This window comes from Chitinophaga sp. CF118 (genome assembly GCF_900112615.1).
In the GTDB taxonomy this organism is placed as follows: Bacteria; Bacteroidota; Bacteroidia; order Chitinophagales; family Chitinophagaceae; genus Chitinophaga.
This window is the reverse complement of sequence record NZ_FOMK01000010.1, coordinates 173,015-229,490: the sequence shown is the minus strand read 5'-3', so window position 1 is coordinate 229,490 and position 56,476 is coordinate 173,015. Positions and strand designations below refer to the sequence as shown.

The window sequence follows — 56,476 nt, the reverse complement described above, 5'->3', positions numbered from 1 at the left end:
GCCCCAACATCTGCACACTTATCAATAATTGCCCTACCCCGGTATCAATCTCTGTTTGTGAAACTCCCAGGTCCTTCAGACTGGGTACGCGAACGATTGTAAACAGGAGTAGATCATAAATATCTACAAAGTAGCCTAACGAAGCCACTAATACTGCTACATTAAAAATGGTTGCTGGGCGATTCCCGGATTTCATATTGTGGAGGATGTTTTATTCATTCACATTCGTCTGTGGTGGATGCACATGTTTTTGTTTGCCAAAAAACATTTTAAATAGTACTGGCAAAGTAGTTATAAGTATCAATATAATGACAACCAGTTCAAGGTGGTCTTTGAGTTTAGGGAAAAATTTATCAAGATAATGTCCTGCCAGCATCATAGAGAATACCCAGGAAAAAGAGCTGATGATATTATAGAACATAAACTTCTTTTGTTCCATTTTAACGATACCAGCTACTATTGGGGCAAAAGTACGTATGATAGGCAGAAAACGGGCAAGGAAGATCGCTCCACCACCATGTTTCTCATAAAAGTCCTTTGCATCATATAAATATTTCTTCTTAAAGAAGAAAGTATCCTTACGGCTAAATAATAAAGGACCGGATTTACGACCAAACCAGAATCCTACCATATTACCCAACACACCAGCTATTGAGATCATCAGCATGATTACTACAAAAGGAACATTAAAAAAGCTATCACTGATTAAACCACCATAGATGCCAGCTACAAATAACAGGGAATCTCCAGGAAGAAAGAATCCTATGAACAAACCAGTCTCCGCAAAAATAATCAGCAGTAACAAATAAAGGCCACCATGTTCGATGATCCATTGTGGACTAATAAGATGCTTGAATAACTCAATTAATTGATCCATATATTATTTATAATCTTCAAAAACTTCAATCACTAATGTAAGCTCTTACCCTGCTGTATTTCCGCACAACCTATTAATTAGCATAGCGTACCAGACAGCAAAATAAGCATTAAAGTGTTACCCCTTTGTTATAGTTCTTTTAAACCTTGGCCAGATTCTTCATCCAGGGAATTCTCCCATTTGGAAACAACAGCTGTAGCCATTGCATTACCGATTACATTGGTAGCAGAACGCCCCATATCCAGGAAATGGTCTACACCCAGCAGTAGCAGAAGGCCTGCCTCCGGAATATGGAACATTGAAAGCGTACCTGCAATTACAACCAATGATGCTCTTGGCACGCCTGCAATCCCTTTGCTGGTGATCATTAATACTAACAGCATAGAGATCTGCTGTTCAAACCCCAGGTGCATACCATATGCCTGGGCAATAAACAAACTGGCAAAGGTCATATACATCATAGAACCATCCAGGTTAAATGAATAACCTAAGGGCAATACAAAGCTGACAATCCTGTTATCACAACCGAATTTCTCAAGCCCTTCCATAGTACGGGGATAAGCAGCCTCACTGCTGGCAGTACTGAAAGCCAGTAAAACAGGATCTTTTATCAGTCCTAGTAACGACAATACCCTGCGTCCAAGTATTAAAAATCCAGCAAAGACCAGTACTATCCATAAAGAGCCAAGGCCAATGTAAAACTGTCCGATAAACTTTCCATAGTCTATAAGAATGCCAGGGCCTTTCTCTGCAATAGTAGCTGCCATAGCACCAAATACTGCAAATGGGGCAAAATTCATCACATATCCTGTCACTTTCAACATGATATGAGCAACACTGTCCATAAATTTTATAACGATCTGTCCCATATCGCCAATGGCAGCAGTAGCAACACCAAAGAAAATAGAGAATACAACTATCTGGAGGATTTCGTTGTGTGCCATTGCATTAATCACACTGTCTGGAAAAACATGCTGAAAGAACCCTTTCAGAGTCATGTCAGCTGTAGCCACTCCGCTGCTGGCACTTGCATCAGGAACAGACAGGTTAAGCGTAGCGCCTGGCTGTAACAGGTTTACGAGTATCAATCCTAAGAAAAGAGAAATGAACGTAGCAGAAATAAACCAGAGCATTGTTTTACCTCCTATCCTACCTACCGCTTTGATGTCTCCCAGCTTGGCTACCCCTACTACCAGGGTAGAAAACACCAGGGGAGCAATAATCATTTTTATAAGTCTCAGAAAGATATCTGTGAGGATAGAAATGTTGCTGCAGAACTTTGCAATAGTAGCCTCATTACCAGTACCCGTATAGGTTACGTTCACAATATATCCTAATAATATCCCCAATACCATTGCTACAAATATAAATATGGTAAGCCGGTTGGATTTCTTCATGCAAAGCCTGTTTTATACCTATTAAATAAAATAATAAAATGATGAAAATTTCTCAAAAATAAGGTTACTCCTGTAAAGTTGTACGTTAACTCATAAAATAAAAGCCCCGGTATTGCATTTAGATATTTATATTTGGCGATCTGAAAAAAAGGATCAACAACTAAACCAATTAAACGTCAACCACAACATTTCTTCCGTATGGGCAAACTTTTTGTAAAAAAGCCACTCTCCCTGCTATTAGCTGAAGCATCAGAAAATGAAAAAGGACTTAAACGTACGTTAGGAGCAGGATCTCTTATAGCGTTAGGTATTGGAGCTATAATTGGCGCCGGTCTTTTTGTAAGAACTGCTGCTGCTGCCGGACAACATGCCGGACCTGCAGTTGTATTCTCTTTTATAATTGCAGCTATTGGTTGCGCTCTAGCAGGGCTATGCTATGCTGAATTTGCCTCTATGATTCCAATAGCAGGTAGTGCTTATACTTATTCCTATGCTACCATGGGAGAATTTGTTGCATGGATTATTGGTTGGGATCTTGTACTGGAATACGCATTGGGTGCTGCTACAGTGGCTATTGGCTGGTCTCAGTACTTAAATAAATTGCTGGGGAAAGTCTTTGGATTTACGATCCCCTATGAATGGGTACATAGCCCTTTTGAAAAATCAGATGCCGGGGTGCATGGTATCATGAACCTGCCTGCTATTTTCATATTGCTGATGCTTACAATACTATTAATTAGAGGTATAGAAGGTTCCGCAATCGTAAACAACATTATTGTAATCACTAAAGTAGCGATTGTAATCCTTCTGATCATACTGGGATGGCATTTTATCAATCCTGCCAACCATACACCATTTATGATACCGGCAGATGCGGGTACAGTAACCATGCATAACGGTACTGTTATCAATTATTCTGATTTCTGGTTTCATGGTATACCGGGAGTGTTACGAGGGGCTGGTGTAGTATTCTTTGCATTCATTGGTTTTGATGCTGTATCCACTGCTGCACAGGAAACTAAGAATCCTAAAAAGAATATGCCTATAGGTATACTTGTATCATTGGCTGTATGTACTTTATTGTACATCCTCTTCTCTTTTGTACTTACAGGTATTGCGCCTTATCAGGATTTCCTGAAAGAAGGTGGTGAAGCTTCCGTTGCCTACGCAATTGATAAGTATATGATCGGCTACAGCTGGTTATCTACTTTCGTTACAATCGCTATCCTCGCAGGTTTCTCTTCTGTAATACTGGTGATGCTACTGGGTCAGACAAGGGTATTCTATTCCATGTCTAACGATGGACTGATACCTAAAGTGTTCTCCAAATTACATCCTAAATACCGTACACCTTACAGATCACAGGCGATGTTCTTCATATTTGTATCCCTGTTTGCTGCATTTGTACCTGATAGTGTAGTAGGCGATATGACCAGTATCGGAACTTTATTTGCTTTTGTATTGGTATGTATTGGTGTGATGGTAATGCGCAAAACAAATCCGGAACAACCACGTGCCTTTAAAACCCCATGGGTGCCTGTAGTACCGGTTGTAGGTGTACTGTTCTGTGTCACAATGATCGTTAGCCTGGGTTGGGAAAACTGGTCACGACTGATCGTTTGGTTGCTTATCGGTTTTGTAGTGTACTTTGGTTACAGTATAAAGAACAGTAAGGCCAGAAAATTGTAGTCTTCAGGAATGTTCAATAAAAGGCCGGAAAGTCATCGCTGAAAAGCAGATTGATTTTCCGGCCTTATTACTTTATATAGGCTGAAGCGCGCGATAATTACTATAAAGTGTATATTTTTGCGTTTTCAGTTTTCTTAATAATTATTAATTACATACCCACTATGGGAAGGATATTTGAAGTAAGAAAGTCCACCATGTTTGCCCGTTGGGACAGGATGGCCAAACAGTTTACCAGGATTGGTAAGGAAATCGCAATGGCTGTAAAGAATAGCGGTCCTGATCCTGACAATAACCCCGCATTACGCAGATGTATGGTTAACGCCAAAGGTGTTAACATGCCTAAAGATCGAATAGAAGCCGCTATCAAGCGGGCTATGGGGAAAGACAAAACCGACTATGAGGAGGTTGTATACGAAGGATATGCACCTCATGGAGTGGCTGTGGTGGTAGATACCGCGACAGATAACCCTACACGTACGGTAGCTAATGTGCGTATGCACTTTAACAAATTAGGAGGTAGTCTTGGCAATAGTGGTTCAGTAAACTTCCTGTTTAACCGTATGGGAGAATTTAAGATTAAGAATGAAGGACAGAACCTGGAAGATCTTGAGCTGGAACTGATTGACGCTGGTCTTGAAGAAATAGGGGAAGATAGTGAAGGTAATATCATTCTTCGTACAGCATTTAGTGACTTTGGTAATATGGCTAAAGCACTGGAAGAGAAGAATATCACTCCTATCAGTTCAGAACTGAAGCGCATACCGACTACCACCGTTGAATTGAATGAGGAACAAGCTAAAGAAGTACTGGAACTGGTAGATCGCCTGGAACAGGATGAGGATGTACAACAGGTATTTCATAATCTTAGATAAGATCAGGTAATAACTAATCTAAAATTATAAAGAGAAAGCGCCTCCCGGATAGCCGGAGGCGCTTTCTCTTTATAATTTTAGATTAGTTATATATTATAGTACACGGCAGGCTTCATCATCTGTTACCATACGTAAGCCCTTACCATGAATCGTTTCCAGTTTAATAGTACCATCCAATTTAAAGTGTTTACGGATACGGGTAAGGTACACATCCATGCTACGGCCTGTAAAAAAATCATCATTTCCCCAAACGCTGAGTAAGATTACCTCCCTCTTCAGACGTTTATTAGGGTTTTCGCACAGATACTTCAACAGTTCTGCTTCTTTTGGAGGCAGATTAATATTAGTATTAGTTGGCTGATGATATATTTTAAACTCGCTGTAGTTAAATACGAGACTTCCCAGATTAAATATTATCTGTTTATCATTTTGTAGCAGGCGGCTTCTTTTCATAAAAACTTCCATCCGGCAAAGCAACTCCTCCATATTGAAAGGTTTTACAAGATAGTCATCCCCTCCGGCTTCAAAGCCGTTCAATTTATCTTGTTCCATATAACGGGAGGAAGCAAAAATAATAGGAATGTTTTCATCTTTATCACGGATTTCTCTGGCGAGAGCAAAACCATCCATGCCAGGCATAATTACATCCAACAGACAAATATCAAATGGACGCTCCTGGAAAGCGGCCCATCCATCCTCTCCATTGGCACAATGTATTACATTGTAACCCGCTTTTTCAAGCTGATTTTTTATAACCTTGGCAAAAAAGTGGTCGTCTTCTACTAAAAGAACTCCTGCTTTCATAAATGGATTTGGGTTGATTTGTTAATTAAAAGAGAGTATTCTGCTACTTTAAGGTGACAGAAAACCTATTTTTATTCTAACAGTAACGTGGATTATCTGTTTATCTTATTTAGCTATTGTCTTTACTAAATTTAAGACGTACAACTTACATTTTTTCCATTCATTTTATTCATTATTTACCAGTAAGAAAACAGCCATGTCTAATATATTAATTCTCACTGAAAAACACGAAAAAAATTACAATAAATTCTTTTTAGAGTACTAAGAGCAGTACCTGGAATCTTTTCTTATAAATTTATTATCAAATCTGTCTACTATGATAATATTACAAAATAGTTTTATAATATTTGCATTAATACTCTTTACCTTTCATTCAAGCCTACAACTATAATTAAAAACAAAACGCAAGGCAGATAATGCCTTGCGTTAGTTTTTATCTCAAAAAGGGTTGCTTTTCTTATTCTTCTACCATTTCAAGTACCACTTTTACAACATCTTCCACATTCGGTTTAGAAAAATAATCGCCATCAGATCCGTAAGCTGGGCGATGAGCCTGTGCACTAAGTGTACGAGGCGCTACATCCAACCAGCGATAACCACCCTGGAGTTCCATTACCTGCTGGTACATGTAAGCAGTCCCACCACCTGGCACATCTTCATCTACAAAAAGAATCCTGTTGGTCTTTTTCAAAGATTCTAAGATGCTATGATTTATGTCGAAAGGCAAAAGTGTCTGAACATCAATCAGTTCACAATTAACATCGAGCTGATTCAAAATCACCATTGCCTCTTCTATGATTCGCAGTGTAGATCCATAAGATACAATCGTAATATCTGTGCCCTCATGTAATACTTCAGGAATACCCAATGGTACCGTGAATATATCCAGGTTCTGTGGTAACTTCTCTTTCAGTCGATATCCATTGAGTGACTCAATAACGAGTGCCGGCTCATTAGCTTTCAGTAAGGTATTATAGATACCGGCAGCCTGTACCATGTTACGGGGCACACAAATATTCATTCCTCTTAGTGCACCCAGGATCATGCTCATTGGTGATCCGGAATGCCAGATCCCTTCCAGGCGATGTCCTCTGGTACGTACTATTATAGGACAGTGCTGGATGCCCTTTGTGCGATATTGCAGGCTAGCCACGTCATCGCTCAATGGCTGGAGGCCATACAGCAGATAATCCAGGTATTGTATTTCTGCAATAGGTCGTAATCCGCGTAAAGCCATCCCAATGCCCTGTCCCATGATGGTCAGTTCACGGATGCCAGTATCGAAGATACGTTGTGTACCATGTTTCTGCTGTAATCCGGCAAATCCCTGGTTAACGTCACCAATTTGTCCTACATCTTCACCGAAGGCGAATACCCGGGGATCATGTTCTATCAGATGGTCAAAGTATTTATTCAATATTTCGTATCCATTCACAAAAACAGCATCGTCTCCATATACTGCGGGTATTACCGGTACATTTAGCACAGAGTTGGCGCCAGTAGCATGGAGCAGGGAATTATAATTTTCCTTCTCCTCCTTTAACATATTATCATAGAACTGCTTAAGCTCTATGATTGCAGCAGACTTGAGTTTCTTATGATGGAACAGAATGTTTGCAGCAGTTTTCAGGATATCCCTGCGCAAGGGTTCGCGATTCACCTGCAGTTCATGTAATAAACCATTTATTAACGCAGTATCTGCATGAGGAACTGCAGCTACAGCCTTTCCATGAGCCAACACGGTCTGTACCTGTTCACGGATAGGTGCGATGTATTTATTCCAGGCATTCTTACGGGCGTCCAGGGCCAAAGTTTTAGCCTTCGCTTCTATGGCCAACAAGGAAGATTCATCCGCCAATGCATTTTCCAGGATCCACTGGCGCATCTGCAGGTTACAATCATACTCCTTTTCCCATCCAAGCCTGTCTTTAGTTTTATATCGCTCATGAGAGCCACTGGTAGAGTGTCCCTGAGGCTGGGTCAGTTCTTCAACATGGAACAGCGCAGGCACATGTGTTTCCCGGATCTTGCGGATCCCGGCCTCAAATACTTCGCACATACCAGCATAATCCCAACCTTTTACGTTGTAGATATCAAATCCGTTGGAATCTTCTGTTTTACGGAAGCCTTCCATTGCAGCACTGATAGAGTCTTTGGTTGTCTGGTAGTTGCGTGGTACGGAGATACCATAACCATCATCCCATACAAATACTGCCAATGGCACCTGCAGTACACCGGCGGCATTCATAGTTTCCCAGAAATGACCTTCTGAAGTAGAGGCATCGCCGATGGTAGCAAAGCATACCTCATTACCATTATTGGAAAGATGAGAAAACGATTTCAGCACATCTACTTCGCGGAATAACTTTGAAGCAAAGGCCAATCCCAGTCCGCGCGGCATTTGCGCAGCAGTGGGAGACATATCAGTTGCTGTATTCTTTATTTTTGTAAGATCAAGCCAATTCCCATCCTGATCCAGGTTAGGAGTGGCAAAGTGTGCATTCATCTGCCTTCCACCGGAAAAAGGCTCGTTGGCCAGATCCGGGTCTGCATACATCTGTGAAAAGAATTGTTCCAGAGTGGCAATACCACTGGCAAAAGCAAAGGTCTGGTCACGGTAATAACCCGAACGAAAATCTCCCGGCTGGAAATACTTGGCCATGGCCACCTGAGCCACTTCCTTCCCATCGCCGAAAATACCGAACTTAGCCTTACCAGTAAGGACTTCCTTACGGGCCAGCAGACTAACTTCCCTGCTTTCACAGGCCAGGCGGTAATCATTTAGCACTTCTTTCCGAAATTCTTCGAATGATAACCGGCTTTCCATATTCATAGTCAGTTCTTTGTTTTCTATCATGCCTCTTTGTTATAGTTACAAAAGTAAGGTTAAATTATGCAGTTGAGAAATGCCTGAAAATACATGCATTAAAATAATCTTATTTTTTTTAATAAGATTTTAATAAATTCTCCTGTGATAAATTATTTTTGGCTGTAAATTTGTTATTCAAACGATGATCTTTTTTTAACCAAATCGTTTAAAACCACATTATACATGAAAAAGTTTATCTTATCCCTATTTGCGAGCATGTTGGTAACTACAGCAATATTTGCTCAGGCACAAAGCGGAACCAGCGCTAATCCTGTTGATGCTAAAGTAAAGTTTAAGCAGGAAAGCATTGATTTTGGTAAAACCAAACTGAACAAGCCAGTATCAGTGGATTTTGAATTTACCAACACCTCAAAAGAACCAGTATTGGTAGAAACAGCACGTGCAAGTTGCGGTTGTACTACTCCTACCTGGACTAAAGAACCAATCTTACCTGGTAAGAAAGGTAAAATTACTGCTGGTTATAGCGCAAACAGTGTAGGTCAGCAGAACAAAACCATCTGGGTAAAACTGAAAGGAGTAGATCAGGACAAGGAATTGCACCTTACAGGAACCGTAGAAAACTAATTAATTACTGAGATGCGGTGATCTTTTTCACCTGCGTAAAGTAAGATATTAAGCCTTGCAGTTAAACTGCAAGGCTTTTTTGTTGGTTTTATTTCCTATGTGTTATATCCCATACCTTTGTAATACGCAAAATCAAATATTTTATGCCTACCATTAGTAAGAGAGGAGAGCAAATGCCATCCTCCCCCATCAGAAAATTAGTCCCTTACGCAGAAGCAGCAAAGAAAAAAGGGATCAGGGTATATCACCTGAATATAGGGCAACCAGACATAGAAACACCAAAACCAGTGTTGGATGCGGTACGTCATTCAGATTTTAAAATCCTTGAATATAGTCACAGTGCGGGTAATGAAAGTTATCGCCGTAAACTGGTTACTTATTACAACAGATTTGGCATTGAGCTTACTCATGAACAGATTATTGTTACCACTGGTGGTTCAGAAGCCATTCTTTTTGCCTTTATGGCTTGCCTGGATGCAGGAGATGAAGTATTAGTACCAGAGCCCTTTTATGCTAATTACAATGGTTTTGCAGTAGAAGCAGGCGTTAGTGTACGTACGATCACCTCTCACATTGAAAGCGGATTTGCACTTCCCGCTATGGAGGATTTTGAGAAAGCCATTAATCCACGTACTAAGGCTATCATGATTTGTAATCCGAATAACCCTACAGGTTATCTGTATAGTCGTGAAGAACTCGATGTGTTGAAGCAATTATGTCTTCGTTATAATCTGTACCTCTTCTCTGATGAGGCTTACCGTGAATTCTGCTATACAGGCGAACATTTCTCTGCCATGAATCTGGAAGGTTTAGAGAACAATGTAATATTGATGGATACTATTTCGAAGCGTTATAGTGCCTGTGGAGGACGAATAGGTGCGCTGGTTACCAAAAACCAGGCTGTACTAGATGCGGTGATGAAATTTGCACAAGCCCGTCTAAGCCCTCCCTCCTTTGCACAAATAGCTGGAGAAGCCGCAGTAGACCTGCCTGCTGATTATTTTGACGAGATTAAGGCAGAGTATCAGAGCCGTCGTGATGTGCTGGTAGAATTGCTTAATAAGATCCCTGGAGTGTTTTGCCCTAACCCTGGCGGAGCGTTTTATGCAATAGCACGTTTACCCATTGATGATGCTGATAAATTCTGCCAATGGATCCTGGAATCGTTCTCTTATGAGCAACAGACTGTAATGTTAGCACCTGCTACAGGTTTTTATGCCACTCCCGGTTTAGGTAAGAATGAAGTGAGGCTTGCGTATGTGCTGAATAAGGATGATATCAGGAAAGCAATGACATGTTTATCAAGAGCGCTGGAAGTTTACCCAGGTAAAACCGTGAAAATGAATGGTTCTTTCCTTGTAGGCGAAAAGCATTAATACCCGAACATTCATATTGTATAAAATTACATATAATATGAATGTTCTTATTTTTCTCATTTTGGGTCTAAAACAGCCCTTTTTTTACATTATAAAAAAATATATGTTGTATATTTTAGACAGAAAGTCGATTTTTTATGTCAAAAATGTTTTTTAATTCATTTTTGTTTGTATATTTGAATTGTGAACGGCAGCAAAGAAGATTTACAAGTGAAAGTAGGAATGCCGGATGCTAGGATCCAGAAAGAGGTTTAGCATAAATTTAACCAACGTAATTTTTTCAAACGTTTATTAGTTACGAACTTTGATCTATCAAGATGAGAATTAAAAAATTCTTTAAAAAAAGTTTGAAATAAACTAAAACGTTTTAGCAAAATACCGTATTTTTGTATCAGTTTTTCATAACGTGGAATTTATAAAGGCAAACGGCTCCGATCACGGAGCCGTATTTTTTTGTCCCTACCCTCTGCATATAATTGATTATCAACAGTATTCTTTATATTCCAACTCATTCTCACAAGCTCTGACTTGATACTTTCTTCACTACGGGAAACACCCTGCAATCGCCCTAAAACGAAAAACGGCCCGGAAATTCCGGACCGCTCACTATAATTTTTATTTTTCTCTTTTTACATATTCGCCTTAATCATATTGAAGAAATCATCAAACAGATAGCGGCTATCGTGAGGACCAGGAGTAGACTCCGGATGATACTGTACGGAAAACGCTGGCTTATTCTTTATCCGAATCCCTTCTATTGATTCATCATTCAGGTTCACGTGTGTTATTTCTACTGTCTTACTGGCTGCAATTGCCTTAGGATCCACTGCAAAACCATGATTCTGCGTAGTAATCTCACAACGACCCGTAGCGAGATTCTTTACTGGGTGGTTTAGGCCACGATGACCATGATGCATTTTGTAAGTAGGAATATCATTCGCCAGTGCGAGTAGCTGATGACCTAAGCAGATACCAAACATCGGACGGTTAGCATCGAGAATCTTTTTCACCGTATTCACTGCATATTTCAAAGGAGCCGGATCGCCAGGGCCATTCGAAATAAAGTAAGCATTCGGTTTGAACTTCTCACACTCCTCAAAAGCCGTGTCTGTAGGGAATACCTGCAGATAAGCACCTTTTTCGGACAGGCATTTCAGCATATTACGTTTTACACCATTATCCAGCACTGCAATGCGGATATCAGCAGCCGGGTCTCCTATATTGTAAGGTTCTTTTGTAGTTACTTCCGCACAAAGTGCCAGTCCTTCCATGGAAGGCACTTTTGCCAGTTCAGCTTTCAACTTATCAATATCGAGAATCTCTGAAGAGATGATACAGTTCATCGCCCCTTTACTGCGGATATGAGATACTAATGCGCGGGTATCTACATCATAGATGGCTACCAGGTTGTTATCCCTTAAAAACTGCTCAATAGAGCCATCGGCCATTGGCCTGGAATGGTTATAGGCGATGTTCTTACATATTAATCCACTGATCTTTACACTATCGCTCTCTACATCTTCTTTCTTGATACCATAGTTACCAACGTAGCAGTTATTCATGATCAATACCTGCCCTTTGTATGAAGGATCTGTAAATACTTCCTGATACCCGGTCATTCCTGTGTTAAAACACAATTCACCAGATGCGGTACCAATTTTACCAAAAGCTTTTCCCTGATATACCGTACCATCATCTAACAACAGTATGGCTGGCTGTATTGATCTTGTCTGAGGCATGCTTATTTTTCGTTTTAAAAAATCGTGCAAAGTTATTGAAATAAAGGTTAAGAATTATTAATTACCTGTATTAATTCTCAACCTTTAATTTTCAACTACTTAATGCGGATCGATTTTATAATACGCTGCGCTGCCTGAGATGCGATTGTATCATCTTCCCTATACCGGATGGCTATCTGCCAGCGATGTTGTCCATTGACCAGCAACAGATTACAGAAAGCAAGCCTGATGGCATTTCTATAGGCAAAACTGCCCTGCTGGATCAACGCATCCATCCCGCTCTGTATCACAGGGTTAGAAGTGTATTTAAGATCAGAGATTTCACCTGATGTTTTCATTTCATCAGCAGCTGCCACTCCCGCCACTTCAAGATCATTAGAGATATTGGGCCGATAACTATACATATTTACTTCTACCTGCATGCCATCATCCCCCCTGTTACGGTAGCTTTTAGCATACTCAACCAGTTGTGCTATTTCGGGTATCAGGGGTTTGTCGTTTACTCCCAGATGCATTGGCGTACTGATCTCGATTGCCTGACGTCCGATAACAGTAGTTTCCCAGGATTTATAGAGGGAGGATTTACTTAGTTTGGGATAGATCATGCCATATACCACACGCTTACCGAAATAGCCACCAGCTACGGCAGCGATGCCGATTACCAAGATCAAGGTAAGGAGTACACCTCTCCTGCCTACTTTCTTGAGATAGTTCTGTTTCAGAGTCGTCCACTTGCTGATTCTTACGCCATTGGACGCTACACCTACTTCCGCCTGAAATTCTTCAAAATCACTTTCAGGGTGTTTATTCTTCCATTCGGAATAATTATTCTCTAATTTTTTGCCGCATTGACCGCAAAAGGTGAGGAACTCCGATCGCAGCTCATTGTAATGCCCACAGCTTTTACATTTCAGGTATACCATAAGATAGAGGGATTTAAAAAACCTTTTCCTTTAACAGAAGAGGTATAGAATGCGATATTACAAAAAAATATAATCAATACATATCCCTTTTCTCTAACTCACTGGCTATCATACATAAAAAAAGTCCCGGAGGAATACCCCGAGACTTTTTTATAAATTTAAGCAGTACTAAACGACTATTCAGCAGCTTTTTCTTCGGTTGCATCTGTACCTTCTTCACCAGCTTTTTTCTTGCTACCGCCGGCACGACGAGTTTTCTTAGCAGGAGCTGCTTCTTTTTCAGCTTTACCACCATAGATTTCGTTGAAGTCAACCAGCTCAATCATAGCTACTTCAGCGTTGTCACCAACACGTTTACCTAACTTGATGATGCGGGTATAACCACCGGGACGGCTAGCGATTTTTTCGCTGATTAGACCAAACAGTTCCTTTATAGCTTCCTTTTCCTGCAGGTAACTGAACACAATTCTACGATTGTGAGTAGAGTCCGTCTTTGCTCTTGTAAGCATTGGTTCAACATAAACGCGTAATGCCTTCGCTTTAGCGATGGTAGTAGTAATACGTTTGTGTTTTATCAGTTCGCAGGCCAGGTTAGATAACAAGGCTTTACGGTGAGCAGAAGTTCTGCTCAGGTGGTTTAATTTTACTCCGTGACGCATGACTATTTGTTTTAGATTCCCCTATACCGTGTCAGGAATTACAGGGTACTTGTTTAAATATAAATTTGAAGGCTGGAAATAATAGTATTATTACCGGCCTTCATGTTCTACTATTCTTCGTCGAGTTTCAGTTTGGAAAGATCCATTCCGAAATGTAAACCTCTTTCGTTCAATACCTGCTCGATTTCGCTCAGGGATTTCTGACCAAAATTTCTGAATTTCATCAATTCTTCCTGTTCGTACTGTACCAGTTCGCTCAGGGAATTAATTTTCGCAGCTTTCAGACAGTTGAAGGCACGAACACTCAGGTCCAGGTCTTCCAGTGGCGTTTTCAAAATCTTACGCAACTGAAGGGTTTGTTCATCAACAACATCTTCTTTTTCAGTATCCTTAGTATCGAAGCTGATGTTTTCATCAGTAATGATCATAAGGTGCTGAATCAGAATGCGGGAAGCTTGCTTTACAGCTTCTTCCGGGTGGATGGTACCATCAGTGATCACTTCCATGATCAGCTTCTCATAATCCGTCTTTTGTTCCACACGGGTATTTTCAATGCTATACTTTACGTTCTTGATAGGAGTAAAGATAGAATCTATAGCTATATAACCGAAAACGGCATCTTTAGGTTTATTTTCTTCAGCAGGAACATAACCACGGCCTTTACCGATAGTTAATTCGATATCCAGCTTTGCAGAAGGATCAAGGGTACAGATTAACAGTTCAGGATTCATGATCTGGAAAGCACTGGTAGCTTTTTCGATCAGATCTGCACGGAATTCTGTTTTACCTTTTATGGAAATCTGAATCTTTTCGTTGCTTACTTCATTTTCCACGATTCTTTTGAAACGAACCTGCTTCAGATTCAGGATAATTTCAGTTACGTCTTCAGTAATTCCTTTTAAAGTAGCAAATTCATGATCTGCGCCTTCAATTTTTATTCCCACAATGGCATAACCCTCCAGAGAAGACAATAGTACACGACGCAGCGCATTACCTACAGTCACCCCATAACCCGGTTCTAATGGCCGGAATTCGAATTGAGCTTCAAAGTCTGTTGACTTTTGCAAAACGATCTTATCAGGCTTTTGGAAATTCAGAATTGCCATTGATATGCTAAGTTTAATTGATTATGTAAAACAGCCGATAGCCATTAACATGCAGTCATTAGTAATCCGCGCAAATGATTTACGCTGATAACTAATGACCCATGACTAACGACTAATGACATATTATTATTTAGAGTACAATTCGACGATCAACTGCTCCTTAATATTTTCAGGAACACTTTCTCTCTCTGGATATGCAATGAAAACACCTTTCAGTTCTTTTTCATTCCAATCCAACCAGCTGAACTTAGGGTTCTTACCACGAACATTGCTAGTGATAGCAGTGTTTGCCGCAGCTGCAGGTTTCAATCCTATAACATCACCTGGTTTCAGCTGATGAGAAGCGATATTGATTACCTGACCATTCACTGTAATATGCTTGTGAGACACGAGCTGACGCGCTGCCGGACGTGAAGGTGCGATACCTAAACGGAAAACTGCATTGTCAAGACGTGCTTCCAGTAATTTGATCAAAACTTCACCGGTAACACCTTTACGACGAGTTGCTTCATCAAACAGGTTAGCAAACTGACGCTCTAACAGACCGTAAGTATATTTTGCCTTTTGTTTTTCACGTAATTGAAGAGCATATTCTCCCAATTGCTTACGCTTCTTGGTTCCACCATGTTGACCAGGAGGATTGCTGTTCTTTCCTAAGTACTTACCGTTTCCTAAAATTGGTTCACCAAAGATCCTGCAGATTCTTGTTTTGGGCCCTGTATACCTTGCCATGTTTTAAATAGATTTTTTAGTTGCGATATATGATCTTTAAAAAATCTTAAACCTGATCATATACCCATTGTTAATGTTAAATGTTCGAAGTGCAAAATCGAAAGTAGCCAGTGGGAAGAATTCCTCCTACTTTCAACTTTCGAAATTCCACCAGTATGTGTAATTCCTATACTCTTCTCTTCTTAGGAGGACGACAACCGTTGTGCGGTAAAGGAGTAACGTCTTTGATCATGTTTACCTCAATACCAGAGTTAGCGATAGCGCGAATAGCACTTTCACGTCCTGCACCAGGTCCTTTTACAAAAACATCAGCTCTTTTCAGACCTGCGTCGATTGCTACTTTAGCAGCATCGGAAGCAGCCAGCTGTGCAGCATACGGGGTGTTCTTTTTAGAACCTTTAAAACCCATCTTACCAGCAGTAGACCAGGAAATTACCTGTCCCTGTTTGTTGGTAATGCTGATGATAATGTTATTGAAACTAGCAGAGATGTGAACATCACCATAGTTATCTACTTTAACTATCCTCTTTTTGCTAGCAGCTGCTTTTGTATTTGTTGCTTTTGCCATAATTATATAAAATTCCAGGTTCCAGGTTCCAACTTCCGACTGTCATGTACATGTATACGACTATTGGAAACCGGAACTTGTTATTTGTAATATCAAGTTTATTTCTTCGGCGCCTTTTTCTTACCTGCAACCGTTTTACGCTTACCTTTACGGGTACGGCTATTGGTACGTGTACGCTGACCTCTCAATGGTAAACCCTTTCTGTGACGGAGACCACGATAACAAGCGATATCAAGTAAACGCTTGATGTTCATCTGAATCTCAGAACGTAACTGACCTTCTACTTTGAACTCAGCATTGATGATGTTACGGATAGCACCCTGCTCATCATCGTTCCAGTCCTTTACCTTTTTGCTAAAGTCTATACCAGACTTCTCCAGGATATATTGGGCGTGGGAACGGCCAATACCATAGATATAGGTCAGGCCTATTACTCCTCTTTTATTTTTAGGAAGATCTATACCGGCTATACGTGCCATATTTGTATTTTAGATTTACTAATTACTTAAATAATGATTAACCCTGACGTTGTTTAAAACGGGGATTCTTTTTGTTGATTACCAACAATTTTCCATGGCGGCGCACAATCTTACAATCTGCACTTCTTTTTTTTATGGAAGCTCTTACCCTCATAAGTTATAAGTTATAAGTCTATGTATTATTATTTGTATCTAAATATGATTCTTCCCCTGCTTAAATCGTATGGACTCATTTCAACTCCCACTTTATCACCTGGCAGGATGCGTATATAATGCATTCTCATTTTTCCAGAAATGGTAGCCAAAATCTCGTGTCCGTTTTCCAGTTTCACCCGGAACATAGCGTTAGACAAGGCTTCTAGTATTATTCCATCCTGTTTAATGAGTGCCTGTTTTGCCATAAAAATTTTTAGGACTGCAAAGATAGCAAAATCTTAAGAAAAAATAAAATTAATAAAATAAACGTGAATAATTAATCTCGGCTGGGATTGCTATTGCAGCCTATGCATTAATTATCAATAGTTTGCGGTTAATGCAGGGTTGTTCTGCTCCGCTTTTTCAATACCAGCAAAAGAGGAAAGGACATCTGCTTTACCTTTCATTATAGCGACTGTGTGTTCAAAATGTACTGATGGCTTTTCATCACGGGTAATTACTGTCCAGCCATCTTCCAGGTACTCAACATCCTTACCTCCCAGATTCACCATTGGCTCAATAGCGATTACCAGTCCTTCTTTCATAATAGGACCACTACCACGCTTCCCATAGTTAGGTACCTGTGGATCCTCATGCAAATGACGCCCCAGTCCATGACCTACCAGCTCACGTACCACACCATAGCCACGTTGCTTCTCTGTATGCTCTTGTATGGCATTACTGATATCACCTATACGGTTACCCGCTACTGCCTTCTCAATACCCTTATAGAGTGCTGCCTTGGTCTCCTTCATCAATTGCAGGATCTCCGGCTTTACAGTACCAATAGCGAATGTATACGCACTGTCTCCATGAAAACCATTCAGGAACACCCCTACATCTACACTGATGATATCACCATCCTGCAATATGTAAGAATTGGGAATACCATGTACTACCTCTGCGTTCACAGAAGCACAGATGCTTTTGGGGAAGCCCTTATAGTTTTTAAATGAAGGAGTAGCACCATTTGCCAGAATAAACTTCTCCGCAATTTCATCCACTTCAAGGGTAGTCATTCCCGGCTTTAATTTACTGGCTACTTCTTCTAAAGTAGCACTAACCAGTAATGCGCTTTTGCGCATCAGCTCAATTTCATCCTTAGTTTTATAATGCACCATAATAAAAAAGGGTTCGTAAGATTAATTGCGAAAGGGTTACGCTGTTCTCTCCGTAAAAGACTGTAGTCTGAACAGGAATAAAGTTACCTATCTCACAGTTTCGTAAATCACTTATATTAAAAAGTTAAGCCACTAAAGCATAAATCCTGCAGTAAGGCTTTCCCCTGCTGTTGGCTTTATGCTTCTGTGGCTTTATTTTCTATGTAGCCGAAATCAATCAGACGTTAGCAGGAGCAGTTCTGCCTTTGATCCTACCGGTGCTCATCAGTCCATCGTAATGGCGCATAAGCAGCTGGCTTTCAATTTGCTGCAATGTATCCAGGATAACACCTACCATGATCAGCAGGGATGTACCTCCAAAGAAAGAAGCAAAGTTACTATTGATATGTACAGCAGCAGCCACACCAGGCAGGATACCAACCATTGCCAGGAAGAATGCACCTGGTAAAGTGATACGGTCCATTACAGCACCAATGTAGTCAGCGGTAGCCTTACCTGGTTTAACACCTGGTACGAAACCGTTATTGCGCTTCATCTCATCCGCCATTTGTGTTGGGTTAAAGATCAACGCGGTATAGAAGTAAGTGAATACGATTACAAGTACCGCATATATTACATTATACCAACCATTAGTATGATCACTGAAGATGCGGATAAAACCAGAGGCACTATCAGAAGTTGCAAATCCGATAGCTGTTGCAGGAATAAACATGATTGCCTGAGCAAAGATGATTGGCATTACACCAGCAGCATTCACCTTTAAAGGAATGAACTGCCGTACACCACCATATTGTTTGTTTCCCACTATGCGTTTTGCATAGTTCACAGGTATCTTACGAGTACCCTGTACCAGCAATATTAATCCGATTGTGATAAAGATGAAAACAGCCAATTCTATCAGGAACACAAGTAAACCGCCACCGGCTTCTGTAGTTCTGGAAGTGAATTCCTGAATGAGCGCCTGTGGCAGACGCGCCAGGATTCCGACCATGATTATGATAGATGTACCATTACCAATACCTTTATCTGTTATTTTCTCACCGAGCCACATTACAAACAGGGTACCTGCTGTAAGTACTATAGTGGTAGTTAACCAGAAGAAGAAGGTACCGTATTCAGCAATGATCGCACCGCTGGACTGATTTTTCAGGAACGCTACATAGGCGCTTGCCTGGAAACCGGTAACCACTACGGTGAGAATACGGGTAAACTGATTTATTTTTTTCCGGCCGCTTTCACCTTCTTTCTGTAGTTTCTGGAAATACGGCACTGCAATAGTCAGCAGCTGTATTGCGATAGAAGCAGAAATGAATGGCATAATTCCCAGCGCGAAGATAGACGCCCTGGAGAATGAACCACCGGCAAACATGTTGAACAGTCCGAGAATACCCTGATTAGATTTTTCAGAGAACTGATGCAATAGGTTAGCATCGATACCGGGTAACACGATATAGGATCCTACACGATAAATTAGGACAAGAAGCAATGTAGTGAGGATTCTGCTACGCAGATCCTCAATGCTCCAGATATTCTTAATCGTTTCGATAAATTTCTTCACAGGAAGAGAATATTTAATATCTAAAATATGAAAAGACGCACTACTTCGTAGGCGTCTCCTCAGTCGTGAAATCTTATATCAACTCTACAGTTCCACCCGCAGATTCGATTAATTGCTTAGCCTTTTCGCTGATGGCATTCACTTTGGCTGTTACTTTAGCTTTCAGTTCTCCGTGACCTAAGATCTTTACTTTAGCAGTCTTGTTAATCAGACCGTTCATGTAAAGACTTTCCACAGAAAAGTCAGTCAGGCTAAATTTCTCAACCAGTTGATCCAGCTGACCAATATTGAATACCTGGTATTCAACACGGTTTAAGCTTTTGAAACCACGTTTTGGCATACGACGCTGAATTGGCATCTGACCACCTTCGTGACCTCTTTTGCTTGAGTAACCAGCACGTGATTGACCACCTTTGTTACCTTTTGTTGCGGTACCACCTTTACCAGATGCTTCACCACGACCGAGGCGTTTTGATTTATGTACTGCGCCTTGTGCAGGCTGTAATGTATGCAGATTCATAGTCTAATTCTTTTTACTTACGCGGAAATTACCCGCTCGCTTTAAATATTAATTGTTCTCTTAAATCCTCAGTATAAAAGTATGATTATTTCCCGGGTAATAAAAGATATTACGCCTGAGCTCCGTCAACTTTTACCAGATGATTCACTTTACGTACCATTCCCAATACCTGGGGGGTAGCTTCCACTTCTACAGTGGCGTTCATTTTTTTCAGTCCCAGCGCTTTCAGGGTAAGCTTCTGCCGCTCTGGACGGTCTATACCACTTTTTACTTGAGTGATCTTGATCTTTGCCATTGTTATTTGAATTTCACTTTACAATTTTCAGGCAACGCATTTCTGGCGGTTCCTGTTAACTGGAGAGCGTTATTAACCGTTAAAAACTTTCTTCAGAGACACACTTCTTGTTCTGGCTACCTGTAAAGGTTCGCGCAGCAGGCCTAAAGCTTTGAATGTAGCTTTAACCACGTTGTGCGGGTTAGCAGAACCAAGAGATTTTGCCAATACGTCTGTGATACCAGCACTTTCCAGCACTGCACGCATTGAACCTCCGGCGATTACACCAGTACCATGCGCAGCAGGTTTTATCAGTACTTTAGCAGCACCTTCTTTAGCCAGCTGGTCGTGAGGAATAGTGCCATGCATTACAGGTACTTTGATGAGATTTTTCTTAGCATCATCGATACCTTTAGTGATAGCTTCCTGCACTTCCTTAGCCTTACCCAGACCATGACCAACTACACCGTGTTCGTTACCTACAACTACAAGGGCAGAAAAACTGAAAGTACGTCCGCCTTTGGTGGTTTTAGTAACACGGTTGATAGCCACTACCTTCTCTTTCAGCTCCAGGTCACCGGCTTTTACTTTATTAAATGTATTCTTTGCCATTTTATTATTTGCGAATTACGATTTAATCAATTTCGATTTAGAATTGAAGTCCCCCTTCTCTGGCGCCATCAGCAACACTCTTTACACGACCATGATACAGATAACCACCGCGGTCAAAAGTACATGTAGTGATACCCAGTGCCTTTGCTTTAGTAGCAAGTGCAGCACCTACCAGTTTAGATTTCTCCGTTTTGGTAACTTTCTGTGCTACGATATCTTTTTCACGTGAAGAAGCAGAAGCCAGTGTTACGCCATTGGTATCATCTATCAATTGCACGTAAATATCGCTATTGCTACGAAATACAGATAATCTTGGTTTTTGCGCGCTTCCTGCAATCTTTTTACGGATACGGTAACGGATTTTCTGTCTCCTATTAATTAATGTGCTCATTTCTCTGTTATTTTTATCATTCCGATACTGCCGGAACGTTGTTGAATTAGCTAACTGACGTTACCATCAGTTAGCTAATTAAAATTATTTACCTGCAGATTTACCTGCTTTCTTACGTACCACTTCATCGCTGTAACGTACACCCTTACCTTTATAAGGCTCTGGTTTACGCAGGCTACGAATTTTAGCTGCTACCTGACCCAAGAGCTGGTTGTCAATACCTTCCAGCATGATTTTTGGGTTAGCACCTTTTTCAGTGAGAGTAGCTACTTTCAGCTCCTTAGGAATCTCGATAATAATATTATGAGAATAACCTAAAGAAAGATCCAGCAACTGACCTGCGTTTGTGGCTTTATAACCAACACCCACCAGTTCCAGTTGTTTTTTGAATCCATCAGTAACACCTGTTACCATATTGGCAACCAGTGCACGATACAAACCATGCAGTGCACGGTGACGGATCTGATCAGTAGGACGAACTACAGTAAGTACATCGTCTTTTACTTCTATCTTGATATCCCTGTCGATGGACCTTTTCAGTTCACCTTTTGGGCCTTTTACAGTCAGTTCATTAGCCGAGGAAACAGAAATTGTTACACCACTGGCCAATTTGATAGGACTTTTACCTATACGAGACATAATTGCAGTTTTTACTGTTATGTTGTAATAGCAGGCTTTCCGTGTTCAGCTCCGTATAGAAAGCTTAATTGTCAGAGTACCTTTTTCGCTGATGGATGATAAATCATCCGATATATTATTAATAGATGAAGCAAACTACTTCGCCACCTACATTCTGTGCTTTCGCTTCCTTATCGGTCATTACACCATGGGAAGTAGAGATGATTGCAACACCCAGACCATTCTTGATACGTTTGAAATCAGCTGGTTTGGAGTATTGACGTAAGCCCGGACGGCTGATACGCTGCAGATCAGTGATCGCAGGTATTTTCGTTTGCGGATCATACTTCAGAGCTATTTTGATAAGCCCCTGTTTAGTATCTTCTTCAAATTTGTACTTCAGGATATAACCTTTATCGTACAGAATTTCAGTAATACGTTTCTTCAGTTTGGAAGCAGGAATTTCTACAATCCTGTGGTTGGCCATTTGCGCGTTCCGGATTCTTGTCAGGAAGTCTGCTATTGGATCAGTAACCATTGTTCTTAAAATTTAAAAACTGTTTACAATGCGATATCCAATCAGTAATAGATGGGAAAATCAATTCAAAAATTTGCGATGCTTTACCGGGGATCTAAAATCTTACCGAAAGCAATCGGCTTACCAGCTAGCTTTTCTTACGCCGGGTATTTTACCTGCCAGGGCCAAGTCGCGGAAAATGTTACGACACATACCGAAGTGACGCATGTAACCTTTTGGACGACCGGTTAGCTGGCACCTGTTGTGCAGGCGAACGGGAGATGCATTTTTAGGAAGCAGGTCCAGAGCTGCGTAGTTACCTTCTGCTTTCAGGGTAGCACGCTTTTCTGCAAACTTAGCAACCATAGCCTCTCTCTTTCTTTGGCGGGCTTTTACGGATTCTCTTGCCATAATGTGTTTAAAATTCCAGTTATAAATTCAAATTCCAAAGCCCTGAAGGGTTTGGAATTTGATATCAGATATTATTGATTATCCTGATTTTCCTTCTTCATGTTCTTAAACGGCATACCCAATTCTCTCAGGAGCTCGTAAGCTTCTTCGTTGGTTTTAGCCGTAGTAACAAAAGTGATATCCATACCGGAGATCTTAGTTACTTTATCGATATCAATCTCAGGGAAGATGATCTGCTCAGTGATACCCAGGGTATAGTTACCGCGGCCATCGAAAGCTTTTTCATTTACACCTTTGAAGTCACGTACACGGGGCAGGGAAACTGCGATTAAACGATCCAGGAAGTCATACATATTAGTACTACGTAAAGTAACGCGTGCACCGATAGGCATGTTTTTTCTCAACTTGAAGTTAGAGATATCCTTTTTGGACATTGTAGCGATAGCTTTCTGACCAGATACACGGGTCATTTCATCTACAGCAATATCTACCAGTTTCTTATCACCTACAGCACCGTTAATACCCTGGTTTAAACAGATTTTAACCAGGCGTGGCACCTGCATAACGCTTTTATAGTTGAACTTCTTATGAAGATTAGCAACTACTTCGTCGTGATATTTAGATTGGAGTCTGGGTGTGTATTTAGTGTTTGCCATTATTTAATTACCTCCCCTGATTTTTTAGCTATACGAACTAATTTACCGTTTTCACGCTGCCTGTTAACCCTGGTAGCTTTACCCGCTTTAGCATCCCATAACATTACGTTAGAAATAGCGATCGGAGCTTCCTGCTTAACGATACCACCTTTGGTATTCTGAGCAGTAGGTTTGGTATGCTTGGTGATGATGTTAACACCTTCAACCAGTATGCGCGCCTTGTCAGGGATTACTTCAAGCACCTGGCGGGGCTTGGTCCTGTCCTTGTCATCACCGGCAATCACCACTACCGTGTCGCCTTTCTTAATGTTGAACTTAGGCTTAAATCTCGTTTTCATTATTTGTTTATTTATAAACGCCAAGCGAAACACCGGTTTCACTTGATTAATATTGTCGTTTTTGAAACGGGCTGCAAAGATAAAGAAAAAAAGCAAAAATTAAAAAGTAAAATATTCTGCATATTTCGAGCCTTTACTTTTTACTTTTTGCCTTTCTGTTGAATTCCTTTCTTACTACAGCACCTCAGGAGCCAGAGAGATAATCTTCATGTATCCTTTATCGCGCAGCTCACGGGCAACTGGTCCGAAGATACGGGTACCGCGTGGCTCGTCAGAGTTGTTCAGCAATACAACGGCATTATCGTCAAAGCGGATATAAGATCCGTCTTTACGGCGCAGCTTGTTTTTAGTTCTTACAATAACAGCTTTGGTAACCATACCTTTCTTTACGCCACCGCCAGGGATTGCATCTTTTACAGTTACTACTATCCTGTCGCCCACTTTTGCATAGTCCTGGCCGGAGTTGCCTAATACCCTAATACACAGCACCTCTTTGGCACCGCTGTTATCAGCTACATTCAGCCTTGATTCTTGTTGTATCATCGTAATGAGATTTGTTTGTTGTTTAATCAGCGGCTATACCCAGGAATGCTGAGTGTAGCTTGAAACAATAAATTATTTAACTTTTTCTAGAACCTCTACCAGTCTCCAGCACTTGTTCTTGCTCAATGGGCGAACTTCCATTATTCTAACGGTGTCGCCAATGCTGCACTCGTTTTTATCGTCGTGCGCCATGAATTTGGTAGTTTTCTTAACGAACTTACCATAGATCGGGTGCTTCACCTTACGCTCAACGCTTACGGTGATAGTTTTATCCATCTTGTTGCTGGATACAACACCAGTTCTGGTTTTTCTTAATTTTCTTTCGATCATTGTTGAAAGTATTTACTCTTCAAACCTTTTCCGTAATGTTTCGGAATTGGATTAATGAATATTTATAGTATTCAGGCTTTAGAAGCCCAGTTCTCTTTTGCGCAGCTCAGTTTTCAGCTGTGCTATCTGACGCCTGAGTGAGCGGATGCTCATTGGATTCTCAATGGGCGTAATTGCATGACTGAACGTAACTTTTTTCAGGCGTAACTCTTCCTCAGAGATTTTCGCTCTCAGGTCCTGTTCGCTCAGGCCTTTCAGATCCAGCTTTTCTTTTACCATTGTAATATTTAATTTCTGGTTTTATCGTTTATAGTTTATCACACTCCGTATACATTCCTGCCTTAGCCGGATTATGCTACGTAATCGCGACGTACTACAAATTTCACTTTAATAGGCAGCTTTTGTGCAGCCAGTTCCATTGCTTCTTTAGCTACCTGCATTGATACACCATCCGCTTCGAATAAGATACGGCCTGGTTTTACTACTGCAGCCCAATGGTCAGGAGCACCTTTACCTTTACCCATCCTCACTTCAAGTGGTTTGGCAGTAATTGACTTATCAGGGAAAATACGGATCCACACGTTACCTTCACGCTTCATATGCCTGGTCAGAGCCACCCTGGCAGCTTCAATCTGCCGGTCAGTGATCCACTTAGGTTCCATTGCTTTGAGGCCGAAAGTACCAAAGGACAGCGCAGCACCACGCTTCGCATTACCTTTGATGCGGCCTTTGTGCATCTTCCTGTGTTTCGTTCTCTTTGGCTGTAACATCTCGGTATTAGTTAATTGTTAATGTAAATTGTTAAGTAAGACTATCTACGGCCACCACGGTCACCACCACCGCTATTTCCACCACCTCTTCTCTCTCCGCCACCACGGTTACCATCTCTTCTTTCTCCGCCGCCACGGTGTTCACCACCTCTTTCACCACCACGGTTTCCACCGCCGCCTGTACGACCTTCACCATCTTTACCGGCTACAGCGTTAGGATTCAGATCACGTTCGCCCAGTACTTCCCCTTTACAGATCCATACTTTGATACCGATTTTACCGTAAACGGTTAATGCGAAGATAGAGGCGTAATCAATGTCCATACGGAAAGTGTGCAAAGGTACACGACCCTGCTTCATTTCTTCTGAACGGGCAATTTCAGCTCCACCCAAACGACCACCAACTTTCACCTTGATACCTTCTGCACCCATTCTTAAAGCTGTGGCGATAGCCATCTTTATAGCACGTTTGTAGTTGATACGGCTTTCGATCTGCTTAGCAATTGTTTCAGCAACGATATTGGCATCTATTTCAGGACGACGGATTTCCAGAATGTTAATCTGAACATCTTCCTTACTAGTCAGTTTCTTCAGTTCTTCCTTGATGCGATCAACTTCTCCACCGCCTTTACCTATGATGATACCAGGTTTAGATGTATGGATGGTGATGATCAGCTTCCCTAATGTTCTTTCAATTACTACCCGGGAGATACCGCCTTTATTGATACGGGCACTCAGGTAAGTCCTGATCTTATTATCTTCGATCAGTTTGACAGGATAATCCTTTTTGCTGCCATACCAATTAGAGTCCCATCCTTTGATGATACCTAACCTGTTACCAATAGGATTTGTTTTCTGACCCATGTTCCTGGTTTATTTGTCTATTAGATTAATAGTTTTTAGTTTCTTTTATTTTGCTTCCGCAACCTTGCTATCCACAACAATTGTTACATGGTTACTTCTCTTGCGAATACGGTAACCTCTACCCTGTGGAGCTGGACGCATTCTTTTGAGAGTGCGGCCACCGTCAACGAAGACGGTTTTAACTGTCAGATTTGCATCTTCAACCCTGGTTCCTTCATTCTTAAGTTTCCAGTTAGCGATTGCAGATACCAGCAGTTTTTCCAGCGGTACACTTGGATGCTTAGGATGGAATTTCAAAATATTCAAAGCCTTTTCTACATCCAGACCACGGATCAGGTCTGCCAGCAAACGCATTTTGCGTGGCGATGTAGGATTATTTCTAAGCTTAGCTACTGCTTCCATTGTCTTTATTATTTGATGTTTGAGGTTCGAAGTTCGGGTTCGAGGTGTACTACGTCAAACCTCAAACTTTAAACTTCAAACGAATGACTACATTTTCTTGTTAGCGTGTCCTTTAAAGTTGCGGGTAGGAGCAAATTCACCCAGTTTATGACCAACCATAAACTCCGTAACGTATACGGGGATAAACTTGTTACCGTTGTGTACCGCAAAAGTATGACCTACAAAATCAGGCGTGATTGTAGAACGACGACTCCAGGTTTTGATAACTGTGCGCTTGGAACCTTCATTCTGCTTTTCTACTTTCTGCTCTAATTTCGCGTCAACGTAAGGACCTTTTTTAATGGAACGACCCATATCTTGTTGTTTTTATTCCAGTTCCACTTTACAAGTTCCGCATCAAGCGTTCTCTGCGTAAGGCGGAACTAGTAAAGCGTTAAGTTTTATAATTTCTTGCCGTTTTTCCTGCTGATGATCAGTTTATCAGAGCTCTTCTGCGATTTCCTGGTTTTCAGACCCTTCGCATATTTACCTGATCTTGATCTTGGGTGACCGCCGGAAGATTTACCTTCACCACCACCCATCGGGTGATCCACTGGGTTCATCGCAACACCACGGGTACGTGGGCGGATACCTCTCCAACGATTAGCACCTGCTTTACCAATTGATTGTAAAGCGTGATCAGAGTTAGAAACTGTACCTACAGTTGCAGAGCAAGTGATTAACACTTTACGCAGCTCACCGGAAGGCATTTTCAGTGTAGCATATTTTTCTTCCTTGTTGGACATCTGCGCGTAAGTACCAGCACTTCTCGCGATAGCGCCACCTTTACCAGGCTGCAGTTCAATGTTATGAACAACTGTACCTAATGGCATATTTCTCAATACCAGGCAGTTACCAACTTCCGGAGGTGCATCAGGACCACTTAATACAGTAGCACCTACCTGCAGCCCCTGAGGAGCAAGGATGTAACGTTTTTCACCATCTGCATAGTTCAGCAGTGCGATGAATGCGCTACGGTTTGGATCATATTCGATGCTCTTAACAGTAGCAGGAATAGAATGTTTATCACGTTTGAAATCTATGATACGGTAATGTTGTTTGTGACCACCACCTATGTATCTCATAGACCTTCTACCCTGTGCGTTTCTACCGCCACTCTTGGAGATAGGCTCCAGCAGACTTTTTTCAGGGGTATCCGAGGTAAGCTCTGCGTACGCGTTGCCTATTTTCCAACGGGTACCGGCTGTCATCGGTTTGTATTTCTTCAGTGCCATGATCTAGTGTCTTGTTTAACTAGTTTCTGTTTATAAAAAGTGATCTGTATATACATCCATCACCCTGCCTGTTAGCAGGAATGAGCACTATATGTTAGCATACAGATCTATAGTTTCTCCTTTTGCCAGTGTAACCACTGCTTTTTTGTAAGCAGGTTTTTTACCAGCTATGAAACCTGCTTTGGTAAAGCGGAATTTGCTTTTACCTGGCATTACGGCAGTGTTCACATCCGCTACGGCAACACCGTAAAATTCTTCCACTGCTTTCTTGATCTCCAGTTTGTTGGATTTTTTATCCACTATGAAGTAGTAGCGGTTGAATTTATCAGTGGCTTTGTTCACTTTTTCACTTACCACCGGTTTGATTAAAACGTCTGAAAGTTTCATCTTTTATAGCTTTGAGTTGCAGCCCCCTGGCTGCAACCTGTGTTTTGTAATTTGATTAAGCTTCTACCGGCTCTTCTGTGAAGATCTTAGCAGCACTTTCCGTGAATACCAGGTAGTTGCTGTTCATGATATCATAAGTATTGATATCACTCAGCATTACACTGTCAACGGAAGGGATGTTCCTCAGAGACAGGTATACATTATCATTGTATTCAGGCAGTACAACCAAAGTTTTACGGCCACCTACGTTTACTTTCAGCGCATCCAGGATACCAGAAAACTGCTTGGTTTTAGGAGTAGCCAGGTTGATGTCTTCAAGAATGATGATACTGTTTTCCTTAGCTTTGATAGACAGGGCAGAGATCTTAGCCAGATCTTTCACTTTCCTGTTCAGCTTAATATCGTATCTGTGTGGTTTAGGCCCGAAAATGGTACCACCACCTTTATACAATGGGTTACGGATGTTACCTTTACGGGCACCACCAGTACCTTTCTGCTTGTGTAATTTGCGGGAAGCACCTTTCACTTCAGCTCTTGTCTTAACCTTGTGGGTACCCTGACGCTGAGCGGCGAGGTATTGCTTTACAGCCAGGTAAACCACATGATTATTGGGCTCTACACCGAAAATTTCTTCGGGAAGCTCAATAGATCTTCCGGTTTTCTTACCTTCTATATTTAGAATATCTACTTGCATGTTACTTCTGGATTAAAACGATTGAACCATTGTGGCCGGGAACGGAACCACTTACCAGGATATAATTCTTTTCAGGGAATATTTTCAGTATTTTCAGACCTTTCACTTTCACTTGTTCGTTACCAGTCTGGCCTGCCATACGCATACCCTTGAAAACGCGGGAAGGATAAGAGGAACCACCTACGGAACCAGGTGCTCTGCTTCTATCGTGCTGGCCGTGAGTTGCTTCACCAACACCAGAGAATCCATGACGTTTAACAACACCCTGGAAACCTTTACCTTTAGAGGTACCTACTACTTCGATTGTTTCGCCTTCTGTAAATATATCTGTGGTGATGGTTTCACCGAGGGCTTTTTGTACGTCCGGGTTACGGAACTCTTTTACAAATCTTTTGGGGGAGGTGCTTGCTTTCGCGAAGTGATTTGTTTCTGCTTTCGTAGTGTTTTTTGGTTTCTTTTCACCAAAAGCTACCTGAATAGCGTTGTACCCATCTGTGGTTTCATCTTTAACCTGAGTTACAACGCAAGGACCAGCTTCGATAATGGTACAAGCAGTTTGCTTTCCATTAGGCTCGAAGATACTGGTCATGCCGATCTTTTTACCAATAATACCTTTCATTATATATATATTTTACCCAGCGCCTGAGGGATTTCCAGCTATCCTCAGGATGGGCGGTTTAAATGCTTTATTGGGCGGCCACCCAGAAGGTGTGACCTGTATGTGTTGTTGCAAGTGTTATTTTCCCCTATTGGATATCCGGCCTAAGCCTTATAACCAGGAAATAACAAGCCATATTAAATCAAACAGGGCAGGCCTTTCGCCCACCTGCCGATGTCCTACGCTTTAATTTCAACTTCCACACCGGAAGGTAAATCCAGCTTGCTCAGCGCATCTACAGTCCTTGAAGAAGAAGTGTAGATATCCAGTAAACGCTTGTGCGTACACAACTGGAACTGCTCACGTGCTTTCTTGTTCACGTGTGGTGAACGCAACACCGTAAAAATTTTCTTTTCAGTTGGCAAAGGTATTGGACCTGTTACCACGGCGCCCGTGTTCCTCACGGTTTTAACGATCTTCTCAGCAGACTTATCTACTAGATTGTGATCGTAGGACTTCAGCTTGATTCTAATTCTCTGAGACATATGCAATGAACTTCTTCTTTTTCCCCTTTACAATTTGGGAGGGCAAAGGTAACCCGTTTTTTTTATTTCACAAATAATTTTGTGGAAAAAATATGGGATGTCCACAACGGGGTGGAGAATATGCCCTGATATGAAGAGACATCTGCTGATAGTCAGCCTCTAACGAATATGTATCATACTTATTGTAATTGTAGATAAAACTTACATGAACAAAGTTCATAATTGGAGATGAAAAGCCTTAGATCCAGACAAAAGACATCGTAGTGAGTCTATTGGTTAAACACAAATTGGGCATAGGTTGAACAGTTATATACTTTATGAGAGAAAAATCAATCCATGGAAAGTATGATAAGTGAGGGACCTAAGAAACGAACAAAGGAGTCCTCCTATTCAATCACAGGAGAACTCCTTTAAAAACTTGGAAAATGTCGCGTTGTGGCTGTAACACTTTCCAGTGGACCAGGGAGGCTAATATTACCTCAGGCAAAATTAGGATCATTATCCTAGAAGGCAATCATTCATTTCATTCATTCTCAAAGACTTTGAACAAAATATGCATGGAGAGGATTTAAACTACCAGGGAAAATAGTTACCATCAAAAGTGAATCGCAGATATCGAGGGGTATATACCTATGTAGGAGCCAATTTGAATTGGCTCCTACATAGGTATGCTTACAAAAGTAATTGAAACTGAATAAATTAGATAACTTGTTAGTTACCATCATACAATTGCTCCTGCAGCCACTCAATATTTGTATAGAACTGTCCTTTGTTTTGCAGCACCTGCAGCAATGACGAGGATCTGTTATCAGCAGTTAACGGATAAGTAATGGTAATCATACCATCCTTTCTTAAAATGGTATTGCAGAGATGTTGTATAATAACTCCTGGCGTGTGCTTTACATTATGGGCTGAGAAAGCATAACGGAATAATGGGGAAACAGATACAGGAATGGTCCAAAGATCCTTTTCCTGGAATAATGTGCGGGGCTTATGCCTCCCGGCAGCAATAGCCGGGGCCTGATAAATAAATCCCGCTGCTTTTACTGCCACAGCATCTGCAGCAAGTGTGCCTGCATTCCGGAAACCATAGACCAGCGTGCCTGAGAGGCCCTGTAAAGTGTCTTTCAAGCCTTTTAGCTGTATATGGTCCATATTGCTGCCTTCATGCGCATACAGACCTATTTCATGGCGTGCAGACAATCGCTGTACTAACCCGGAATGTAGTTGGGCCCAATTGATTGTTATAAAGAAGGTACCTCTGACATTGAATTTGTCAAATACGTTTAAGGTGTTTTCTAATCCGGTAGCGGATGAATCGGGTTGACTTTCATCCAGATTTACACTGATCAGCAATTTTCTATTGTGCATGACTACAGAAAGTATAGGTTCTGAATTTAAATATATATAGTACAAGCCCCCCGAACAAAAAAGGCTGTCTCAAAAATTTGAGACAGCCCTACTGTTTTTATTCTATTTATTTCCTATTCCCTTAACAGAAATAAGCGAGAAATTAAGATTAGTCTGCATTCACTTTACCTTTCACTTTTGCTATTTCCTCTTCAGCGATGCTGTTAGGAGCTGGTGAATAGTGAGAGAACTCCATAATGGAAGATGCACGACCGGAAGACATTGAACGCAGTTGGGTTACATAACCAAACATTTCTTTCAATGGCACCTTAGCCTTGATCACCTGTACTCCATTTCTCATTTCCATACCTTCCAACATACCACGACGACGATTCAGGTCACCTGTAACATCACCCATGTATTGATCCGGAGTCTGTACTTCTACTTTCATGATAGGCTCCAGTAATACTGGTTTAGCTTTACGGCCAGCTTCACGGAAAGCAGATTTGGCACACAACTCAAATGACATAGCATCGGAGTCAACCTGGTGGAAGGAACCATCAAACAGACGTACTTTCAGATTATCCAGCGGATAGCCAGCCAGTACACCATTATTCATGGATTGTTCGAATCCTTTCTGTACAGAAGGGATGAATTCTTTAGGGATAGATCCTCCAAAGATATCATTCACGAACTGGAATGATTTACCATCATTTTCCTTCAGCCATTCAGCATCAGCAGGTCCGATTGTAACCTGGATGTCGGCGAATTTACCACGACCACCAGTTTGTTTCTTGTACACTTCACGGTGTTCAATAGTGGTAGTCAGTGCTTCCTTGAATGCTACTTGCGGTGCACCCTGGTTTACTTCTACCTTGAACTCACGACGCATACGGTCAACGATGATTTCCAGGTGCAACTCACCCATACCACTCAGGATGGTTTGACCAGTTTCCTCATCTGTTTTTGCCCTCAGGGTAGGATCTTCTTCTACCAGTTTGGCAATAGCCATACCCATCTTATCCATATCAGCCTGTGTTTTAGGCTCAATGGCAATGTGTATCACCGGTTCAGGGAAGGTCATAGATTCCAGAATGATCGGATGATCTTCGTTACACAGGGTATCACCTGTTTTGATATCTTTAAAACCTACAGCAGCTCCGATATCACCAGCTTCGATGAAATCGATAGGGTTCTGCTTGTTGGCGTGCATCTGCATGATACGGCTGATACGCTCATTCTTACCTGTACGGGTGTTCAGTACATAAGAACCAGCATCCAGGTGACCAGAGTAAGCCCGGAAGAATGCTAGACGACCAACGAAAGGATCTGTCATAATCTTAAAGGCCAGGGCTGCAAATGGTTCCTTTGCATCTGGTTTACGTTCGATTTCTTCACCGTTGTCAGGATTGATACCTTTTACAGCTTCGATATCCATTGGAGAAGGAAGGTAACGACAAACAGCATCCAGCATTTTCTGTACGCCTTTATTCTTGAAGGAAGAACCACACAGCATCGGAATGATCGCGATGTCGATAGTAGCCTTACGGATTGCTTCATGAATTTCAGCTTCGGAGATTGAATTCGGATCTTCGAAGAATTTTTCGAGCAGGCTTTCGTCGTAGTCAGCAACTGCTTCTACTAATTTAGCTCTCCATTCTTCAGCTTCTTCCTTCATATCTTCAGGAATCTCAATTTCCTGGTAAGTAGCACCTTTACCTTCTTCGTCCCAGATAATACCTTTCATAGTGATCAGGTCAACCACACCTTTGAAAGTATCTTCAGCACCAATAGGCAGCATCAGGGGAACAGGATTAGCTCCCAGCATTTCCTTCACCTGTTTTACAACATTCAGGAAGTCAGCACCGGAACGGTCCATTTTGTTAACGAAACCGATACGTGGTACACGGTAACGGTTAGCCTGGCGCCAAACGGTTTCAGACTGAGGTTCAACACCAGATACGGCGCAGAACAATGCTACCAGACCATCCAGTACACGCAGAGAACGCTCTACCTCAACGGTAAAGTCCACGTGACCTGGAGTATCAATGATGTTAAATTTATACTCTTTTGAATCTGGCTGAATCTTTCCCTGTAAAGTGGGGAATTTCCAGAAACAAGTAGTCGCAGCAGATGTAATGGTAATACCTCTCTCCTGCTCTTGTGCCATCCAGTCCATGGTGGCAGCACCTTCGTGCACTTCCCCTATTTTATGGGATTTACCTGTGTAATACAGGATACGCTCTGTGGTAGTGGTTTTACCCGCATCAATGTGCGCCGCAATACCAAAGTTTCTTTGAAATCTTAAGTCTGCCATATAATATTAAAATGACTGTATATAATACAATTTGGGGGGCAAAGGTAGTTTATTTTTACCAATAAATAAAGCGTCCTGTTTTGCCAAATTGTTATTTCCCCGGCTTTCAGGCAACAATTACATTTTTATTACAAAACAGCTCTTCTTCTATACCAGTTTTACTGTAATTCCTGTAATAAACAAAAGCGGGATTATCCAATAACTGGATTCCTGCCCAATTCATACATGATCTATCAGACTATAAGTGTTTTAACAGTTTACAACACTGGGATTTCTTTGAACTAAACAATGATATAAACAGCTCTTAAACGGGAGGTAAACAGGAGGTAAACAGGTATTAAGCGAACAAACACCTGTTTACCTCCTGTTTACCTCCCGTTTAAGAGCTGTCAAAACTACCAGACAACTGCCAATTGTCCCGATTGGGTTATTCGGAATTACATGGTTTATTATTATGACTTGATATGGTATAAATAAAATAAGGAAACACCCCGGATTTATTCCGGGGTGTTTCCTTTATATCTTTATAAACCATCTACCTTGCGGCAGGAGATTTTAAATCCTGAAGTGGGAGAATGCCTTGTTAGCTTCAGCCATACGGTGAGTATCTTCTTTCTTTTTGAAAGCAGCACCTTCACCTTTACTTGCAGCTACGATTTCGTTAGCCAGTTTCTCAGCCATGCTCTTTCCATTCCTTTCACCTGCAAAACGGATCAACCATTTCATACACAGGGAGATCTTTCTGTCAGGACGAACCTCAGCAGGGATCTGGAAGGTAGCACCACCAATACGACGGCTTCTAACTTCTACAGCAGGAGTTACGTTCACCAGAGCTTTTTTCCAAACCTCATAACCATTATCACCGGTTATCTGGCTTACTCTGTCGATCGCATCATAAAATATCCTAAAGGCAATGCTTTTTTTGCCCTGTTCCATCACGTTGTTAACAAACCGGGTTACCTGTTTGTCGTTAAAGCGCGGATCCGGAGCCAGAGGCATTTTTTTTGCGGCTTGCTTTCTCATTTTATCTGAAAAATTTCAACTATTTATAATGTATTATTTCTTTGCCTTTTCCTTCTTCGTACCATATTTGGAACGGCTCTGTTTCCTATCCTTCACACCGGCAGTATCCAGAGATCCACGTACAATATGATAACGTACACCTGGCAGATCTTTTACCCTACCACCGCGAATTAACACGATAGAGTGTTCCTGCAGATTGTGTCCTTCACCTGGTATGTAAGCGATCACTTCCACTTTATTTGTCAAACGCACTTTCGCTACCTTACGTAGTGCAGAGTTAGGCTTCTTAGGTGTAGTAGTGTACACACGTGTACAAACACCACGGCGCTGCGGACAGCTATCTAAAGCCCTGGACTTGGATTTAGCCCGGATAATTTCTCTTCCTTTTCTTACTAATTGCTGTATAGTAGGCATTCTACCTAAGTTTTTTTTTCTGTCGGTTTACAATGACGTCCAAATCACCCAGAATGGGAATTTGGGAGGGCAAAGGTAACCTTCTAGATGTTAATAACAAAATGTTTTGAACATTTTTTTGAACCTCTGGCTATTAATTACCGGAAAGGGCTCCTGTAATCATCTTCCATTCCTCTTTTAAAGAGACTTCCGGCATCTTCCGGCCGGCTCGTGCATACCAGTAGCGGGCATTTCCATTATCGCCCTCCTCCCTGTGGAGATAGGCATGGATCCAGGCTGCTGTATCATCATCCACATGTTCTATAATATCATGTGCCTTTTGCCAGTTGCCTTTTCCATCCCACCAAAGTGCCTGTAAGTAAGCCGTTAACCCTTGCGGCGGCGTTTCCTGGCTCAGAGATGTTATAAAATCTGCTAATGTCATGACCGCGAAGGTAGCAATTATAGCCTGGTAATTTTATAATTCCAGTTGCGGGTATCTTCAGCTCTGCCGGTGCGGATAGCATCCAGACGCTCAATAACTTCCGCTCCTACTGAATATTTAGTAGTATCCAGCTTGATCTGGTGCTCCTTATAATCTAACTGCTCCACATAGGCTACGCTGGAAGCTGTACCGGTGCCAAACACTTCTCTCAAAGTACCTGCCTTCCATGCAGTTACTACTTCTTCTATAGATACCGGTCTTTCCTCTACAGTAAGCCCCATATCTGATAAAATATCTATTACACTGGCTCTTGTTACCCCTGCCAGGATAGTACCCTGTGTTAGATCCGGAGTAATGGCTTTATTGCCGATGATGGCAAATACATTCATAGTGCCGCACTCCTGCAACTGTTTGAATTCCAAACCATCTACCCACAGAATCTGGTCATATCCCTGTTTTTTGGCCTGCATAGTAGGGTACATAGTTCCGCCGTAATTACCGGCAGCCTTGGCATATCCTACACCACCAGGAAAGGCACGTATATATTTATCCTGCACCAATAATTTAATAGGTTTATTAAAATAAGGACCGGCAGGAGAATTAATGATGACAAATTTATATGTATCAGAAGGCTTTACACCAATAAACTCATCTGCGGCTATCATAAAAGGACGCAGGTACAAAGAACACCCTTTATTAGACGGTACCCAATCCCGGTCAGCATTGATAAGCAAATCCATTCCTCCAATAAACAGCCATTCAGGAACTGTTGGCATTCCCATTCTTTCAGCGGATGTGTTAAAACGTGCATAATTATCATATGGACGGAAAATCATTGGTTCTCCATCCTGATCTTTATATGCCTTGATTCCTTCAAAAATGGCCTGCCCATAATGCCAGGCAGCATTGGAAGGACTAACAGACAAATGCTGGAAAGGTAATATTTCCGCATTTTTCCATTCATGCCCGTCAAAATCAGCAACCAACATATGGTCTGCATATTTCTTACCAAATACCAGGTTATTAAAGTCTATTTCGCCAATCCTGCTTTCCTTGGTCAGATTCAGCTTTATTTTCCTTAATGCTTCCTCCTGTACTGTTTTTGTTATTGGATTCTCTACTGCCATCATACTAAGTAATTATTTTTGTTTTGATGTATTTTAGCTTTGCCCCGTGAACTGATTTGCCGGCGAAGATTTAAATTATGCACTGATGCCTGTTTAATCTAAAGTCGTAAATCTAAAATTGAATACACTTACATTTGCTCTCTGTGAAATGCAAATAAACTGTTTTTTCCCCAAGGCGGGGCCTTTACGTTTAACTTAAACAATATACACATGTCTCTTGATCAAGTACAACTGGATCCTTACCTGTTAGCCAGGATATTCACCCAGCCTATTGTTCCGGGGAAAAACAGACCGGTTCCACAGGCTCCGGCGGCACCTCCTAAAGTGAAATTTTTAGGAGAAAATCAAAAAAACATCGCTCTCTTAATACAAAATGAAAGTGAGGCATACTTAAATGATGAATTATTTAATTTGCTCACTAATATATTAAATGCCTGTAAACTTGGGATGCAGGACATTGCACTTATAAATATAGCCCAATATGATGCAATGCCATTTACAGCGTGGCAAACCGCCATTCCAATGAAACAAACTGTTTTGTTCGGGATACCTCCTGCTTCTATGGGGCTGGAGAGCATTCCAACTTATCAGGTGGTACAGGTAAGCGGATGCCAACTGCTCTATTCTGATCCACTACAGGATATTTCCCAGGATAAAGCTTTAAAAGGAAAATTGTGGGTAGGTTTAAAACAACTTCTGAACGTTTAAGTAATATGACTCTGGTATTTGCCACCAATAACGAAAATAAAGTAAAAGAGATCCGGGCTGTACTTGGAGACAGCTTTTCCATTATCACACTGCAGGAAGCCGGTATCGATATCGATATTCCGGAACCTCACGATACCCTGGAAGCCAATGCAACGGAAAAATCGGTCACTATTAATAAGATGACAGGTAAAAATTGCTTTTCGGAAGATACCGGCCTGGAAATTCCAGCACTGCACGGAGCTCCGGGAGTACTCTCTGCCCGTTATGCAGGGGAACAAAAATTGGCTGATGATAACATCACCAAAGTGCTGCATGAATTACAAGGCAATGAGGATCGTAAAGCCAATTTCAGAACAATCATATCCCTGATACTGGAAGGAAAAGAATACCAGTTTGAAGGAATCTGCTCCGGTACCATACTGAAAGAGCGCAAAGGTGGCAAAGGATTTGGTTATGATCCCATATTTGTTCCGGATGGTACAAACAAAACATTTGCCGAAATGGATCTGACAGAGAAAAGCCAATATAGCCACCGGGCAAAAGCGTTTCATAAATTGGTAAACTTCCTGAAAAAAAATCATATAAATGGCTAGAGTAAGATTAGATATGCCGGAGCGCATGAACTTTACCACCCAGATACAAGTGACCATAAATGATGTAAACTATGGCGGACACGTGGGTAATGATTCCATACTGTCCATTATCCATGAAGCACGGATCCGTTTCCTGGCCTCCCTGGGTTATAAAGAACTGGACAAAGAAAATGGTATAGGACTGATCATGTCCGATGCTGCTATTTCATATAAAGGAGAAGGCTTTCATGGCGATATATTCGACATCGCCGTTAGTGTTGCCGATATCTCCTCTTTCGGGTTTGACATTTACTACCGCATCACCACAACCCGTGATGACAAAACAATTGTTATTACTGAAGCTAAGTCAGGCATGATCTACTTTGATTATAACGAACATAAAGTAGGACGGCTGCCAGATGCCTGGAAACAAAAACTGACATTATAAATATAACGCATGGAAATAGCTAACCTGACAACAATTATTGAACAACGCCGGAATATCAAACCATTCAGCATGAATGGTAAAAAAATACCCGACGAACAGATCCAACAATTATTAGAACTGGCCAACTGGGCTCCTACTCATGGCTATACTGAACCCTGGTATTTTGCAGTATTCGCAGGGGATGCCGTAAAACGTTTCTGTGCAGATCATGCAGAAATATATAAGGCCAATACACCTGCAGAGAAGTTTATACAGGGCAATTATGAAAAATTGCAACAACAGGGCGATCTCGCATCTCACTTGATTGCTATCTGTATGAAAAGAGGTACTAAACCCGGAATCCCGGAACTGGAAGAAATCGTAGCCGTAGGTTGTGCTGCACAGAATATGTGGCTGGGCGCTACAGCTTTAGGACTCGCGGGCTATTGGGGATCAGGTGGAATGACCTTGCACCCTGCAATGAAAGAATATCTTTCTCTCCGCGAAGAAGATAAAGTACTCGGATTGTTTTACCTGGGATATACAGATGAACCCATTCCGGAAGGCCGCAGACTGAAACCATTAGAAGAAAAAGTGAAGTGGGAAAAATAGATTATTAAAGATGGAACTGATCGCTCAGTTCCATCTCTTTCAGATTCTTAATTAAAATTGTTTGTCATGCATCTCCCTCCAGCCCCAGCAGAAGAGCATCCAAATCAGGAAATTATATAGTAAATATTACTATATTTGCAAAGTAGCCTTGCTTTAAAATTCATCGCTGTATGCGACTTATTCTGTTACTGTTTTCTGGGATATTTTCCTTTGCGGTATGTAATGCACAACTGATGCAGAGCCCTGATAAAGCATTTGACCTGGCCAGACAGACAGGCAAAAAAGTCATGCTGGTATTTTCCGGTTCTGACTGGTGTATTCCCTGTATACAATTCAATAAAAAGATATTATCTGATAGTAGTTTCCTGCGCTATGCGGGCAACAACCTGGTATTGCTGGAAGCCGACTTCCCCCAACGTAAAAAGATAGCCACCCCCCTCCGTTTAAAATACGATTCCCTGGCAGCTGTCTTTAATCCGGAAGGTGCTTTTCCTCATGTGGTGCTGCTAAGCCCGGAAAAACAATTTATAAAAGATGTTCCTGTGGGGCAACAGACTCCTAACGATTTCATCAACACCATCAAACAACTGCTCAAGTAAATATATGCAGGACAGCAGGCTTCATATCCGGTTAATGGGTTCCGACTTTGAACTGATAACAACGGATGCTGCACCGCAACGCTTGCTTGATGGCGTGGTAGAAATCAAAAGGATTGAAGCATTACTCACCGAATTCAATGATACTTCCGTAACAGCACAACTAAATGCCAACGCAGGCATGCAGCCAGTCACCGTACCATCTGAAGTATATCAGTTGGTACAGCGTTGCCTGCATCTGAGCGCCATTACCCAGGGGGCTTTTGATATCTCTGCTGGTGCACTCAAACGCCTGTTCAATTTCAAACAGCCTGATCTGCAATGGCCAGAAGCTTCCGCACTGAAACAGGCATTGCAACAAACCGGTTACCGGTATATTACATTGGCCAACAACAACCAGATCTTCCTGCAAAAGAAAGGAATGCACATTGGTTTTGGCGCTATAGGGAAAGGATATGCGGCAGATAAGGTAAAGGCATTGTGGATAGCTGCCGGGGCAACCAGCGGTGTGATAAATGCCAGCGGTGACCTTACCGCCTGGGGCACACAAGCAGACGGTTCTCCCTGGAAAATTGGGATTGCCCATCCGGATGATCCCACAAAAATGTTATTGTGGCTTCCCATACAAAATGCATCTGTTGCTACTTCGGGCAACTATGAACAATATATTGAAAAAGATGGCATCCGCTATTCGCACAATATAGATCCCCGTACAGGGAAACCAGTCCCTTATATTAAAAGTGTGACAGTGATAAGTCCCAGTGCAGAATTATCAGATGCACTGGCCACAGCCGTTACCGTGATGGGACCTTCCGTCGGACTGGATCTTGTTAACCAGCTGCCGGATGTACACTGTATCATTATTGACAGTAAGAACAAAGTATTTCAATCGGAAAACATTCATATACATGCAAAAGCATAACAGCTGCATTTTTGTGGCAGGATTGATAACAGTGTTAATGATACTCCAGGCTTGTGCTACGGTAAAACCTTACCAGCGGCAGTATTTGAATGATGTGAATATGCAATTAGGAAAAGCAGGAATAGATAAAATAGATGAAAGCGCACAGACCTATCGTGAAGGAAGCAGTGGTGGTGGCAGTGGTAAAGGTAGCGGAGGCTGTGGTTGTAACTGATTAGCATGAAAAGAATATTTATTGCGGCTGGATTGCTGATGGCATATCTGACAGCTGCTGCACAAAAAGGAAATGACAGCACGGTATATAAGAAACAATCAATTTCCAGAACGGATATTCAGGCATTGTTCTCTTATTATACACAGGATGGGAATCATTCTGCTGTAACCGGAGGTACAGGCACGGAAGCATTGCAGGTATTTGTATCTGATATTACTGTTACGCGCAAACGTGATTCAATTACTACTCTGCAGCTGAATGCCGGTGTGGATGTAATTACTTCTGCATCTACCGACAATATAGATTTCGTTTTATCCTCTGCCTCCCGCGATGACAGACGCTTTCATATCATGGGAGGATATAACCGCCAGCTAAAAAAGCCACACATCCGTGCAGGCATCAATCTGGGTCTTTCTTTAGAATCTGATTATCTGTCTATACCTATAGGCATTTCTGTATCTCATGATAATGCAACACATAGCCGGCAACTAACAGCCTCTCTGCAATGTTATTTTGATGATCTGCGATGGGGACGCTTTGATCCGGACTACTACAAACCTGAAACACTGGTGTACCCGGAAGAATTACGCTATAAGGAATGGTTCGACATCTACCGGCGACAATCATACAACCTCAGTTTTGCACTTTACCAGGTGGTTAATAAACGGATGCAGTTCGCGATCTATCCTGAACTGGTGTACCAGAAAGGATTACTCTCCACTCCTTTCCATCGGGTATATTTTAAAGATGCGAATACTCTAAAAGTGGAAAACCTGCCCCGCGAAAGATGGAAAGTACCACTAACCGTACAGCTAAACACTTTTATAGACGGTCAGGTGATCCTGCGTACCTATTATTCATTTTACCATGATAATTTTGGCATTACTGCGCATGCGCTACAATTGGAGTTACCTGTAAAAACAAGCCCTTTATTTACACTCTCTCCTCTTGTCCGCCTTTATACACAAAAAGCTTCCAGGTACTTCCAACCTTTTCAAGGACATGATCTGTCCGATGAATACTATACATCCGACTATGATCTGAGCAGCTTTAACAGTTACAAATTGGGTATTACAGCACGATATGCACTTTTTAAACCTATTTTCAGGAATAGTGCCTTTCAGGAAATCGGATTGCGGTATTCCTTTTATAAACGCACAGATCAGCTATCAGCCCATATGCTGTCTTTGCTACTTGACTTCAGACATACCAGGTAATAGTTCTGGCATAGTGTATGATATACCCATAACATAGGCTTATTCATTAAAAATCAAATGATATGAAAAACTTACAACTGACATTGCTCTGCTTTGCCATCATATTATTGAGCAGCTGCGAAGTAATAGGGGGGATTTTTAAGGCTGGTGTGTGGACTGGTATAATTGCTGTAGCTTTTGTAGTGTTTCTGATTATATTTCTTATATCACGCGGCAGGAAATAATAGGGCTTTCTTTTTAACCGGTCTCTAAATTTCAGCCAGCTCTCAATCACTATCATTACTGATAAATCCTTTGGCATAATATTCCTGCTGGATCTTGCTCCATATCCATGCACGCCCTTTACCCGACTTTAATAACCACTCCCGCTTCATTGCAGCTGGCTTGTCCTCAAAAATTTCGAGGTAGATTACTTCCCATGGTCGGTATTGAAGCGTCCAGCGCTGACGACCATGTATATTGTGGAAGTGAAATCTTTTAACAAGGTTTGTAGTATGCCCTGTATAAATCTTCTCATTACTTCGGGAAAATAGGATATATACGATATACATAGGTACGGTTATGCCAGAAAATAAAAAAGTTACCCTGGTGGGGTAACCTTTTATCTGTAACTATTGACAGCGCTTCAAAGATACTCATTTTATCCTGGCAAGCCGGGCATAAATTTCTATCATTCCTGCCTGCCCAAGCAGGTCCTTATCTGGCCGGGGGCCTACCAGGTTATTTTTATCCCGTTCTGTTTCCCATACTTTATCAGCATCCACCTGCATTGCATTGATATACTTTCTGTTATGATCTACTGCATACAATGCCTCATATCCTCTCAGCAGTACTGCATTAAACCAGTAAGAAGAAGGTAAGCGGTCATTATGGAAAAACCAGGCATAAGTCGCAGCAGCTATACGTTGCGCTTCTGCCAGGTATTTTTTATCGTGGGTAATATTATACAGTTTTACATTGGATTCCAGCATTGTACCCGAATTGTAAGTATACTTAGCAGAATCTATTTTGTTGTTATGACGTACCCTGATGGCATCCCAATATATTCCACTGGCCGATTGCAGATACTTATTCGTCCAGGTATATAACAACAATGCGGTATCCAGGTAAGGCTTTTTATGCGTTACCTGGTACATTTGCAGGGCAACCAGTATTGCAGGCCCGTTCGAACAGGTATTCTTAGTATTCTTATCCCCTTCTTTCCAATATAATCCACCCCCACTAATAGTATCATAACCCGTCATCATAAACCGGTAAATCTCCATTCCTTTTTCCAGGAACCATTTCTTTTTTGTGCGCTCATATGCATCGAGGTAAGCAATTCCTATCCACTGATTATCATCATAAAAACGATCTCCTCCTTTCTCTTTCACCACATAGGAATCATATCCGGGCGCAGGTGCTTTGGGATTATAATAGGCATTGATGGCATTAATTACCGGGGACATATATTGCTTTCCGGGGTGTAATGCCTCCAGTTCATTGGTAGCTTGTACCATTCCGCACATTCCCCATAGAAAGGTATGTGGGTTTTCATTTTTTGATTTATTGATTGTTTCCAGGTACAACTTTGTTTCCGGATTGTACAAATATGTATTTACTGCCTGCAGCAAAGCTTCCGCATGTTCGGCATTCTGACCGAAGGTGGTATTAACGCACAGCAAAAGAAAGAAAGACCCTAAGTTTTTCAGCATGATTGTTTGATTTAAGACCTGTAAAAAATAAATAAAGAGGGGTGACAGTCAATACAATAAAAATAAAAAGGAGGCTGTATCGGACATCTGATACAGCCTCCATATAAATATCTGAAATTAATTAACCAGATTCAACTCTTTTAACCTGGCAACCGCTTCTATTAACATCGCTCCACTCAATTGTGTAGTGAGGTCAGTTGTTGTTGCTTTTGTTGTCCAGTTGGTATTGAAAAGCATCTGCGGACGGGAGGCGCCCTGCAACCATAATGTTTCTGCATTCAGCTTCAGGAAGCTGATATACTTCGCCGCATCTGTATTGCTCAGGTTACCATCTGTAATGAGTAACATCATGTACCGCACCAGGATCCCTTTGAACAATCCACCATCTCCGCCGCCTTCATCTTTCAGAATATTGTTGCTGCTGAAATCTCCTGCCAGTGAATTACCCGCAGTTTTTACAGCATCTGCCAGATAAGTCTGATCACCGGTAATCTTATAGAGTTCCACGCCTGCTCCGATGAAAACACCCTGGTTGTAAGTGAACTTCCAATCCTTGTTGGTGCCTGTAGCATCCAGCCCATCCCATACCAGTCCTGTAACCGGATCTATCAGGTTATCTTTCTGCCACTGGTATATCTTCTTCGCCCAGCCGAGATCTTCGCCGTTACGGTTCAACTGGTAGATGCGGGAAGCAATTATACTTGCAGGAGCATTGGCCGGCGTATTTTTGTTTTGCCTGTCTTTGTTCCAATAAATACCACCACCGAAAGTATCATCCCATCCCCCTTTAATATCATTCCACAGCAATTCTGCGGTAGTTTTATAACGATCATCGCTGGTAGCTTCATAGGCCCGCAGGCAGGCCAATGTCATCCATTCCATATCATCATAATAGTGATTAATATAGGTCGCTCCGTTCTTTGCTTTCATACCGTCCAACAGTTCATCCATTCTTGTTTTGATGGCGGCATCATTAGTACGCAGGTAAGCATCCACCAGTACATCCAATGCATGTGCATTAGGCCAGTAGTTGAAGGTGGCATCCCCTGCATTATTTTTATTGAAGTATTTACCGCTCTGATTATAAAAACCACTAACCAATGCCGTGGAAGTAGAATCCGCAATCAAAGGCCAGTTATATACATAGCTGGTTTGCCCTGCACCTGGCCCCGGACCATCATCTACCGGTTCTTTCAGGCAGGACGTAAAGGCGGTAACCAGTGTGAATAATATAAAGAGTTTACGCATATGCCAATTAGTTTGAAGTATTCTGTTGAGAATTATTATTTGATGATCACTTCATGCGTATAATTCTTGTCAGGCGCGAAGTATACATTCACATCACAGTTCTTCGTATCTACGTCTCCATTAAATTTGAAGCTATAGTTATACTGATCATTGTTGGGAACAGGCTTCAGTTCCCAGAAAGATAGAGGTGTGGTAGCTGTTGGACGGTTATTATCAGAATTTGAACTACCGTACCATTCCTGACTGGCAGTACCATCTGCAGATTTTACGTCCATGCGGAATTTGTAACGTTCATCTCGGCCCCATGATTCCTGATGGAAGGTGATCACCTGGTTCTTGAAAGACCAGGTGCTGTTACCTGCATAAGGCAGATCATACAAGATCTTATTTTCAGGAGCGAACCAGAGACCAATAGCTGTAATCTCAGTAACTGTTGCGGCTGTATTATTAAAGTCCAGACGCAGACGGTATTGTTTTGTACCATTGGCCTGTGAGCTTTCACCACCTTCTTTCAGTGTGGTACCATCGATATAATAAGTAGTGGGTGTACCTGTATTTCTATCAACGAAGTGGTATTTACCATCATTCAGGGAAGTATAGATTTCGAATACACCAGCTGCTGTAGATTTCAGCTTTATCGCCTTTGACAGATCGCTACCTGTTTCTGTAGCCTCACCGGTCAGATATACATCTACAGGGATCTCTGCAAAACCATTAGGTCTTTCCACTTCTATAGTGCGGATTTCCAGTGCCTGTTTGATATTAAAACCTTTAGAGGCATTTACCGTCCATTTTAATTTTCCGGTAGCCAATGCAGCAATGCCAGCTTTACCGGCCATACTGTTCAATTCTTTGTGAGACAAGGTGAGTTTGTTCTGTACGCCACCGCCATCAGCAGAGATAGTAGCAACTGGATCGGAAAAGTCACCTCCCTCTTTATCAAACACTACTTCATACAATACAAGAGAACCATCTTCTGCACGGGCCTGCTCCCACTCAAAGCTAACAGAAGCGCTGGTAGCAGGTTGTAATTTGATATATTTTTCATCTACCGGAGCATTCAGTCTACTTACCGGCATAATGTTAGTATTGAGTTTATAGTCTTTTTTGCAACTGGTGAGCAGAAGGCCCAGGAATACAACAATTATAGCGGAGAAATACTTTTTCATATCGTAACAGTTTGAAAATTGTTAGTGGAATTTTACCAATCCTGGTTTTGTCCGAGGTTAGTGTTCTGATCACGTTCAAATGTTGGTACCGGCCAGAGATAATGTTTGGGATTTGTGAAGATTCTGTTCTCCACAATGATGTACCCGTTTGCATCTTTATTGAATGCACCAGAGGTAACTTTAATACCCCTTACAGGTCTGTTCATCACCTGATCTGCTATCTTCCAGCGGCGGATATCAAAAGCCCGTACACCTTCAAATGCAAGTTCAGCTCTTCTTTCACGGCGAACAATACTTTGTAATTGCTCTTTGGTTAAACCGGGGAATTCAATAGCGCCTGCATCTGTGAATTTAGCACGTACTCTTAAAGCACGAATGGTTTGATTCCATACGGCTGCATCCAACTGGCCCAGCTCATTCTTAGCCTCTGCATACATCAGTAATACATCTGCATAACGGATCAGGATAATGTTCAGTCCTGAGTTATAATTGCTGGCAGTTCGATCGTAATATTTATAGAAGTAATAACCGGTAGGAGAAGCTCCCTGGTCATCTATACTGTTGGTAGAAGGGTTGGAACCTGTCTGTGTAAGAATGGTCTGTACCTTGTTGTCAAAGTCTGTAATAGTAGAGCCGTCGTGTAGTATAGTAGCTTCAAAGCGAGGATCCCTGTTTTTATAAGGATCATTTGCATCATAACCGGAACCGGATTCGGTGATTCCTTTACCATTCACCATTACATAATCATCTACCAGGTCTTGTGTAGGTACCAGTGTACTTCTCAGCAGAGCTAATGTTTGCGGCAGGAAGCTGCGTTGAGAATCATATGTTCTGCCACCACCAAATTGCAAATCCAGGATTACTTCACGATTATACTCATTTGCGGTCGTGAAAACATCGCTGTAATTAGCCAGCAAACCGTAAGTACCGTTTTCTGTTTTATCGATCAGGAGATTACAATCGTCTATCACGCCCTGCCATTCTCCTTTGAACAGATGTACACGTGCACTGAGTGCAATAGCAGCTCCACGGGTAATGCGGCCTTTATCCTTTTCAGCATATCCACCGGCAGCACCTGTGTAATTATTCACCGGCAGGTCTGCACGGATTTCAGTCAGTTCTTTCTGAATGAATTCCAACACCTGGCTCTTCCCGGTACGTGTGATGCTTTTTGATTCGTCGATATTAATTAGATTGGTATAGAAAGGTACATCGCCATACCAGTTTACCAGTTGGAAATAGGAGTAAGCGCGGATAAAGCGGGTTTCAGCCACTATGCGGCGTTTTAATGCAGAATCCAGGGCCGGCACCTTATCTATATTCGTTGTTACCGTATTACACTTGCGAATGCAGGTGAAGCGGTATTTCCATTCATCTGTTATACGGAGATTTGAAGGATCATAAGCACCGTTGGCGATCTTTGATACAGCATTAAATCCAACTCCGCTTACATATCCGTTATCACTCAATGCTTCATCTCCAAAAAAGTAGTCGGCTCGCGACATATTTTCATAACAGCTGGACAAAGCGGCCAATGCATCATCTGCATTCCGCCAGTAAGCAGCGTCTGTGAAATCGCGCGTGATAGGCTGATCCAGCTTTCGGCAGGAGAACAGCATAGTAGCGCATAATATTAACAGTAATAATCTCTTCATACAATGAACTATTTAAGAACCATTATCAGAATTTCAGATCCAGGCCAAATGAGAATGTGGCTGCGTTTGGATAGTTACGTCCTGCTATGGCGTTGTAATTTTTATTGTCCAGTTTTTCATCAAACTGTGTGAACTCCGGATCTACACCCAGTTCGCGGAAACGACGAGGAGTAATTGTCAGCAGATTCTGACTGGTAAAATAAATCCTTGCACTCTGGATGTTTACAGCGTTTAACCATGTACGGGGTAAAGTATAACCAAACTGAAGGTTCTTCAAACGCAGGTACCTTGTATCAAACAGCCAGTAATCAGAATAAGCAAAGTTGTTGGCATCTGCTGTTCCGATAGTCAGGCGTGGATAGCTGGCTTCCGGATTCGTAGGTGTCCAGCGGTCGAGGTGCTGTACGAATGCGTGATCCTCATTATTGTGGAATGCTTCTACGATATCACCGCGCAGGAACTGAGATCTTTTACCTACACCTTGCCATAACATGGTGAAGTCGAAGTTTTTCCAGCTGGCATTATAGGAGAAACCAAAAGTATAACGGGGGAAAGGATTACCAAATACATAACGATCACTTGCATCTATTTTACCATCACCATTGCGGTCTATGTATTTTACATCTCCCGGCATTACCTGCTGATTATATGCAAATGGTACGGAAGGAGCGTTTTTGATATCGTCCAGATTCTGATACAGACCATTTGATTTATATCCATAGTAAGAAGCGATTGGGAAACCTTCTTTGATAATATAAGAAAAGTCAGATCCTCTGATGGACTGCTCACCGAATTGAACCACTTTGTTTAAGTTATCAGACAGGTTAGCAGAGAAATTGTGATTTACGCTACCTGTTCTTGCATGGTAGGCTACTGTAAATTCCCAACCTTTATTCTGAACTTTACCTACGTTTTGTAAAGAAGATCCGATACCGGCTGTACCTGGCACTACCTGTTCCAGGTAGATTCCTGAAGTATTTTTATTAAAGTAGTCGAACGAAGCAGTGATTTTGTTATTGAAAACATCTATGTCCACACCATAGTTGGTCATAGTTGATATTTCCCACTTTAATGTTTCATTATAAGCGGAGAAATCGGCACCCGCAGAAGGGGAATTATTAAATGAATACTTACCTGAATTCAGTGTCACCCTTGCCAGGTAGTTATAACCACCTATGTTAGAGTTACCCACCTGTCCCCAGGAGTAACGGAATTTTACGTTACCAAATTTCTCTTTTATGTCTTCCAGAAACTTCTCGTCAGTGATACGCCATCCGAGAGAGAATGCCGGGAAGAACTGCCAGCGGTGACCGGGAGCCAGTTTGGAAGATCCGTCGTAGCGCCAGGTGAATTCTGCCAGGTATTTATCATCATAAGCATAGTTCACTCTCCCAAAAAGGGAGTTCAGTGCATACAGATTAGGATTGGATATATCGTTGTAGGTACCAATGTTACCATAATCAAAGCTGCCATCCGGTTTGGGGATATATCCTCCACCGATAGCCCATTGATCATCCAGATTGGTAGTACCATAGCGACTAGCCTTTACCCCGTAATATTCATTTACTGCATCACTTCTTGCACCTACCAAACCTTTCACATAATGTTTGCCAAAGGTATTCTCATACTCCGCTGTACCATACACGTTTGTGTTCATGTCTTTGTACTCAGACTCCCAATACTGATTGTATATAGGAGGATTTGCAGTAGTATAATAAGATGCGTAGGTATATTTGTTGACGCGGTTTATTTCATTATTGATGCTGTAATTACCGGAAGCATTCAGATTAACCTTAAAGTGCTTAACAGGCGTAATGACGATGTCCAGACCTCCCAGCAGGTTATCCTGATCTTTCAGGTTAAACCCTCCCAGTTCAAGTTGCGCAATTACGTTGTTACTGCTCAGAGCAGGTACTACGAAGTTACCCAGAGAATCTTTTACAGGATAGATGCGGGGCGTACGCATGGCATCTCTGATTAGCAATCCTATATCTGCAGCCTGTGTGCGGAATTTTGATTTTGTATAAGAGATGTTTGCATTCACCTTTACATACTTGCTTACATCTACAGATAAATTAGTTCTTGCGTTATAACGTTTGTAATAAAAATCCTGTGTAACGTAAGAGTTCTGCAACATATTTCCCTGATCCACATATCCCAGAGATACCAGGTAGCTGCTGCTTTTACCGCCACCGGTAAGACTCAGACTATGGTTCTGCTGAGGTGTGTATTTGCGGATCATTTCATGCAACATAGCTGGTTCAGAGCCACGCTGATTCCAGTAACTGATTTGTTCCGGTGAGTACTGAGGTGTTTTTCCGGAGTTTACCAGTGCTTCATTTTTGAGTGTCATATACTGCCATGCTTCTACCTGCCGGGGTAGTGTAGTAGGCGTTTGCCAACCATACATTGCATTGTATGTTACACTTGGTTTCCCATCTTTAGATCCTTTTTTAGTAGTTACATAAACTACCCCATTAGCAGCCTGTGAACCATAAATAGCGGCAGAGGAAGCATCTTTTAATACTGAAATACTTTCCACATCATATGGGTTCAGGTTTTGTAATCCTACAGAACCTGCGTCCACACCATCAATCATGATGAGGGGAGTATTGCCGGTAAGACTACCTACACCCCGGATATTGAGTACTAATTTAGCGCCCGGTTCAGCAGTATTCTGCTGCAGGATCAGATTAGGTGCAGTGCCCTGAAGGGCCTGAAACATATTGGTAACGGGTTTGCCTGCCAGGTCTTTTGTAGAGACGGTATTGATAGCAGCTGTTACCTGTTTCTTTTGCTGTGAGCCATATGCTGTAACAACTATCTCTCCCAGGTCCTTAGAGTCGGCAGTAAGCATGATGGTAATACTTGTTCTGCTATTGATCCCCACTTCCGCCGGGATGTAACCAACGGAAGAGCAAACCAAGGTACCATTGCTTTGCCCAGCCGGGATCTTTAGCGTAAAAAAACCCTGATCATTTGTAGTAGTACCAGCAGTCCCACCCTGCAAACGAACATTTACATTGGATATTCCTTCTCCCTTGTTATTCACAACACGGCCATTCACTGTAATATCTTCTCTGTCTGCTGTTGCAGCATCGTTACTATGACGTTGGCGGAGAATGATCTTGTTACTGATTAATTCAAACCGGATATCCAGTGGAGATAAAACCATTTCCAGCACTTCTGCCAGTTTCTTGTCTTTTACGTTCAGGGAAATTTTCTGTGCGGCTTTGATTTCATCATTAGAGTATACAAACACAAAAGGTGTCTGCTGCTCAATTTTTTCGAGTACATGACCCAGCAGTTCATTACTTACCTGCAGGCTGATACGATTCTCTAAAGGTTTCTCCGTATCCTTTACCTGTTGTACAATTGGCAAATGCCCTGAGTTGGAGGCGAATGCCACCTGCGCCTTCAGATCCAGCATGCTTAACAAAGCCATGCAGACAATAATTGGCAGGTACAACGAGCGGAAAGGACCCGAAAAAGAAATAGGTAGCGGTCTTTCTTTCATAACGCGGCTGTGTTTGAGAATTTGATTGATTTGAAATAACGTGAACTATAAATTATGCATAAACCGAATTACTGGCTGATCACTAATGTGCTATCAGTAATATCGTAGTGAAACGCTTTTGATCTGGCCAGGTAGTACATGATATCCTGCAGATTGTTATTCTGGAAATTGCCTGTTAAGCGGTAATGCCGTGGTGCATCTTCCATAAAGGTTACTTTCTTCCCGAATGCTCTTTCCAGTTCGAAGGATATTTCCTCAAGTGTCATGTTCCTGAATACAAGGCGGCCCTCTGTCCAGGCCTTGTCATCTTCTGCATAAGTAGCTTCTTTTTTAATGCTCTCACTTTTAAGTTCGTAGATCACTTTTTCGTCGGGAGTAATATAAATGGTATCCGGTTTTTTTCCGGATCCGTCATAAGCAGGAATAAATGCTACCTTACCGGTTTTCACAGATGTTTGTATAGGTTCATTATTATACGCACGGATATTAAAAGAAGTACCTAATACCTGCACATTCCCTTTAGCAAGGTGGATGATAAAAGGTCTTTCAGGATTGCTGGCTACATCAAAGAAGGCCTCTCCTTCGAGGTATACTTCGCGGATATTATTATTAAATACTTCAGGATAGGTGAGTTTGCTATCTGCATTCAGCCATATCTTGCTACCATCAGCCAGTTCTATGATAGCCTTAGTAGCCTTACCATTCTGCCTGTTCAGCCATTGGGCGGTATCTGCCAGTGCCTCCTGTTTTACAGTCGTGGTGAAACGATAAGTGAATCCAATGCCTGCTATCAGGAGTACGGCTGCTGCTACGCCTGCCCATTTCCATACAGCAGTAAAACGTATACGCTTTACCGGTATATCATTCCCGGAAGCATGAATCCGGGACAAAGTGCGTGTCAATGCCTGCTCTGTATCTGAAGTATTATGGTAAGCGGATTCTGTAAAGTATTGCTGAAGGATTAAATAACGTTCCCGTAAAACAGCATGTTGCTGCAGCATGGCATCCAGCTCCTGTTGTTCTTCGGCGGTTGCTTCTCCTGCCAGTTTCCTGGCGGCTAACGTGGTAAATAATTCTTCGCTAATCATAAAATAGAGCCGGTTGTACTATAAGGACAGGGAAAAGAAGATAACTACTTACAATGCATAAAAATAATTTACTGCTCCTTATTTTTCACGCGGTTAAACATATATGGCCCTACTACTTCATTGAGCCGTTTCATAGCGCGGAATAACTGGGTTTCCACGGTGCGTGGGGAAATATTCAGGATCTCTGCAACATCTTTGTATTTAAATCCTTCTTCCTTAATCAGCTTAAACACCCTGCGACACTGATCCGGCAGGCGGCTTACTTCCTGATCCATTCTGAAAAGGATTTCCTTCCATTCCATCGTTCTTTCAGGATCCACAGAATTGGTGAGTTGCGCAATACCTGTTTCATCATTAATAGGAGTAATACGCAGGGAAGAATATTGTTCGAGATAGTTAAGTGAATGATTTTTAATGGCTACAAACAGATATACTTCCAGGTTAGCTACCTGTTCAAGTTCTGTACGCCTGTTCCAGATTTTCACAAATACGTCAGAAACAATCTCTTCTGCCGCTTCACGTGTGTGAACGTACTGGATACAAAAATGTAATAGACGATCGTAAAAATAACGGAACAGCTCTGCGAAGGCTTTTTCATCCCCATGACACGCAATTTGTTGTTGCCAAATCCTGATATTTGCACTGCTACTCATACTTCACCTGTTTACGCGGGTAGTTTTTCTAACTACAGTACTTCCTTGTTTTATAACGTGTTAAACTGAAGAATAAGGTTAAGCCGGCACAAAAGGTAAAGATAACTATTGCCTGAAATTCATCTCCCCAATCATAAGGTATAAAGCAATTGTATAGTTTTTCTTAGTGCAATTAACTCCCCTTTTTATAAGATTTAAAAGTTGCCCCAAAAGCGCTTATTCTGTATAAGGACAGGGAATTCTGAAAAACTACTTACAAAGTGAAAAAATAATTCGAATTATAAATAGACTTACTACGTATACTCTTTTAAATGTATTATTTATTTTATATACTAGATAAGAAGAGGGTTTTTCTGATAAAAAATCCGTAAATTAGATATCTAAACCTTATAAATTTATAGATGTCAACTACATTCACCACCATATTGGGAATTATAACGGTTTGCGCGTCGCTGTCTTCATTGGCTGTAACCTTGTTTAATGCGACAAAAGAATCTGTAAAGCTGAAGAAATTCCGCAAATATCCTCCTAAAAATCTAGTGATAGAAAACAAGTCAGGCAAAGTAATTGTGTTAGAGCTAGAAAAACAAAACGATACCCAGCAGTTAATCCGTACGATGGACGCATTATTAGGCAAATAACTCCATATTCATTTAAATCCTATTTTCGAATTGAACCAGGAAAATCCACTGGTTGCTAACCTATCCACACCGGCATTAAATACCCAGCAACCGACCTCTTCTACATCCGCAAGTATAGCCGGCGCCAGCGGTGGAACACTTTTAGTATTGCTCGCCAACAATCTTTCTGAGTCCTACCCTTTAAAATCATGGCTGGTCATTATTGCACCCAGCGTATCTATTGTATTGTCTTTATTCTGGAAGTACCTATCCAAAAAAACCAATGCTTACTTCAAAGGAAAGAAGGTTGAAAAGTCCAAAATCCTTCTGCAAAGGAAAATTCAGGCTGCACTGAAAAACGGACTAATCTCTAAAGAAGAAGCACTTGTTCTGAAAAGAAAGATGATAGAAATAGAGCTGCAAAGCATCGATAACCTGGCTAATAAGATCAAGTCAATAGATTTTGAAGATTAGTCCATCCGCAGGCTCTTGACGGGATTAATAAACGCTGCCATAGCCGCTTTGCGCCCTACTGTGAGTTCAATTACGAACAAACTTTTCACGTTGTGCCAGATACAATCCTCCTATCACCAGAAAAGTACCCGCAAAGGTATGCCAGGTGATCGGTTCATGTAATAATACCCAGGAAAAGAGAAAGCCGAAAACAGGACAGAGAAATAACCATAAAGAGGCACGAACTGCGTCTTTATTTACAAGATAAAACCATAACTGTAATGCAATAACAGACACCGGTATAATAAGCCAGCTAACGGATAACCAGAACTGCAGATCAAAATGGGTGGCCGAAAAATTACTGGTGAGGCAGGTAACTGGTAATAACAGCAATCCCCCAATAAATACCTGCCATCCATTAATGGCCAGGTTGGACAACGTCCATTTAACCCGTGCATAATAAACAGTGGCGATGGAAACAGAGAGCATCCCTCCCATCAAAATCAGGATCCCTCCCAGTGTAGCATGGCTATCCAGAAGTAATGGATAAGTTGCCAGTGCTACTCCACAAAGTCCCAGGAGCATACCCGTTATTTCATACCAGCGCAGCTGCCGTTTTAGCCAAATGGCAGAGATCATCATAATAAAGAGCGGGCTGGTAGCTGTAGAAAGACTACCAATACCAGCAGACACTGTTTTCATAGAAATGACAAAACAACTCAGGTAAATAGTAGTATTGAGACATCCGAAGATGCCCAGTTGCAACCATTCTTTCCCTTTCGGTAATGCATTATTTCCCCGCTGTATAAGGTAGAAGTACAAGAGCATTCCCCCACCTGCCAGTAAAAACCGGACGTTCGCGAGGATCAGAGGATCGGCAGAATGGATACCATATTTAGTTGCAACCGCAGCTGACGCCCATAAAAATGCAAAAAGTAAACCTGTTATAACCTGACGTATCATTGTTCGCGTGTTATGTTTCAAGGTAACCGGAGCCCTCTGTTTCACCTTCGGAACCCTGACGGGCACCGAAGGTTTTAAGAGAGTTTTAATCGAATAAAATGAGGCTACCTTTTACTTTTGACAACCGATCTAATGGGCACCTTTGGTGTCAATCAGATCGGTGTCGCATCCTTTATTGTTTGCCAAATGTTACTCCCTGCCAGTCGTCTGTACGGAACGGAGAAGCCGGCAAGCCTGCTCCATTATATAAATTACCATCCGGATTATCTGCCCAGCTGTAACGTACTGCTACAGGATTTGGGACCTCATCACTCCATACAATTACATGCTCTCCGGAGATCTTTGCCTGTGCCCAATGGAACTGCTTATCTGCACCCGCAATCTCAAACCCTTTTAAAGTGCTGCCGTTTTTCATCTGCAATCCTTCGTCGGTATATTTAAAAGATACTGTGATCTTTTTACCGGCTATTTGTTTAGACAGGTAAACCGGACCCGCATAAGGGATTTTTTCTCCATATACCTGTGCTCTTGCTATCAGCGATAAGCGACGGCCTACTTCCTGCTTGTTTTTAGGATGGATATCTTTTGTTTCCCCAATATCAATAGCGGATGCCATACCAGTGTTAGGTAGAGCTAACGTCTGCAATTGTGCTTCCCGTAGTTCTGCCCAATCAGATGCTGCAGGTTCCGTTTTTTTATCTTTGAAGTTGGCCAGTTGCACAAAATAGAAAGGGAACTCCCCTGTTTTCCATTGCTTACGCCAGTCTTTAATCATCAAAGGGAAAAGTTCCCTGTATTGGTATGCCCTGTCTGCATTACTCTCTCCCTGATACCATATTACTCCACGAATAGGGAAAGGCAGTAAAGGATGGATCATAGCATTGTATAGCAAAGTGGCTTTATTAGGCTTTTCGGGCGCCTGTGGAGCTGACAGGCTTTCCAGGGCTTTCACAGTGTCTGCAAAAGCGGGCATTTTCTTCAGTGATTCCCCACTGGTCCACGCTTCGGCCACAGTACCGCCCCAGGAGGTGTGTATAACACCAACAGGAATATGTTCATGTGTATAGATTTCACGGGCAAAGAAATAACCGACTGCAGAAAATCCGGCAATATGTTGCGGATCGCAGGGTTGCCAGCCTCCCTGCCAGGTAACTACATCTTCCTGGGGTGCTGTGCTGGTAGTATGATTAATCTGGAACAG

Annotated in this window: 67 protein-coding genes (2 of these 67 cut by a window edge); 14 read left to right on the top strand and 53 right to left on the bottom strand. The window is 41.8% G+C overall.

What is annotated here, in order from left to right:
• From BM176_RS27505 to BM176_RS27495, 3 genes are all read right to left on the bottom strand, one after another.
• Positions 1–196: the 5' portion of an MFS transporter gene (locus tag BM176_RS27505; protein WP_090107610.1), read on the bottom strand. Its footprint begins 1,043 nt before the window's first position; 196 of the gene's 1,239 nt are visible here — the first part of the coding sequence; the start codon lies at positions 194–196; the stop codon falls past the left edge of the window.
• A 15-nt stretch (positions 197–211) separates the two neighbouring features.
• Positions 212–877 (bottom strand): DedA family protein, encoded by a 666-nt coding sequence (locus BM176_RS27500; protein WP_090107609.1) that lies wholly within the window; start codon positions 875–877, stop codon positions 212–214.
• A gap of 128 nt (positions 878–1,005) precedes the next feature.
• The gene (locus BM176_RS27495; RefSeq protein WP_090107608.1) at positions 1,006–2,274 is read right to left on the bottom strand and encodes a dicarboxylate/amino acid:cation symporter; all 1,269 of its coding nucleotides are present in this window, start codon (positions 2,272–2,274) and stop codon (positions 1,006–1,008) included.
• Positions 2,275–2,472: 198 nt separating this feature from the next.
• On the opposite strand from BM176_RS27495, the gene BM176_RS27490 reads away from it, so the two are divergent.
• Entirely contained in the window at positions 2,473–3,963 is a 1,491-nt protein-coding gene (locus tag BM176_RS27490) for an amino acid permease (RefSeq protein ID WP_090107607.1), read from the top strand.
• A gap of 161 nt (positions 3,964–4,124) precedes the next feature.
• Entirely contained in the window at positions 4,125–4,835 is a 711-nt protein-coding gene (locus BM176_RS27485) for a YebC/PmpR family DNA-binding transcriptional regulator (protein ID WP_090107606.1), read from the top strand.
• A 93-nt stretch (positions 4,836–4,928) separates the two neighbouring features.
• Here the strand turns inward: BM176_RS27485 and BM176_RS27480 are convergent, their stop codons facing one another.
• Complete coding sequence (locus BM176_RS27480; RefSeq protein WP_090107605.1) at positions 4,929–5,639, bottom strand: response regulator transcription factor; 711 nt, start codon at positions 5,637–5,639, stop codon at positions 4,929–4,931.
• Between the two features lie 457 nt (positions 5,640–6,096).
• Entirely contained in the window at positions 6,097–8,496 is a 2,400-nt protein-coding gene (locus tag BM176_RS27475) for an alpha-ketoacid dehydrogenase subunit alpha/beta (protein ID WP_090107604.1), read from the bottom strand.
• A gap of 195 nt (positions 8,497–8,691) precedes the next feature.
• Here BM176_RS27475 and BM176_RS27470 point away from each other — a divergent pair, with 195 nt between their 5' ends.
• Positions 8,692–9,093 (top strand): DUF1573 domain-containing protein, encoded by a 402-nt coding sequence (locus tag BM176_RS27470; RefSeq protein ID WP_090107603.1) that lies wholly within the window; start codon positions 8,692–8,694, stop codon positions 9,091–9,093.
• Positions 9,094–9,236: 143 nt separating this feature from the next.
• Positions 9,237–10,469, top strand: a complete 1,233-nt coding sequence (locus BM176_RS27465) for a pyridoxal phosphate-dependent aminotransferase (RefSeq protein WP_090107602.1) — start codon at positions 9,237–9,239, stop codon at positions 10,467–10,469.
• Between the two features lie 629 nt (positions 10,470–11,098).
• Here the strand turns inward: BM176_RS27465 and carA are convergent.
• The 38 genes from carA to BM176_RS27275 form a co-directional block, all read right to left on the bottom strand.
• Positions 11,099–12,208 carry a glutamine-hydrolyzing carbamoyl-phosphate synthase small subunit gene (gene carA / locus BM176_RS27460; RefSeq protein WP_090107601.1) on the bottom strand — a complete coding sequence of 370 codons (1,110 nt, stop codon included), beginning with the start codon at positions 12,206–12,208 and terminating at the stop codon, positions 11,099–11,101.
• Positions 12,209–12,303: 95 nt separating this feature from the next.
• A complete protein-coding gene (locus BM176_RS27455) occupies positions 12,304–13,131 on the bottom strand; it encodes a hypothetical protein (RefSeq protein WP_090107600.1) in 828 nt (275 codons plus the stop codon).
• A 176-nt stretch (positions 13,132–13,307) separates the two neighbouring features.
• The gene (rplQ, locus tag BM176_RS27450) at positions 13,308–13,790 is read right to left on the bottom strand and encodes a 50S ribosomal protein L17 (RefSeq protein WP_090107599.1); all 483 of its coding nucleotides are present in this window, start codon (positions 13,788–13,790) and stop codon (positions 13,308–13,310) included.
• 110 nt (positions 13,791–13,900) lie between these two features.
• Positions 13,901–14,896 carry a DNA-directed RNA polymerase subunit alpha gene (locus BM176_RS27445; RefSeq protein ID WP_089782490.1) on the bottom strand — a complete coding sequence of 332 codons (996 nt, stop codon included), beginning with the start codon at positions 14,894–14,896 and terminating at the stop codon, positions 13,901–13,903.
• A gap of 126 nt (positions 14,897–15,022) precedes the next feature.
• Positions 15,023–15,628 (bottom strand): 30S ribosomal protein S4, encoded by a 606-nt coding sequence (gene rpsD / locus BM176_RS27440; RefSeq protein WP_090107598.1) that lies wholly within the window; start codon positions 15,626–15,628, stop codon positions 15,023–15,025.
• Positions 15,629–15,794: 166 nt separating this feature from the next.
• Positions 15,795–16,196: a 30S ribosomal protein S11 gene (rpsK, locus tag BM176_RS27435; protein WP_090107597.1), complete on the bottom strand. Its 402-nt coding sequence runs from the start codon at positions 16,194–16,196 to the stop codon at positions 15,795–15,797.
• A gap of 98 nt (positions 16,197–16,294) precedes the next feature.
• The gene (gene rpsM / locus BM176_RS27430; protein WP_090107596.1) at positions 16,295–16,675 is read right to left on the bottom strand and encodes a 30S ribosomal protein S13; all 381 of its coding nucleotides are present in this window, start codon (positions 16,673–16,675) and stop codon (positions 16,295–16,297) included.
• Positions 16,676–16,712: 37 nt separating this feature from the next.
• Entirely contained in the window at positions 16,713–16,829 is a 117-nt protein-coding gene (gene rpmJ, locus BM176_RS27425) for a 50S ribosomal protein L36 (protein WP_089782486.1), read from the bottom strand.
• A 28-nt stretch (positions 16,830–16,857) separates the two neighbouring features.
• A complete protein-coding gene (gene infA, locus BM176_RS27420; RefSeq protein ID WP_012789309.1) occupies positions 16,858–17,076 on the bottom strand; it encodes a translation initiation factor IF-1 in 219 nt (72 codons plus the stop codon).
• Positions 17,077–17,190: 114 nt separating this feature from the next.
• Positions 17,191–17,991, bottom strand: coding sequence for a type I methionyl aminopeptidase (map, locus tag BM176_RS27415; protein WP_090107595.1), 801 nt, complete (start codon positions 17,989–17,991; stop codon positions 17,191–17,193).
• Between the two features lie 217 nt (positions 17,992–18,208).
• Positions 18,209–19,549, bottom strand: coding sequence for a preprotein translocase subunit SecY (secY, locus tag BM176_RS27410; RefSeq protein ID WP_090107594.1), 1,341 nt, complete (start codon positions 19,547–19,549; stop codon positions 18,209–18,211).
• 73 nt (positions 19,550–19,622) lie between these two features.
• Positions 19,623–20,069 carry a 50S ribosomal protein L15 gene (gene rplO / locus BM176_RS27405; protein WP_090107593.1) on the bottom strand — a complete coding sequence of 149 codons (447 nt, stop codon included), beginning with the start codon at positions 20,067–20,069 and terminating at the stop codon, positions 19,623–19,625.
• Positions 20,070–20,178: 109 nt separating this feature from the next.
• On the bottom strand, positions 20,179–20,364 hold the full coding sequence (gene rpmD, locus BM176_RS27400; RefSeq protein WP_090107592.1) for a 50S ribosomal protein L30: 186 nt from the start codon (positions 20,362–20,364) through the stop codon (positions 20,179–20,181).
• A 72-nt stretch (positions 20,365–20,436) separates the two neighbouring features.
• Positions 20,437–20,955: a 30S ribosomal protein S5 gene (rpsE, locus tag BM176_RS27395; RefSeq protein WP_089782481.1), complete on the bottom strand. Its 519-nt coding sequence runs from the start codon at positions 20,953–20,955 to the stop codon at positions 20,437–20,439.
• Positions 20,956–20,992: 37 nt separating this feature from the next.
• Positions 20,993–21,346 (bottom strand): 50S ribosomal protein L18, encoded by a 354-nt coding sequence (gene rplR, locus BM176_RS27390; protein ID WP_090107591.1) that lies wholly within the window; start codon positions 21,344–21,346, stop codon positions 20,993–20,995.
• Between the two features lie 84 nt (positions 21,347–21,430).
• A complete protein-coding gene (gene rplF / locus BM176_RS27385; RefSeq protein WP_090107590.1) occupies positions 21,431–21,985 on the bottom strand; it encodes a 50S ribosomal protein L6 in 555 nt (184 codons plus the stop codon).
• Positions 21,986–22,103: 118 nt separating this feature from the next.
• Positions 22,104–22,502 (bottom strand): 30S ribosomal protein S8, encoded by a 399-nt coding sequence (gene rpsH / locus BM176_RS27380; protein ID WP_090107589.1) that lies wholly within the window; start codon positions 22,500–22,502, stop codon positions 22,104–22,106.
• A 120-nt stretch (positions 22,503–22,622) separates the two neighbouring features.
• A complete protein-coding gene (rpsN, locus tag BM176_RS27375; protein WP_090107588.1) occupies positions 22,623–22,892 on the bottom strand; it encodes a 30S ribosomal protein S14 in 270 nt (89 codons plus the stop codon).
• 71 nt (positions 22,893–22,963) lie between these two features.
• Positions 22,964–23,548 carry a 50S ribosomal protein L5 gene (rplE, locus tag BM176_RS27370; protein ID WP_090107587.1) on the bottom strand — a complete coding sequence of 195 codons (585 nt, stop codon included), beginning with the start codon at positions 23,546–23,548 and terminating at the stop codon, positions 22,964–22,966.
• Positions 23,548–23,886 (bottom strand): 50S ribosomal protein L24, encoded by a 339-nt coding sequence (gene rplX / locus BM176_RS27365; protein WP_090107627.1) that lies wholly within the window; start codon positions 23,884–23,886, stop codon positions 23,548–23,550. The genes rplE and rplX overlap by 1 nt, the downstream gene beginning before the upstream one ends.
• 174 nt (positions 23,887–24,060) lie before the next feature.
• Complete coding sequence (gene rplN / locus BM176_RS27360; RefSeq protein WP_089782476.1) at positions 24,061–24,429, bottom strand: 50S ribosomal protein L14; 369 nt, start codon at positions 24,427–24,429, stop codon at positions 24,061–24,063.
• Between the two features lie 72 nt (positions 24,430–24,501).
• Complete coding sequence (rpsQ, locus tag BM176_RS27355; RefSeq protein ID WP_177230564.1) at positions 24,502–24,759, bottom strand: 30S ribosomal protein S17; 258 nt, start codon at positions 24,757–24,759, stop codon at positions 24,502–24,504.
• Positions 24,760–24,837: 78 nt separating this feature from the next.
• Positions 24,838–25,038: a 50S ribosomal protein L29 gene (gene rpmC, locus BM176_RS27350; protein ID WP_089782475.1), complete on the bottom strand. Its 201-nt coding sequence runs from the start codon at positions 25,036–25,038 to the stop codon at positions 24,838–24,840.
• 71 nt (positions 25,039–25,109) lie between these two features.
• Positions 25,110–25,529 (bottom strand): 50S ribosomal protein L16, encoded by a 420-nt coding sequence (gene rplP / locus BM176_RS27345; protein WP_089782474.1) that lies wholly within the window; start codon positions 25,527–25,529, stop codon positions 25,110–25,112.
• A gap of 41 nt (positions 25,530–25,570) precedes the next feature.
• On the bottom strand, positions 25,571–26,392 hold the full coding sequence (rpsC, locus tag BM176_RS27340; RefSeq protein ID WP_090107586.1) for a 30S ribosomal protein S3: 822 nt from the start codon (positions 26,390–26,392) through the stop codon (positions 25,571–25,573).
• Between the two features lie 45 nt (positions 26,393–26,437).
• Positions 26,438–26,794: a 50S ribosomal protein L22 gene (gene rplV / locus BM176_RS27335; RefSeq protein ID WP_090107585.1), complete on the bottom strand. Its 357-nt coding sequence runs from the start codon at positions 26,792–26,794 to the stop codon at positions 26,438–26,440.
• An 87-nt stretch (positions 26,795–26,881) separates the two neighbouring features.
• Positions 26,882–27,148 (bottom strand): 30S ribosomal protein S19, encoded by a 267-nt coding sequence (rpsS, locus tag BM176_RS27330; RefSeq protein ID WP_090107584.1) that lies wholly within the window; start codon positions 27,146–27,148, stop codon positions 26,882–26,884.
• Positions 27,149–27,234: 86 nt separating this feature from the next.
• Positions 27,235–28,068, bottom strand: a complete 834-nt coding sequence (gene rplB / locus BM176_RS27325; protein ID WP_089782470.1) for a 50S ribosomal protein L2 — start codon at positions 28,066–28,068, stop codon at positions 27,235–27,237.
• A gap of 87 nt (positions 28,069–28,155) precedes the next feature.
• On the bottom strand, positions 28,156–28,455 hold the full coding sequence (gene rplW, locus BM176_RS27320) for a 50S ribosomal protein L23 (protein ID WP_090107583.1): 300 nt from the start codon (positions 28,453–28,455) through the stop codon (positions 28,156–28,158).
• A 55-nt stretch (positions 28,456–28,510) separates the two neighbouring features.
• Positions 28,511–29,149, bottom strand: coding sequence for a 50S ribosomal protein L4 (gene rplD / locus BM176_RS27315; protein ID WP_090107582.1), 639 nt, complete (start codon positions 29,147–29,149; stop codon positions 28,511–28,513).
• 1 nt (position 29,150) lies between these two features.
• Entirely contained in the window at positions 29,151–29,768 is a 618-nt protein-coding gene (gene rplC, locus BM176_RS27310) for a 50S ribosomal protein L3 (RefSeq protein WP_090107581.1), read from the bottom strand.
• A gap of 218 nt (positions 29,769–29,986) precedes the next feature.
• On the bottom strand, positions 29,987–30,292 hold the full coding sequence (gene rpsJ, locus BM176_RS27305) for a 30S ribosomal protein S10 (RefSeq protein ID WP_012789286.1): 306 nt from the start codon (positions 30,290–30,292) through the stop codon (positions 29,987–29,989).
• A 711-nt stretch (positions 30,293–31,003) separates the two neighbouring features.
• Positions 31,004–31,663: a polysaccharide deacetylase family protein gene (locus BM176_RS27300; protein ID WP_090107580.1), complete on the bottom strand. Its 660-nt coding sequence runs from the start codon at positions 31,661–31,663 to the stop codon at positions 31,004–31,006.
• A 148-nt stretch (positions 31,664–31,811) separates the two neighbouring features.
• Positions 31,812–33,959, bottom strand: coding sequence for an elongation factor G (gene fusA / locus BM176_RS27295; RefSeq protein WP_090107579.1), 2,148 nt, complete (start codon positions 33,957–33,959; stop codon positions 31,812–31,814).
• Positions 33,960–34,514: 555 nt separating this feature from the next.
• Positions 34,515–34,982 (bottom strand): 30S ribosomal protein S7, encoded by a 468-nt coding sequence (gene rpsG / locus BM176_RS27290; protein ID WP_089782461.1) that lies wholly within the window; start codon positions 34,980–34,982, stop codon positions 34,515–34,517.
• 33 nt (positions 34,983–35,015) lie between these two features.
• Positions 35,016–35,396: a 30S ribosomal protein S12 gene (rpsL, locus tag BM176_RS27285; RefSeq protein WP_012789278.1), complete on the bottom strand. Its 381-nt coding sequence runs from the start codon at positions 35,394–35,396 to the stop codon at positions 35,016–35,018.
• Between the two features lie 133 nt (positions 35,397–35,529).
• The gene (locus tag BM176_RS27280) at positions 35,530–35,820 is read right to left on the bottom strand and encodes a hypothetical protein (protein WP_090107578.1); all 291 of its coding nucleotides are present in this window, start codon (positions 35,818–35,820) and stop codon (positions 35,530–35,532) included.
• 17 nt (positions 35,821–35,837) lie between these two features.
• A complete protein-coding gene (locus BM176_RS27275; protein WP_255373596.1) occupies positions 35,838–36,950 on the bottom strand; it encodes a branched-chain amino acid aminotransferase in 1,113 nt (370 codons plus the stop codon).
• 207 nt (positions 36,951–37,157) lie between these two features.
• Here BM176_RS27275 and BM176_RS27270 point away from each other — a divergent pair, with 207 nt between their 5' ends.
• The 8 genes from BM176_RS27270 (at position 37,158) to BM176_RS27235 (ending at position 42,215) form a co-directional block, all read left to right on the top strand.
• Positions 37,158–37,655, top strand: coding sequence for a hypothetical protein (locus tag BM176_RS27270; RefSeq protein ID WP_090107577.1), 498 nt, complete (start codon positions 37,158–37,160; stop codon positions 37,653–37,655).
• The gene (gene rdgB / locus BM176_RS27265; RefSeq protein WP_255373595.1) at positions 37,622–38,248 is read left to right on the top strand and encodes an RdgB/HAM1 family non-canonical purine NTP pyrophosphatase; all 627 of its coding nucleotides are present in this window, start codon (positions 37,622–37,624) and stop codon (positions 38,246–38,248) included. The genes BM176_RS27270 and rdgB overlap by 34 nt, the downstream gene beginning before the upstream one ends.
• A complete protein-coding gene (locus tag BM176_RS27260; RefSeq protein ID WP_090107575.1) occupies positions 38,241–38,675 on the top strand; it encodes an acyl-CoA thioesterase in 435 nt (144 codons plus the stop codon). Before rdgB ends, BM176_RS27260 begins: the two co-directional genes overlap by 8 nt.
• Before the next feature lie 9 nt (positions 38,676–38,684).
• Entirely contained in the window at positions 38,685–39,266 is a 582-nt protein-coding gene (locus BM176_RS27255) for a nitroreductase family protein (RefSeq protein ID WP_090107574.1), read from the top strand.
• A 170-nt stretch (positions 39,267–39,436) separates the two neighbouring features.
• Complete coding sequence (locus tag BM176_RS27250; protein WP_090107573.1) at positions 39,437–39,865, top strand: thioredoxin family protein; 429 nt, start codon at positions 39,437–39,439, stop codon at positions 39,863–39,865.
• A gap of 4 nt (positions 39,866–39,869) precedes the next feature.
• Entirely contained in the window at positions 39,870–40,784 is a 915-nt protein-coding gene (locus BM176_RS27245; protein ID WP_090107572.1) for an FAD:protein FMN transferase, read from the top strand.
• Positions 40,771–40,998, top strand: coding sequence for a DUF4266 domain-containing protein (locus BM176_RS27240; RefSeq protein ID WP_090107571.1), 228 nt, complete (start codon positions 40,771–40,773; stop codon positions 40,996–40,998). Before BM176_RS27245 ends, BM176_RS27240 begins: the two co-directional genes overlap by 14 nt.
• Before the next feature lie 5 nt (positions 40,999–41,003).
• A complete protein-coding gene (locus BM176_RS27235) occupies positions 41,004–42,215 on the top strand; it encodes a DUF3570 domain-containing protein (protein ID WP_090107570.1) in 1,212 nt (403 codons plus the stop codon).
• Positions 42,216–42,481: 266 nt separating this feature from the next.
• Here BM176_RS27235 and BM176_RS27225 read toward each other — a convergent pair whose 3' ends face one another.
• The 8 genes from BM176_RS27225 to BM176_RS27190 form a co-directional block, all read right to left on the bottom strand.
• Entirely contained in the window at positions 42,482–42,766 is a 285-nt protein-coding gene (locus BM176_RS27225; protein WP_090107568.1) for a GIY-YIG nuclease family protein, read from the bottom strand.
• A gap of 84 nt (positions 42,767–42,850) precedes the next feature.
• Positions 42,851–43,909, bottom strand: a complete 1,059-nt coding sequence (locus tag BM176_RS27220; protein ID WP_090107567.1) for a glycoside hydrolase family 76 protein — start codon at positions 43,907–43,909, stop codon at positions 42,851–42,853.
• Positions 43,910–44,026: 117 nt separating this feature from the next.
• Positions 44,027–45,157: a glycoside hydrolase family 76 protein gene (locus tag BM176_RS27215; RefSeq protein ID WP_090107566.1), complete on the bottom strand. Its 1,131-nt coding sequence runs from the start codon at positions 45,155–45,157 to the stop codon at positions 44,027–44,029.
• A gap of 35 nt (positions 45,158–45,192) precedes the next feature.
• Entirely contained in the window at positions 45,193–46,326 is a 1,134-nt protein-coding gene (locus tag BM176_RS27210) for a SusE domain-containing protein (RefSeq protein ID WP_090107565.1), read from the bottom strand.
• 32 nt (positions 46,327–46,358) lie between these two features.
• A complete protein-coding gene (locus tag BM176_RS27205; protein ID WP_090107564.1) occupies positions 46,359–47,981 on the bottom strand; it encodes a RagB/SusD family nutrient uptake outer membrane protein in 1,623 nt (540 codons plus the stop codon).
• Positions 47,982–48,006: 25 nt separating this feature from the next.
• Complete coding sequence (locus tag BM176_RS27200; RefSeq protein WP_090107563.1) at positions 48,007–51,498, bottom strand: TonB-dependent receptor; 3,492 nt, start codon at positions 51,496–51,498, stop codon at positions 48,007–48,009.
• A gap of 68 nt (positions 51,499–51,566) precedes the next feature.
• Positions 51,567–52,586, bottom strand: coding sequence for a FecR domain-containing protein (locus BM176_RS27195; protein WP_090107562.1), 1,020 nt, complete (start codon positions 52,584–52,586; stop codon positions 51,567–51,569).
• A gap of 68 nt (positions 52,587–52,654) precedes the next feature.
• Positions 52,655–53,239, bottom strand: coding sequence for an RNA polymerase sigma-70 factor (locus tag BM176_RS27190; protein ID WP_090107561.1), 585 nt, complete (start codon positions 53,237–53,239; stop codon positions 52,655–52,657).
• Between the two features lie 401 nt (positions 53,240–53,640).
• Between BM176_RS27190 and BM176_RS27185 the strand changes: the two genes are divergently transcribed.
• Complete coding sequence (locus BM176_RS27185; RefSeq protein ID WP_090107560.1) at positions 53,641–53,880, top strand: hypothetical protein; 240 nt, start codon at positions 53,641–53,643, stop codon at positions 53,878–53,880.
• A 30-nt stretch (positions 53,881–53,910) separates the two neighbouring features.
• On the top strand, positions 53,911–54,333 hold the full coding sequence (locus BM176_RS27180) for a hypothetical protein (RefSeq protein ID WP_090107559.1): 423 nt from the start codon (positions 53,911–53,913) through the stop codon (positions 54,331–54,333).
• 66 nt (positions 54,334–54,399) lie between these two features.
• On the opposite strand, the gene BM176_RS27175 is transcribed toward BM176_RS27180, so the two are convergent.
• Positions 54,400–55,275 carry a DMT family transporter gene (locus BM176_RS27175; RefSeq protein WP_090107558.1) on the bottom strand — a complete coding sequence of 292 codons (876 nt, stop codon included), beginning with the start codon at positions 55,273–55,275 and terminating at the stop codon, positions 54,400–54,402.
• A 172-nt stretch (positions 55,276–55,447) separates the two neighbouring features.
• On the bottom strand, positions 55,448–56,476 hold the 3' portion of the coding sequence (locus tag BM176_RS27170; protein WP_090107557.1) for a sialate O-acetylesterase. 432 nt of this gene lie beyond the right edge of the window; 1,029 of the gene's 1,461 nt are visible here — the last part of the coding sequence; its start codon lies off the right edge, out of view — the gene reads right to left on this strand; its stop codon occupies positions 55,448–55,450.

Excerpts from the sequence above, each read along its gene's own strand:
- rpmD (WP_090107592.1), bottom strand. The coding sequence starts at position 20,364 with ATGGCAAAGATCAAGATCACTCAAGTAAAAAGTGGTATAGACCGTCCA.
- BM176_RS27445 (WP_089782490.1), bottom strand. The coding sequence starts at position 14,896 with ATGGCAATTCTGAATTTCCAAAAGCCTGATAAGATCGTTTTGCAAAAG.
- BM176_RS27475 (WP_090107604.1), bottom strand. The coding sequence starts at position 8,496 with ATGATAGAAAACAAAGAACTGACTATGAATATGGAAAGCCGGTTATCA.
- BM176_RS27205 (WP_090107564.1), bottom strand. The coding sequence starts at position 47,981 with ATGAAGAGATTATTACTGTTAATATTATGCGCTACTATGCTGTTCTCC.
- carA (WP_090107601.1), bottom strand. The coding sequence starts at position 12,208 with ATGCCTCAGACAAGATCAATACAGCCAGCCATACTGTTGTTAGATGAT.
- BM176_RS27175 (WP_090107558.1), bottom strand. The coding sequence starts at position 55,275 with ATGATACGTCAGGTTATAACAGGTTTACTTTTTGCATTTTTATGGGCG.
- rplF (WP_090107590.1), bottom strand. The coding sequence starts at position 21,985 with ATGTCTCGTATAGGTAAAAGTCCTATCAAATTGGCCAGTGGTGTAACA.
- BM176_RS27245 (WP_090107572.1), top strand. The coding sequence starts at position 39,870 with ATGCAGGACAGCAGGCTTCATATCCGGTTAATGGGTTCCGACTTTGAA.
- infA (WP_012789309.1), bottom strand. The coding sequence starts at position 17,076 with ATGGCAAAACAGGCACTCATTAAACAGGATGGAATAATACTAGAAGCC.
- rplQ (WP_090107599.1), bottom strand. The coding sequence starts at position 13,790 with ATGCGTCACGGAGTAAAATTAAACCACCTGAGCAGAACTTCTGCTCAC.
- rpsE (WP_089782481.1), bottom strand. The coding sequence starts at position 20,955 with ATGGCAAAGAATACATTTAATAAAGTAAAAGCCGGTGACCTGGAGCTG.
- rplV (WP_090107585.1), bottom strand. The coding sequence starts at position 26,794 with ATGGAAGCAGTAGCTAAGCTTAGAAATAATCCTACATCGCCACGCAAA.
- BM176_RS27480 (WP_090107605.1), bottom strand. The coding sequence starts at position 5,639 with ATGAAAGCAGGAGTTCTTTTAGTAGAAGACGACCACTTTTTTGCCAAG.
- BM176_RS27210 (WP_090107565.1), bottom strand. The coding sequence starts at position 46,326 with ATGAAAAAGTATTTCTCCGCTATAATTGTTGTATTCCTGGGCCTTCTG.
- BM176_RS27465 (WP_090107602.1), top strand. The coding sequence starts at position 9,237 with ATGCCTACCATTAGTAAGAGAGGAGAGCAAATGCCATCCTCCCCCATC.
- rpsN (WP_090107588.1), bottom strand. The coding sequence starts at position 22,892 with ATGGCAAGAGAATCCGTAAAAGCCCGCCAAAGAAAGAGAGAGGCTATG.
- rplE (WP_090107587.1), bottom strand. The coding sequence starts at position 23,548 with ATGGCAAACACTAAATACACACCCAGACTCCAATCTAAATATCACGAC.
- BM176_RS27235 (WP_090107570.1), top strand. The coding sequence starts at position 41,004 with ATGAAAAGAATATTTATTGCGGCTGGATTGCTGATGGCATATCTGACA.
- BM176_RS27240 (WP_090107571.1), top strand. The coding sequence starts at position 40,771 with ATGCAAAAGCATAACAGCTGCATTTTTGTGGCAGGATTGATAACAGTG.
- rpsQ (WP_177230564.1), bottom strand. The coding sequence starts at position 24,759 with ATGATCGAAAGAAAATTAAGAAAAACCAGAACTGGTGTTGTATCCAGC.
- map (WP_090107595.1), bottom strand. The coding sequence starts at position 17,991 with ATGGTGCATTATAAAACTAAGGATGAAATTGAGCTGATGCGCAAAAGC.
- rpsM (WP_090107596.1), bottom strand. The coding sequence starts at position 16,675 with ATGGCACGTATAGCCGGTATAGATCTTCCTAAAAATAAAAGAGGAGTA.
- BM176_RS27485 (WP_090107606.1), top strand. The coding sequence starts at position 4,125 with ATGGGAAGGATATTTGAAGTAAGAAAGTCCACCATGTTTGCCCGTTGG.
- BM176_RS27500 (WP_090107609.1), bottom strand. The coding sequence starts at position 877 with ATGGATCAATTAATTGAGTTATTCAAGCATCTTATTAGTCCACAATGG.
- rplX (WP_090107627.1), bottom strand. The coding sequence starts at position 23,886 with ATGAAAACGAGATTTAAGCCTAAGTTCAACATTAAGAAAGGCGACACG.
- BM176_RS27250 (WP_090107573.1), top strand. The coding sequence starts at position 39,437 with ATGCGACTTATTCTGTTACTGTTTTCTGGGATATTTTCCTTTGCGGTA.
- BM176_RS27185 (WP_090107560.1), top strand. The coding sequence starts at position 53,641 with ATGTCAACTACATTCACCACCATATTGGGAATTATAACGGTTTGCGCG.
- BM176_RS27260 (WP_090107575.1), top strand. The coding sequence starts at position 38,241 with ATGGCTAGAGTAAGATTAGATATGCCGGAGCGCATGAACTTTACCACC.
- BM176_RS27215 (WP_090107566.1), bottom strand. The coding sequence starts at position 45,157 with ATGCGTAAACTCTTTATATTATTCACACTGGTTACCGCCTTTACGTCC.
- rpsS (WP_090107584.1), bottom strand. The coding sequence starts at position 27,148 with ATGGGTCGTTCCATTAAAAAAGGTCCTTACGTTGACGCGAAATTAGAG.
- rpmC (WP_089782475.1), bottom strand. The coding sequence starts at position 25,038 with ATGGTAAAAGAAAAGCTGGATCTGAAAGGCCTGAGCGAACAGGACCTG.
- BM176_RS27200 (WP_090107563.1), bottom strand. The coding sequence starts at position 51,498 with ATGAAAGAAAGACCGCTACCTATTTCTTTTTCGGGTCCTTTCCGCTCG.
- BM176_RS27300 (WP_090107580.1), bottom strand. The coding sequence starts at position 31,663 with ATGCACAATAGAAAATTGCTGATCAGTGTAAATCTGGATGAAAGTCAA.
- rpmJ (WP_089782486.1), bottom strand. The coding sequence starts at position 16,829 with ATGAGGGTAAGAGCTTCCATAAAAAAAAGAAGTGCAGATTGTAAGATT.
- BM176_RS27455 (WP_090107600.1), bottom strand. The coding sequence starts at position 13,131 with ATGGTATACCTGAAATGTAAAAGCTGTGGGCATTACAATGAGCTGCGA.
- rplO (WP_090107593.1), bottom strand. The coding sequence starts at position 20,069 with ATGAATCTGCATACATTACAGCCTGCACAAGGCGCAGTACATAAATCA.
- BM176_RS27270 (WP_090107577.1), top strand. The coding sequence starts at position 37,158 with ATGTCTCTTGATCAAGTACAACTGGATCCTTACCTGTTAGCCAGGATA.
- rplD (WP_090107582.1), bottom strand. The coding sequence starts at position 29,149 with ATGCAAGTAGATATTCTAAATATAGAAGGTAAGAAAACCGGAAGATCT.
- BM176_RS27190 (WP_090107561.1), bottom strand. The coding sequence starts at position 53,239 with ATGAGTAGCAGTGCAAATATCAGGATTTGGCAACAACAAATTGCGTGT.
- rpsL (WP_012789278.1), bottom strand. The coding sequence starts at position 35,396 with ATGCCTACTATACAGCAATTAGTAAGAAAAGGAAGAGAAATTATCCGG.
- rpsD (WP_090107598.1), bottom strand. The coding sequence starts at position 15,628 with ATGGCAAGGTATACAGGGCCCAAAACAAGAATCTGCAGGATCTTTGGT.
- fusA (WP_090107579.1), bottom strand. The coding sequence starts at position 33,959 with ATGGCAGACTTAAGATTTCAAAGAAACTTTGGTATTGCGGCGCACATT.
- rplW (WP_090107583.1), bottom strand. The coding sequence starts at position 28,455 with ATGAAACTTTCAGACGTTTTAATCAAACCGGTGGTAAGTGAAAAAGTG.
- BM176_RS27470 (WP_090107603.1), top strand. The coding sequence starts at position 8,692 with ATGAAAAAGTTTATCTTATCCCTATTTGCGAGCATGTTGGTAACTACA.
- rplC (WP_090107581.1), bottom strand. The coding sequence starts at position 29,768 with ATGAAAGGTATTATTGGTAAAAAGATCGGCATGACCAGTATCTTCGAG.
- rplN (WP_089782476.1), bottom strand. The coding sequence starts at position 24,429 with ATGATACAACAAGAATCAAGGCTGAATGTAGCTGATAACAGCGGTGCC.
- rpsH (WP_090107589.1), bottom strand. The coding sequence starts at position 22,502 with ATGGTTACTGATCCAATAGCAGACTTCCTGACAAGAATCCGGAACGCG.
- BM176_RS27220 (WP_090107567.1), bottom strand. The coding sequence starts at position 43,909 with ATGCTGAAAAACTTAGGGTCTTTCTTTCTTTTGCTGTGCGTTAATACC.
- rpsG (WP_089782461.1), bottom strand. The coding sequence starts at position 34,982 with ATGAGAAAGCAAGCCGCAAAAAAAATGCCTCTGGCTCCGGATCCGCGC.
- BM176_RS27195 (WP_090107562.1), bottom strand. The coding sequence starts at position 52,586 with ATGATTAGCGAAGAATTATTTACCACGTTAGCCGCCAGGAAACTGGCA.
- BM176_RS27280 (WP_090107578.1), bottom strand. The coding sequence starts at position 35,820 with ATGACATTAGCAGATTTTATAACATCTCTGAGCCAGGAAACGCCGCCG.
- rpsC (WP_090107586.1), bottom strand. The coding sequence starts at position 26,392 with ATGGGTCAGAAAACAAATCCTATTGGTAACAGGTTAGGTATCATCAAA.
- rplP (WP_089782474.1), bottom strand. The coding sequence starts at position 25,529 with ATGTTACAGCCAAAGAGAACGAAACACAGGAAGATGCACAAAGGCCGC.
- rpsJ (WP_012789286.1), bottom strand. The coding sequence starts at position 30,292 with ATGTCTCAGAGAATTAGAATCAAGCTGAAGTCCTACGATCACAATCTA.
- BM176_RS27275 (WP_255373596.1), bottom strand. The coding sequence starts at position 36,950 with ATGATGGCAGTAGAGAATCCAATAACAAAAACAGTACAGGAGGAAGCA.
- BM176_RS27225 (WP_090107568.1), bottom strand. The coding sequence starts at position 42,766 with ATGTATATCGTATATATCCTATTTTCCCGAAGTAATGAGAAGATTTAT.
- rpsK (WP_090107597.1), bottom strand. The coding sequence starts at position 16,196 with ATGGCAAAAGCAACAAATACAAAAGCAGCTGCTAGCAAAAAGAGGATA.
- rplB (WP_089782470.1), bottom strand. The coding sequence starts at position 28,068 with ATGGCACTGAAGAAATACAAACCGATGACAGCCGGTACCCGTTGGAAA.
- BM176_RS27255 (WP_090107574.1), top strand. The coding sequence starts at position 38,685 with ATGGAAATAGCTAACCTGACAACAATTATTGAACAACGCCGGAATATC.
- BM176_RS27495 (WP_090107608.1), bottom strand. The coding sequence starts at position 2,274 with ATGAAGAAATCCAACCGGCTTACCATATTTATATTTGTAGCAATGGTA.
- rplR (WP_090107591.1), bottom strand. The coding sequence starts at position 21,346 with ATGAGCACATTAATTAATAGGAGACAGAAAATCCGTTACCGTATCCGT.
- BM176_RS27490 (WP_090107607.1), top strand. The coding sequence starts at position 2,473 with ATGGGCAAACTTTTTGTAAAAAAGCCACTCTCCCTGCTATTAGCTGAA.